General features: G+C 68.6%; 46 protein-coding genes, 2 tRNA genes and 1 other RNA gene (1 of these 49 running past the window's edge). 26 read left to right on the top strand and 23 right to left on the bottom strand.

Annotated features, from left to right (window positions below):
• The 4 genes from pdhA to D456_RS0115385 all read left to right on the top strand — a co-directional run.
• Window positions 1-511: the 3' portion of a pyruvate dehydrogenase (acetyl-transferring) E1 component subunit alpha gene (gene pdhA, locus D456_RS0115400; protein ID WP_017577078.1), read on the top strand. Its footprint begins 593 nt before the window's first position; 511 of the gene's 1,104 nt are visible here — the last part of the coding sequence; its start codon lies beyond the left edge, outside the window; its stop codon occupies window positions 509-511.
• 16 nt (window positions 512-527) lie between these two features.
• Window positions 528-1,541: an alpha-ketoacid dehydrogenase subunit beta gene (locus D456_RS0115395; protein WP_026115916.1), complete on the top strand. Its 1,014-nt coding sequence runs from the start codon at window positions 528-530 to the stop codon at window positions 1,539-1,541.
• An 11-nt stretch (window positions 1,542-1,552) separates the two neighbouring features.
• Window positions 1,553-2,872, top strand: a complete 1,320-nt coding sequence (locus tag D456_RS0115390; RefSeq protein WP_017577076.1) for a pyruvate dehydrogenase complex dihydrolipoamide acetyltransferase — start codon at window positions 1,553-1,555, stop codon at window positions 2,870-2,872.
• A 111-nt stretch (window positions 2,873-2,983) separates the two neighbouring features.
• Window positions 2,984-3,763, top strand: a complete 780-nt coding sequence (locus tag D456_RS0115385) for a cupin domain-containing protein (RefSeq protein WP_017577075.1) — start codon at window positions 2,984-2,986, stop codon at window positions 3,761-3,763.
• Between the two features lie 23 nt (window positions 3,764-3,786).
• On the opposite strand, the gene D456_RS0115380 is transcribed toward D456_RS0115385, so the two are convergent.
• Genes D456_RS0115380 through D456_RS0115370 form a run of 3 tightly spaced genes read right to left on the bottom strand, consistent with a single transcriptional unit; the run spans window position 3,787 to window position 5,422 of the window.
• Window positions 3,787-4,350, bottom strand: coding sequence for a DUF3995 domain-containing protein (locus tag D456_RS0115380; protein WP_152442588.1), 564 nt, complete (start codon window positions 4,348-4,350; stop codon window positions 3,787-3,789).
• A gap of 20 nt (window positions 4,351-4,370) precedes the next feature.
• Window positions 4,371-5,012, bottom strand: a complete 642-nt coding sequence (locus D456_RS0115375; RefSeq protein WP_017577073.1) for an HhH-GDP family DNA glycosylase — start codon at window positions 5,010-5,012, stop codon at window positions 4,371-4,373.
• 47 nt (window positions 5,013-5,059) lie between these two features.
• Window positions 5,060-5,422, bottom strand: a complete 363-nt coding sequence (locus D456_RS0115370) for a PLDc N-terminal domain-containing protein (RefSeq protein ID WP_017577072.1) — start codon at window positions 5,420-5,422, stop codon at window positions 5,060-5,062.
• A 1,698-nt stretch (window positions 5,423-7,120) separates the two neighbouring features.
• Between D456_RS0115370 and D456_RS0115365 the strand changes: the two genes are divergently transcribed.
• Window positions 7,121-7,858: a GntR family transcriptional regulator gene (locus D456_RS0115365; RefSeq protein ID WP_017577071.1), complete on the top strand. Its 738-nt coding sequence runs from the start codon at window positions 7,121-7,123 to the stop codon at window positions 7,856-7,858.
• 75 nt (window positions 7,859-7,933) lie between these two features.
• Here D456_RS0115365 and D456_RS0115360 read toward each other — a convergent pair whose 3' ends face one another.
• The 4 genes from D456_RS0115360 to D456_RS0115345 form a co-directional block, all read right to left on the bottom strand.
• Window positions 7,934-8,995, bottom strand: a complete 1,062-nt coding sequence (locus tag D456_RS0115360; RefSeq protein ID WP_017577070.1) for an aspartate-semialdehyde dehydrogenase — start codon at window positions 8,993-8,995, stop codon at window positions 7,934-7,936.
• The gene (locus D456_RS0115355; protein ID WP_083904601.1) at window positions 8,992-10,263 is read right to left on the bottom strand and encodes an aspartate kinase; all 1,272 of its coding nucleotides are present in this window, start codon (window positions 10,261-10,263) and stop codon (window positions 8,992-8,994) included. The genes D456_RS0115360 and D456_RS0115355 overlap by 4 nt, the downstream gene beginning before the upstream one ends.
• Window positions 10,264-10,443: 180 nt before the next feature.
• Complete coding sequence (gene recR, locus D456_RS0115350) at window positions 10,444-11,043, bottom strand: recombination mediator RecR (RefSeq protein ID WP_017577068.1); 600 nt, start codon at window positions 11,041-11,043, stop codon at window positions 10,444-10,446.
• 127 nt (window positions 11,044-11,170) lie between these two features.
• The gene (locus D456_RS0115345; protein WP_017577067.1) at window positions 11,171-11,527 is read right to left on the bottom strand and encodes a YbaB/EbfC family nucleoid-associated protein; all 357 of its coding nucleotides are present in this window, start codon (window positions 11,525-11,527) and stop codon (window positions 11,171-11,173) included.
• Between the two features lie 370 nt (window positions 11,528-11,897).
• Here D456_RS0115345 and D456_RS0115340 point away from each other — a divergent pair, with 370 nt between their 5' ends.
• Together D456_RS0115340 and D456_RS0115335 are read left to right on the top strand one after the other, a co-directional pair.
• Window positions 11,898-13,073, top strand: coding sequence for a methyltransferase domain-containing protein (locus tag D456_RS0115340; protein ID WP_040699437.1), 1,176 nt, complete (start codon window positions 11,898-11,900; stop codon window positions 13,071-13,073).
• 229 nt (window positions 13,074-13,302) lie between these two features.
• On the top strand, window positions 13,303-13,917 hold the full coding sequence (locus D456_RS0115335) for a TetR/AcrR family transcriptional regulator (protein ID WP_017577065.1): 615 nt from the start codon (window positions 13,303-13,305) through the stop codon (window positions 13,915-13,917).
• Window positions 13,918-13,929: 12 nt separating this feature from the next.
• Here D456_RS0115335 and D456_RS0115330 read toward each other — a convergent pair whose 3' ends face one another.
• Both D456_RS0115330 and ffs read right to left on the bottom strand, forming a co-directional pair.
• The gene (locus D456_RS0115330; protein WP_017577064.1) at window positions 13,930-16,215 is read right to left on the bottom strand and encodes a DNA polymerase III subunit gamma and tau; all 2,286 of its coding nucleotides are present in this window, start codon (window positions 16,213-16,215) and stop codon (window positions 13,930-13,932) included.
• A gap of 112 nt (window positions 16,216-16,327) precedes the next feature.
• Window positions 16,328-16,423, bottom strand: an RNA gene (gene ffs, locus D456_RS25705) — signal recognition particle sRNA small type.
• Between the two features lie 188 nt (window positions 16,424-16,611).
• On the opposite strand from ffs, the gene D456_RS0115325 reads away from it, so the two are divergent.
• The 5 genes from D456_RS0115325 to D456_RS0115305 all read left to right on the top strand — a co-directional run bounded on the left by D456_RS0115325 (window position 16,612) and on the right by D456_RS0115305 (window position 21,493).
• A tRNA-Ser gene (locus D456_RS0115325) sits at window positions 16,612-16,696 on the top strand.
• A gap of 218 nt (window positions 16,697-16,914) precedes the next feature.
• A complete protein-coding gene (locus D456_RS0115320) occupies window positions 16,915-17,790 on the top strand; it encodes an NAD(P)-dependent oxidoreductase (RefSeq protein ID WP_017577063.1) in 876 nt (291 codons plus the stop codon).
• Between the two features lie 34 nt (window positions 17,791-17,824).
• Entirely contained in the window at window positions 17,825-18,667 is an 843-nt protein-coding gene (locus D456_RS0115315) for an aldo/keto reductase (RefSeq protein ID WP_017577062.1), read from the top strand.
• A 162-nt stretch (window positions 18,668-18,829) separates the two neighbouring features.
• A complete protein-coding gene (locus D456_RS0115310; RefSeq protein WP_017577061.1) occupies window positions 18,830-20,845 on the top strand; it encodes an oxidoreductase in 2,016 nt (671 codons plus the stop codon).
• A gap of 90 nt (window positions 20,846-20,935) precedes the next feature.
• Complete coding sequence (locus D456_RS0115305; protein ID WP_017577060.1) at window positions 20,936-21,493, top strand: PadR family transcriptional regulator; 558 nt, start codon at window positions 20,936-20,938, stop codon at window positions 21,491-21,493.
• 78 nt (window positions 21,494-21,571) lie between these two features.
• Here D456_RS0115305 and D456_RS0115300 read toward each other — a convergent pair whose 3' ends face one another.
• From D456_RS0115300 to D456_RS0115275, 6 genes are all read right to left on the bottom strand, one after another.
• Window positions 21,572-23,188 (bottom strand): glycosyltransferase family protein, encoded by a 1,617-nt coding sequence (locus D456_RS0115300; protein ID WP_040699422.1) that lies wholly within the window; start codon window positions 23,186-23,188, stop codon window positions 21,572-21,574.
• A gap of 43 nt (window positions 23,189-23,231) precedes the next feature.
• Window positions 23,232-24,839 carry a glycosyltransferase family protein gene (locus tag D456_RS0115295; RefSeq protein WP_026115914.1) on the bottom strand — a complete coding sequence of 536 codons (1,608 nt, stop codon included), beginning with the start codon at window positions 24,837-24,839 and terminating at the stop codon, window positions 23,232-23,234.
• A 170-nt stretch (window positions 24,840-25,009) separates the two neighbouring features.
• Window positions 25,010-25,097: transfer RNA gene (locus D456_RS0115290), tRNA-Ser, on the bottom strand.
• Window positions 25,098-25,107: 10 nt separating this feature from the next.
• Window positions 25,108-25,587 carry a nucleoside deaminase gene (locus D456_RS0115285; protein ID WP_017577059.1) on the bottom strand — a complete coding sequence of 160 codons (480 nt, stop codon included), beginning with the start codon at window positions 25,585-25,587 and terminating at the stop codon, window positions 25,108-25,110.
• A 4-nt stretch (window positions 25,588-25,591) separates the two neighbouring features.
• Entirely contained in the window at window positions 25,592-26,080 is a 489-nt protein-coding gene (locus D456_RS0115280) for a tRNA adenosine deaminase-associated protein (protein WP_017577058.1), read from the bottom strand.
• A 42-nt stretch (window positions 26,081-26,122) separates the two neighbouring features.
• A complete protein-coding gene (locus D456_RS0115275) occupies window positions 26,123-26,623 on the bottom strand; it encodes a tRNA adenosine deaminase-associated protein (protein ID WP_017577057.1) in 501 nt (166 codons plus the stop codon).
• Window positions 26,624-27,035: 412 nt separating this feature from the next.
• Between D456_RS0115275 and upp the strand changes: the two genes are divergently transcribed.
• From upp to D456_RS0115250, 5 genes are all read left to right on the top strand, one after another.
• Complete coding sequence (upp, locus tag D456_RS0115270) at window positions 27,036-27,689, top strand: uracil phosphoribosyltransferase (RefSeq protein ID WP_017577056.1); 654 nt, start codon at window positions 27,036-27,038, stop codon at window positions 27,687-27,689.
• A 400-nt stretch (window positions 27,690-28,089) separates the two neighbouring features.
• Window positions 28,090-28,332, top strand: a complete 243-nt coding sequence (locus D456_RS0115265) for a hypothetical protein (RefSeq protein ID WP_017577055.1) — start codon at window positions 28,090-28,092, stop codon at window positions 28,330-28,332.
• Window positions 28,333-28,523: 191 nt separating this feature from the next.
• The gene (locus D456_RS27105) at window positions 28,524-28,688 is read left to right on the top strand and encodes a hypothetical protein (protein WP_017577054.1); all 165 of its coding nucleotides are present in this window, start codon (window positions 28,524-28,526) and stop codon (window positions 28,686-28,688) included.
• A 15-nt stretch (window positions 28,689-28,703) separates the two neighbouring features.
• The gene (locus D456_RS0115255; RefSeq protein ID WP_026115913.1) at window positions 28,704-29,213 is read left to right on the top strand and encodes a PH domain-containing protein; all 510 of its coding nucleotides are present in this window, start codon (window positions 28,704-28,706) and stop codon (window positions 29,211-29,213) included.
• A 220-nt stretch (window positions 29,214-29,433) separates the two neighbouring features.
• Window positions 29,434-29,661, top strand: coding sequence for a hypothetical protein (locus tag D456_RS0115250; protein WP_026115912.1), 228 nt, complete (start codon window positions 29,434-29,436; stop codon window positions 29,659-29,661).
• Between the two features lie 821 nt (window positions 29,662-30,482).
• On the opposite strand, the gene D456_RS0115245 is transcribed toward D456_RS0115250, so the two are convergent.
• Window positions 30,483-34,340 (bottom strand): replicative DNA helicase, encoded by a 3,858-nt coding sequence (locus D456_RS0115245; protein ID WP_017577051.1) that lies wholly within the window; start codon window positions 34,338-34,340, stop codon window positions 30,483-30,485.
• A gap of 329 nt (window positions 34,341-34,669) precedes the next feature.
• Here D456_RS0115245 and D456_RS0115240 point away from each other — a divergent pair, with 329 nt between their 5' ends.
• On the top strand, window positions 34,670-36,022 hold the full coding sequence (locus tag D456_RS0115240; RefSeq protein WP_017577050.1) for an MATE family efflux transporter: 1,353 nt from the start codon (window positions 34,670-34,672) through the stop codon (window positions 36,020-36,022).
• Between the two features lie 5 nt (window positions 36,023-36,027).
• On the opposite strand, the gene D456_RS0115235 is transcribed toward D456_RS0115240, so the two are convergent.
• The 6 genes from D456_RS0115235 to D456_RS0115210 all read right to left on the bottom strand — a co-directional run bounded on the left by D456_RS0115235 (window position 36,028) and on the right by D456_RS0115210 (window position 41,296).
• Window positions 36,028-36,834 carry a peptidoglycan recognition protein family protein gene (locus D456_RS0115235; RefSeq protein WP_026115911.1) on the bottom strand — a complete coding sequence of 269 codons (807 nt, stop codon included), beginning with the start codon at window positions 36,832-36,834 and terminating at the stop codon, window positions 36,028-36,030.
• 168 nt (window positions 36,835-37,002) lie between these two features.
• The gene (rplI, locus tag D456_RS0115230; protein WP_017577047.1) at window positions 37,003-37,449 is read right to left on the bottom strand and encodes a 50S ribosomal protein L9; all 447 of its coding nucleotides are present in this window, start codon (window positions 37,447-37,449) and stop codon (window positions 37,003-37,005) included.
• 28 nt (window positions 37,450-37,477) lie between these two features.
• A complete protein-coding gene (gene rpsR / locus D456_RS0115225; RefSeq protein ID WP_017577046.1) occupies window positions 37,478-37,714 on the bottom strand; it encodes a 30S ribosomal protein S18 in 237 nt (78 codons plus the stop codon).
• A gap of 116 nt (window positions 37,715-37,830) precedes the next feature.
• Window positions 37,831-38,397, bottom strand: coding sequence for a single-stranded DNA-binding protein (locus D456_RS0115220; protein ID WP_017577045.1), 567 nt, complete (start codon window positions 38,395-38,397; stop codon window positions 37,831-37,833).
• Window positions 38,398-38,538: 141 nt separating this feature from the next.
• Window positions 38,539-38,829 carry a 30S ribosomal protein S6 gene (gene rpsF, locus D456_RS0115215; RefSeq protein ID WP_017577044.1) on the bottom strand — a complete coding sequence of 97 codons (291 nt, stop codon included), beginning with the start codon at window positions 38,827-38,829 and terminating at the stop codon, window positions 38,539-38,541.
• 289 nt (window positions 38,830-39,118) lie between these two features.
• A complete protein-coding gene (locus D456_RS0115210) occupies window positions 39,119-41,296 on the bottom strand; it encodes a transglycosylase domain-containing protein (protein WP_017577043.1) in 2,178 nt (725 codons plus the stop codon).
• A 1,555-nt stretch (window positions 41,297-42,851) separates the two neighbouring features.
• Between D456_RS0115210 and D456_RS0115200 the strand changes: the two genes are divergently transcribed.
• Complete coding sequence (locus tag D456_RS0115200) at window positions 42,852-43,931, top strand: inositol-3-phosphate synthase (RefSeq protein WP_017577041.1); 1,080 nt, start codon at window positions 42,852-42,854, stop codon at window positions 43,929-43,931.
• 113 nt (window positions 43,932-44,044) lie between these two features.
• Window positions 44,045-45,343, top strand: coding sequence for an MFS transporter (locus D456_RS0115195; protein WP_017577040.1), 1,299 nt, complete (start codon window positions 44,045-44,047; stop codon window positions 45,341-45,343).
• 74 nt (window positions 45,344-45,417) lie between these two features.
• Here D456_RS0115195 and D456_RS0115190 read toward each other — a convergent pair whose 3' ends face one another.
• Window positions 45,418-46,899, bottom strand: coding sequence for a CCA tRNA nucleotidyltransferase (locus D456_RS0115190; RefSeq protein ID WP_026115910.1), 1,482 nt, complete (start codon window positions 46,897-46,899; stop codon window positions 45,418-45,420).
• 292 nt (window positions 46,900-47,191) lie between these two features.
• Between D456_RS0115190 and D456_RS0115185 the strand changes: the two genes are divergently transcribed.
• From D456_RS0115185 to D456_RS0115160, 6 genes are all read left to right on the top strand, one after another.
• Entirely contained in the window at window positions 47,192-49,843 is a 2,652-nt protein-coding gene (locus tag D456_RS0115185) for a DUF6049 family protein (RefSeq protein WP_017577038.1), read from the top strand.
• A 176-nt stretch (window positions 49,844-50,019) separates the two neighbouring features.
• Window positions 50,020-51,861, top strand: a complete 1,842-nt coding sequence (gene murJ, locus D456_RS0115180; RefSeq protein ID WP_017577037.1) for a murein biosynthesis integral membrane protein MurJ — start codon at window positions 50,020-50,022, stop codon at window positions 51,859-51,861.
• Between the two features lie 73 nt (window positions 51,862-51,934).
• The gene (murJ, locus tag D456_RS0115175; protein WP_026115909.1) at window positions 51,935-53,818 is read left to right on the top strand and encodes a murein biosynthesis integral membrane protein MurJ; all 1,884 of its coding nucleotides are present in this window, start codon (window positions 51,935-51,937) and stop codon (window positions 53,816-53,818) included.
• Between the two features lie 278 nt (window positions 53,819-54,096).
• A complete protein-coding gene (locus D456_RS0115170) occupies window positions 54,097-55,665 on the top strand; it encodes a protein kinase family protein (RefSeq protein WP_017577035.1) in 1,569 nt (522 codons plus the stop codon).
• A 24-nt stretch (window positions 55,666-55,689) separates the two neighbouring features.
• The gene (sigM, locus tag D456_RS0115165; RefSeq protein ID WP_017577034.1) at window positions 55,690-56,316 is read left to right on the top strand and encodes an RNA polymerase sigma factor SigM; all 627 of its coding nucleotides are present in this window, start codon (window positions 55,690-55,692) and stop codon (window positions 56,314-56,316) included.
• Window positions 56,313-57,158 (top strand): anti-sigma factor, encoded by an 846-nt coding sequence (locus D456_RS0115160; RefSeq protein ID WP_017577033.1) that lies wholly within the window; start codon window positions 56,313-56,315, stop codon window positions 57,156-57,158. The genes sigM and D456_RS0115160 overlap by 4 nt, the downstream gene beginning before the upstream one ends.
• The last annotated feature ends 513 nt before the right edge of the window (window positions 57,159-57,671 follow it).

The raw sequence follows: 57,671 nt of genomic DNA, 5'->3' as shown, positions 1-57,671 counted from the left end.
GGTGATCAACAACTTCACCGGCATGGGTACCTCCGTCGAGGAGTCCTCCGCCGAGCCCGACCTGTACAAGCGCGGCTCCGCCTTCCGCATCGAGGGCGAGCGTGTGGACGGCCGCGACGTCCTGGCCGTACGTGACACGGCGACCAGGCTCGTCGAGCGGGCCCGCAAGGAGCAGACCCCCTTCATCCTGGAGGCCTGGAGCTACCGCATGAAGGGCCACTCCGTCGTGGACCCGGCCAAGTACCGCACGCAGGAGGAGAAGGACGAGGCCCGTTCCAAGGAGAACGACCCCGTCGCGATCTTCGAGAACGAGCTCACCAAGGCCGGTGTCCTCGACGACAAGACCCGCGACGAGATCGCCGCCTCCGTCAAGGAACGCGTCGCCGAGGCCGCCGACTTCGCGGAGAACAGCCCGAACCCGGACGTGGCGAGCCTCTTCGAGTACACCTACGCCACCCCGGTGCCCAACGAGTCGCGGCGCATGCCCGCCGACCCGGTGTTCGCGGACTAGGAGAGAGAACGAACACATGTCTGTGATCACTTACCGCCAGGCTCTACGGGACACCCTCCGCGCCGAGATGGTCCGTGACGAGAACGTCTACGTCATCGGCGAGGAGATCGGTCTCTTCGAGGGCTCCTACAAGATCACCGAGGGCCTGCTCAAGGAGTTCGGCCCCAAGAGGGTCCGCGACACCCCGATCGCCGAAGAAGGTTTCGTCGGCGCCGCGGTCGGCTCGGCCATGCTCGGTCTGCGCCCGGTCGTCGAGCTGATGACGATCAACTTCTCCCTGCTCGCGATCGACCAGATCATCAACCACGCCGCCAAGATCTACGGCATGTTCGGCGGTCAGACCAGCGTGCCGATGGTCATCCGTACCCCGGGCGGCGGCGGGCAACAGCTCGGTGCGACGCACTCGCAGAACATCGAGCTCTTCTACTCGTTCATCCCCGGCCTGAAAGTGATGGCGCCCAGCACACCGGCCGAGGCATCGTCGATGCTGCGCGCCGCCGTCCGCGACGACGACCCGGTGCTCTTCCTGGAGAACCTGGGTCTGTACAACTCCAAGGGCGAGGTCCCCGACGACTACGCCGAGCCGGAGAACGACAACGTGGCCACGATCGGCCGCGCCGGGGTCGCTCGCGAGGGCTCCGACATCACCCTCATCGGTTACTCCCGTATGGCCTCGGTTGCCACCCAGGTCGCCGAGAAGCTCGCCGAGGAGGACATCAGCGTCGAGGTCGTCGACCTGCGCAGCCTCCGCCCCCTCGACCGCCAGACCTTCGTGGACTCGGTCAAGAAGACCGGTTCCGCGGTGATCTGCGAGGACGACTGGCTGACCTACGGCATCGGTGCCGAGATCGCCGCGTCGATCCAGGAGGGTGCCTTCGACTACCTGGACGCCCCGGTACGCCGGGTCGCCATGGCCGAGGTTCCCATGCCGTACGCCAAGCCGCTGGAGACGGCCGCGCTGCCCGGCGTGGAGTCGATCAGCACCGCCATCAAGGAGACCCTGAGCGCCGTCGGCAAACGGGTCGGGTAGAGGGAGTACCAATGAGCGAGATCCACATGCCGCGCCTGTCCGACACCATGGAGGAAGGCGTCATCAGCAGTTGGGTCAAGAACATCGGCGACAAGGTCGAGACCGGTGACCTCCTGCTCGAGATCGAGACCGACAAGGCCGTCATGGAGTACGAGGCCTTCGACGAGGGTTACCTGGTCAAGCAGAGCGTCTCCGAGGGTGACACCGTCCCGATCGGCGAGGTCATCGGTCTGCTGGCCGACTCCCCGGACGCGGTGCCCGAGGAGAGTGGCGGTGGTTCGGAGCCCTCCGAGGACCGGGCCGAGGAGACCGGCGGTTCCGAGGAGCAGGAGCAGAAGCAGGAGGAGCCTGCGGCCGAGGAGGCACGGCCCGCTCAGGAGAGTGAGCCGGCCCCGGCCCCGAGCGGGTCCGGTCCGGAAGGCCGTCCGCGTACCTCACCGCTGGCTCGGCGCCTGGCCAAGGAGTACGGCCTGGACATCAACCAGATCCAGGGGTCGGGTCCCAAGGGCCGCATCGTGCGTGCCGACATCGAGGCCGCGGCCGAGAAGGGGCAGCCCGCTCAGGAGCAGGCCCCGGCCGCACAGCAGGAGAGCAAGCCGGCTCCCTCCGCACCGGCCGCGAGCCAGCCCTTCGACGACGGCCGTGACTCCGAGGAGGTCAAGGTCAGCAACGTGCGCAAGGTCATCGCGCGCCGCCTGACCGAGAGCAAGCAGACCGTACCGCACTTCTACCTGCGCCGTACGATCGACGCCGACGCGCTCAAGGCGTTCCGCTCACAGATCAACGAGCAGCTCGCCGACACCGGCGTGAAGGTCAGCTTCAACGACCTCATCGTCAAGGCCTGCGCGACGGGACTGAAGCTGCACCCGGCCGTCAACACCTCCTGGGTGGACGACAAGCTGCTGCAGCACCACCGCATCAACGTGGGTGTCGCGGTGGCTGTGGAGGCCGGCCTGGTCGTTCCGGTACTGCACGACACCGACAAGGCCACGCTGTCGGAGATCTCCACGAACACGCGCGAGCTCGCCGGCAAGGCCCGGGACGGCAAGCTCAAGCCGCAGGAGATGAGCGGCGGCACCTTCAGCATCTCCAATCTGGGCATGTTCGGTGTGGACAGCTTCTCGGCGGTCATCAACCCGCCGGAGGCCGCGATCCTGGCGGTCGGTGCGATGCGCCAGGAGCCGGTCGTCGTCGACGGCGAGGTCGAGGTGCGCAACCGCATCTCACTGGAGCTGTCGGTGGACCACCGCGCCGTGGACGGTGCCGTGGGCGCCGCGTTCCTGAAGGATCTCGCGGAGATCCTCGAGGAGCCCATGCGCATCATCCTGTAGGCACCGCCCGCACACGTGCGGAAGACCCCGGCCGGAGCGCTCCGGCCGGGGTCTTCCTCGTGCGCGTGACCGTGTCGGGTGCGTCGGCCCGGGCCGGTGTACGGTCACCGCATGACCCATGTCCTGCACCTGACCGAACTCGAGCGCTGGAGCTCCGATGGTGACACCATCGAGGCCGATTCCCTGTACAGCCAGGGGTTCATGCACGCTTCCCCGGACGAGACGACCCTGCTGGCGGTGGCCAACACGCTGTACACAGAGGCCTCCGAGCCGATGGTCGTGCTGGTCGTCGACACCGCGGCCGTCGGGTCCGACGTGCGTTGGGAGGCGGCCGACCCCGCGCCCCCGCCCGGGGTGGGACCGGAGATGCTCTTCCCGCACATCTACGGTCCGATCCCCCGCGAGGCCGTCGTGGGGGTGCGCTTTCTGCGCCGCGACCCGTGGAACTGGTACGCCGCCGTGGAGAAGCGTCCCGCCACGGCCGAACTCCTGGACCTGTGGCCCCATCCCGAGGGCGGTTGGTACCGGCAGACCTGGCGCACCGATGAACAGCTCCGTCCGGACGGTTCCTCCGGAGCACGCTCCACCGCCACCGGCATCCAGTTCCTGCTTCCGCCGGAGGAGACCTCCCGCTGGCACCGTGTGAGCTCCGACGAGATGTGGGTCTTCAACAGGGGCGGACCGATGCTGTTGGAGTTCGGCGGCACCGGGGAAACACCCGAGTACAAGGGCGACGTCGTGCTGGGGCCCGAGGTCGAGAGGGGCGAAAGCCTCCAGGTCCTGGTCCCCGCCGGCACGTGGCAGGCCGCTCACCCGCTCTCCGAGGAGGAGACCCTGGTCAGCTGCTTCGTCTCACCGGGTTTCGACTTCGCCGACTTCGAGGCACGCTGACCGGTGCTCAGCCGGGGACGGGGTCACCGGCGGGTGCACCGTGTCAGGTGGACGGTGGCGAGGGCGAAGAACACCCCGCCCAGCAGCCAGAACGGCGACCACAGGAACAGGTGCCAGTACAGGACGGGCGCGAAGGTGTCGGAGACCCCGATGGCACCGGTGGCCATGAGTGCCTGCTGGACGATCCCGGCCCCGCCGTACAGGAGGAGGAGCCCCGCCGCGAGCCATCCGCCGCCGAGCAGGAACCAGCGGGGGAAGATCTGTCCCCAGCGCTGCACCAGGCCCAGCGCCGCTACCACGGCCGCGAGCTTCACGAGGGCCGAGGCCCACACGGTGGCCACCATGGCGGGGGCGTTCTCCTGGGCCGGTGCGGTGACCGACTCCCCGATCGTGTCCAGCAGCCATGTGCCGCCCGCCGCCCAGTACAGGCTGACCAGTCCGAACAGGAACGCCCAGACGGCGGCGGCGTGGGCGGGCCACTGCGGTGTCACCACGGGGGTGAACGGGCCGGTCCGGCTCCGGTCGTCGTCGGTCGCCTCGGGCATGGTGCCGTCTCCGTCCTCCTGGGGTGCGGACCACAAGTACACCACCGGAGGGCCGGGATTGTTCAGCCTGCCCGGTCGCGGATCCGGGTGACGAGGTCCCCGTCGCGAGCGACCCGGGTGAGGCCCGCGGCCAGGGCGGCCATGTCATCGCCCTCGACCAGTCCACCGAGGTCGTTCTCCTCCCCGGGCAGGCCGAGCCTTTCGGCGCCGGTCCGGGTGAGCTTGTCGGTGAAGGGTCGAAGCCACGGCCAGACCGCCTGGACCTCGCGGCAGAAGATCGCGGCACCGGTCGGGCCCACACCGGGGAAGCGCTGCAGTCCGGACATCAGACGGGTGCGCTCGTGGTCGCCGGCGAGGCGGCGCAGGTCGCCCTTGCACTCCTCTTGTGCCAACTCGGCGCACTGGCCGAGCCGGGTCGCGGTGCTCTCGTCGTAACGGACGTAGTGTCCCCTGCCCAGAGCGTCCACACGTTCCTGCCAGCTCAGCCGGGCCATACCGTCCGGGGTGGTTCCGCCCGCCCTGTTCAGTTCGTGCGCGGCGTCCATCGCGATCCGCGCCGAGATCCGCGCGGACACGAGGTTGACCAGTACCAGGAGTTGCCACAGAGCGGCGGGTTTGTCCCCCATCCTGATCCCGGCCTCGGCCGCGAGAGTGGTCCCGGCCTCCTCCACCACGGCCCGAGCGATGTCGGTCTGCTTGGTCATCCGGTCCCCCGAGGAACTCGTCGGTGTCCTTCGTGCGGTGCTGCCCGTCAGGCAGTACCCGCACCCGGTCCCAGATCGGACTGGGGCGAGGGGTTGTCGCTGTGGTTCCCGACGCTGGGAGGACCGCCGTGGCGGGCCCTGCCCTTGTCGATACCGAGGAGCCGGTTGAGGTGACGCTTGCGTCCGACCACGAACCAGGCCACCGCGCCGACGATCGGGAGCCAGAGGATGAGGACCACCCACAGGAGCTTGCCGCCGGCCGTGGTGTCGGGGTTGATCAGGGTGGAGATGATCGCGGCGATGACGAGGACCAGCACGGCCAGAGCCAGCAACCCCATGACCACCCCGAAGAGGACGGCCACCCAGCCGAACTCGGGTGCACTCGTGGCGTCTGCGAGTTGTGTGATCATGTCTCCCCCATACATGAAGTACGCATAACGTTACTCAGAGTAACTATCCTGTCTCGCTCGTCCCTTCTCCGAGGAGCTCCGGGCGTTTCTCCTGCGGTGTTCCGAATCCACAGTCGGCCTGGCGGTCCGAGCCGCTCATGGACTGGTGGCAGGTGGGTGCAGACCTGTTGGACCGGTGGTAGGTGGGTGGTGTTCGTCGGAGCGTCGAGCGTAGCCCGGCCGGGGCTTCCCGCAACCCGCATCGGCGCCCCGCCACATACCCGGCACCCGCTGAAGGGTGCGGCGTTGTGCGGGGTTGTTCGCGGCGCCTCGGGGTGTGCGGTCCACCCCTTGGCGCCGGGCCGGCCCGCTCTCGCCGCCGAACACCCAACGGCCGCAGACCAACCGTCCGCCCGAAGAAGTGTGGGGGCACGACCAACCCCCAGGGGCGGGCCATTGCGGTCAACGGTCGAGGCGTGGGCACGGTTGCTCGCTCCTGCGAAGGCACAAGCCGGCCCTTCGGGCCTGGCCCCGGCACTCCCGGCACAGCATTGCGGCCAGGGGTGGCAGGTGTGTGTGCCCTCCGTCGGAGAATCTCCACTCATCGGTGGAGCTGGGAGGGGCCTGCTACCTCCCAGGGGCGCTGCTCCCCCTTCCGCGACCACGTCCGGGCCGTTTTTTGACCGCGGAGGGGAGCAAGGCTCGACCGGGCTCCGGCGGCCGGTGTCAGTGCTCATACAGGCAGCAGAAAACGTTTTCAGTGCCCGCAAGAGCACCAACAACCGCCGAGACCGGCCCCACGAGCAAGACCGGCACTACCGGGGCTCGGGGTCGGCTCTGGTAGCAAGATCGACGGTTGAAGCCGGCTCCGTGAGCAAGGTCCACGAGGTCAGGGCCTTTCCGGAGGAGCGCGCACGCCAGACTGCCCCGGCCTCAATGTCCCGCCGGGAGCAGGCGGGGCCAGGCCCGAAGGCCCGAAGGCCCGGCCTGTGCCTTCGCAGGAGCGAGTCACCGCGCACACGCCGCCAGCGGTGGTCACAATGGCCCGCCACAGGGGGAGGAAAGCGCCCACCGTTCCTTTGGCAGCCGGGCGCCGGGGTGTGGGGGGTCGTCGACAAGGGTCGGGAAGCCCGGCGCAAAGGGTCGCAGCGCACACCCCGAGGCGCCGGGGCCAGCCCACCACACCCCCGCCACCATGAGCACCGGGAATCAGAACCGGGGGCGGCGCGGAAGCGGGTTGCGCAGACCCGGCCGGGCTACAATTCCCGACCCCGACGAACCATCACCCGGCACCACAAGAAACCCCACAACCCCAAACCCAACCCCAAACCACCCCGCCACCATCAACGCCAAGAAGCAGATGTGGCGGGACGTGGAATCGCGGTCTTCCTCAGTGGGCTTTCGACGCTGCTCCGGTCCATTGAGCGCCTCCAGGTCTTTCCCGCGGAGTCACATGATGGAACCAAGTGGTAACCGGTACGGACCATCGGGGCGTCGTGGGGCCCGCTGGTGCCCCGAAGCCGGGCAGCCATGGACCGGTGGAACCGACGGGAGTGGGACTACTATCGAGTAGGGGCTTCTACCAGGGTTTTTCGCTGCTTTACTGGGAACATGGGCGAGCTTCGGCGATCTGGCAGGTTCACTCCCGACCACCCAGACTTGAATCACCACAGAGTCACACCCGCGACCGTTTCGGCGACCGCCGGGAACACCTGAGCCGTGGAGAGGCAACCACGCTACGTCTGGCTCGCCGACCAACTCCGGCGCCCGATCCTGCGCGGTGAGCTGGTCCCCGGCACACGCCTGCCGTCCCGAACCCGCCTCGCCCGCAACTACCGGGTCAGCGAACAGGTCTCCCGCGCCGCCCTGCGGCTGCTCGCCATGGAAGGTGTCGTCGAGGCCCGGCAGGGCTCGGGGTACTTCGTGCGCGAGGACCCCGCGCGGGTCCGCGTCCTGCGTACCGACACCAGCTCGGTCCCCGGCATGGGAGGCCTGCGCCGCGAGGTCGAGGGCACCGAACAGCAGCCCGGGCAACCGCCCGTCTCCACGCGTCTGCGCCTGCGCCGGGGCGACCCGGTCTACCTGACCTCCGCACTCGGCATGGCGCTGGACACCCCCGTGGCCCTGCACCTGTCGTGGGAACCGGCCCTGGTCACCACGGGCACCCCACACACCCCTTTCGACGCCGAACCCGGTGACGGCCTGCTCGACCGGCTCGAAGCCGCGGGCCACCCCGTGGACGGGGTCGTGGAGGAGGTGTGCCTACGGGCCCTGCGTGAGGCCGAGGCCGCACTGCTGTGTGCATCGGCGGGCACCCCGGCCTTGGTCGTCGAACGCACCCACTACTGCGGCGGCCGCCCCGTGGAGACCTCCGACCTCGTCAGCACCACGGACCAGTGCCGACTCGTCTACCGACTCTCCCTGCCACGGCCGCGCAACCCCGCCGAGCCCGGGTGAAGGGGCCGCCCACAGGAACGCCGCCGCCGACGGAGGAACGGTCCGTCGACGGCGGCGCGGTGTCGGTGCCTCGGATCAGTCCTGAGTGAACTCCCGAGCCACGACCTCGGCGATCTGCGCGGTGTTCAGGGCAGCGCCCTTGCGCAGGTTGTCGCCGCACAGGAACAGGTCCAGCGACGTCGGGTCGTCGATCGACTGGCGGATACGGCCGACCCAGGTCGGGTCGGTGCCCACGACGTCTGCCGGGGTCGGGAACTCGCCCTTGGCCGGGTCGTCCAGAACCTCCACACCCTCGGCGTTGGCCAGGAGCTTGCGCGCGTCCTCGGCCGGGACCTCGCTGTCGAAGGTGGCGTGGACGGTCAGGGCGTGGGTGGTGATGACCGGAACACGCACACAGGTGGCGGCCACACGCAGGTCCGGCAGCCCCAGGATCTTGCGGGACTCGTTGCGGACCTTCAGCTCCTCGGAGGAGTAGCCGTCGTCCTTGAGCGAACCGGCCCACGGCACGACGTTGTAGGCCAGCGGGGCCGGGAACGGGCCCAGTTCATCGACAGCGGCGCGCACGTCACCGGCCTCGTTGCCCAGGTTGCGTTCGGCGGCCACGGTCGCCGTCTGGTCGCGCAGGGTGTCGATACCTTCCTGACCGGAGCCGGAGGCGGCCTGGTAGGAGGAGACGACCAGGTCCTTGACGCCGTAGGCGCGGTGCAGGGCACCGATGGCCACGATCATCGACAGGGTCGTGCAGTTGGGGTTGGCGATGATGCCGCGCGGCCGGTTGCCGACCTGGTCCGCGTTGACCTCGGGCACGACCAGCGGGACGTCGGGGTCCAGACGGAAGGCCCCGGAGTTGTCGACGGCCACGGCGCCGCGGGCGGCAGCGACCGGGGCCCATTCCTTGGAGACCTCGTCGGGCACGTCGAACATGGCCACGTCGACACCGTCGAAGACCTCGGGTGCCAGGGCCTGCACGGTGACGTCCTCACCGCGCACGCTCAGGACCTTGCCGGCGCTGCGCGGGGAGGCGATCAGGCGGATCTCGCCCCACACGTTCGGGCGCTCGGTGAGGATGTCGCGCATGACGGAGCCGACTGCGCCGGTCGCGCCGACGACGGCGAGGGTGGGAAGACGGTTGCTCATCGGCCGGTACCTCCGTAAACGACAGCCTCGACCTGGTCGGAGTCGAGCTGGAACTCGGTGTGGGCAGCGCGCACGGCCGCGTCGATCTGGTCCTCCTCCACGATGACCGAGATCCGGATCTCGGAAGTGGAGATCATCTCGACGTTGGTGGCCGAGGCCGCGATCGCGTCGAAGAAGCGGGCGGTCACACCCGGGTAGGAACGCATGCCTGCGCCGATCAGCGAGACCTTGCCGATCTGGTCGTCGTAGCGCAGGGAGTCGTATCCGACCTTCTCCTGGACCTTCTTCAGTGCGGCGACCGCTTCCTTCCCGGAATCCTTGGGGACCGTGAAGGAGATGTCGGTGCGCGACGTGGAGACCGCCGAGACGTTCTGCACGATCATGTCGATGTTGATCTCGGCGTCCGCGAGGGCCTTGAAGATCGTGGCGGCCTCACCGACCTTGTCGGGCACTCCGACGACGGTGATCTTGGCTTCGCTCCGGTCGTGGGAGACCCCGGAGATGATCGGCTGTTCCATGCCTTCGCTTTCCTCGACTTCCGAAACGATCCAGGTTCCGGGCTTCTGGCTGAACGACGAACGGACGTGCAGCGGGATGTTGTACTGCCGTGCGTACTCGACGCAGCGCAGATGCAGGATCTTGGTTCCGCTCGCGGCCATCTCCAACATCTCCTCGTAGGAGAGCTGGGGGATCCTGCGGGCAGAAGGAACGACACGCGGGTCGGCGGTGAAGACACCGTCGACGTCACTGTAGATCTCGCAGGCGTCGGCGTTCAGGGCACCGGCGAGCGCGACGGCGGTCGTGTCGGAGCCGCCGCGGCCCAGCGAGGTGATGTCCTTGGTGTCCTGGGAGACGCCCTGGAAACCGGCGACGATGCAGATCGCGCCCTCGCCCACGGCCTCCTGGATACGGCCGGGCGTGACGTCGATGATCTTCGCGTTGCCGTGCAGGGAAGTGGTGATGACACCGGCCTGGGAGCCGGTGAAGGAGCGCGCCTCGTACCCGAGGTCCTCGATCGCCATCGCCACGACAGCCATGGACATGCGCTCACCCGCCGTCACGAGCATGTCGAGCTCGCGAGCCGGCGGCATCGGGGAGACCTTCTCAGCAAGGTCCAGAAGTTCGTCGGTCGTGTCGCCCATGGCGGAGACGACGACCACGACGTCATGTCCCGCCTTTTTCTGAGCCACGATCCTTTGGGCTACTCGCTTGATGGCTTCCGCGTCAGCGACGGAAGACCCACCGTACTTCTGCACGATTAGGGCCACGATCGATGCTCCTGAGGAGTTGGGATCAAGACAATTAACAACGGAGTGTAGCCATTCGCACCTCGCGCACCTGCTCCGACCTGCGGTTGGATGGCGTGGCGACTTGACGCACCAGCGTTCGGGCTTACCCGCTCGAACCGGAGTTACTCAGATTTCGTCCGCATCATGGACAAATGTGAGTTAGAACTCCAAGCTCCGGCGGCCTTCGAACGCGCGGCCGAGCGTGACCTCGTCGGCGTACTCGAGATCGCCGCCGACGGGGAGCCCGCTGGCCAGGCGTGTGACTTTCAGCCCCATGGGTTTGACCAACCGCGCCAAGTAGGTCGCAGTGGCCTCCCCTTCCAGATTGGGGTCGGTCGCGAGGATGATCTCGGTGATCTGGCCGTCGGCAAGGCGCGACATGAGCTCCTTGACACGCAGGTCATCGGGTCCGACCCCCTCGATGGGGCTGATCGCGCCACCCAGTACGTGGTAGCGCCCCCGGAACTCGCGGGTGCGCTCGATGGCGACGACGTCCTTGGATTCCTCGACGACACAGACGACCGCGGGGTCGCGGCGCGCGTCACGGCAGATACGGCACTGCTCCTCCTCGGCCACGTTGCCGCAGACCGAGCAGAACCGCACTTTCTCCTTGACCTCGACAAGCGCGTTGACGAGGCGTTTGACGTCCGCGTGTTCCGCGGACAACAGGTGGAAGGCGATGCGCTGCGCGCTTTTCGGACCGACGCCGGGCAGCCGCCCGAGCTCGTCGATCAGAGACTGCACCGCGCCTTCGTACATCGCCTACCCGTTCATCGGACCGACTCGTCGGGGGCGGCCCACGTGCCCTCTCGCCGTCCACGTTATCCGTGCCGACGACCCCTCGCGCACGAGAAGGCCGCCGTCACCGTCGTTCGCGTGGTGGAGATCACATACCGGGAAGGCCGCCGGGCATCCCTCCGGGCATGCCGCCGGGCATGCCGCCGAGGCCCTCGGTGAGCGGACCCATCTTCTCCTGCTGCATCCGCTCGACCTGTGCCTCGGCGTCCCGGATCGCGGCGAGAACGAGATCGGCGATGGTCTGCGCCGACTCCTCGCTGTCGGAGGCCTCGACCGCCTTGGGGTCGACGGTGATGTCCTCGACCTGGCCGCGGCCGCTCAGTTTGACCTTGACCAGGCCGCCGCCGGAGCTGCCCTCGACCTCCGCCTCGTCCAGGGACTTCTGTGCCTCGACGAGCTGCTGCTGCATCTGCTGGGCCTGCTGGAGCAGGGCCTGCATGTCCATTCCCTCAGGATTCACGGCCGTCTCCCTCTTCGGCACCCGCGGTGCCGGATGTCGCTGTCTCGCTGTTCCTGTGAGCGTAACCGCTCGGCTCCGGTGCCGTCCGGTGGCCGAGCAGTGCCCCCGGAGGTGTTCGGTCGGCACCGCGTACGTGTGCGTAGAACCCCTCCTGGCCCGACAACGAACGAGTCCGCCCGATCACTCCCCCGGCGCCCCTTTCGAACAGCGGGAACCGCTGCGCCTCGCTCGGCACCGACCCACCGACAACGCCCCCCTAGGCACGACTGAGACGAAGAGTAGCGCTAACATCACTTTCGGTTGCAGATGTGTCTTGCGGGGCACGACCGAGACGTCACGGGGGACCGATCACGTGTTGACCGCCAGGGAACGCCATTCGGCGCTGATCGAGGCGATGGTCGCGGACGGCACACTCACCGATCCCGGTCTCATCGAGGCCTTCCGGGCGGTTCCACGGCACTCCTTCATCCCGGACACCGGTGCTTCGACCGTGCGCGGGACCACGCTCGACGCCACAGGGAACCCCGAACGCTGGCTGGCCGCGGTCTACGCCGACAACGCGATCATCACCCGTGTGGACGAGGGCGGGGTGCCGCGACAGCGTGGCGACGAGGCCACGCCACGCACCCCCGAGGCGGAGGCGGCGACCTCCTCCAGTTCCGCACCCACCGTCCTGGCCCAGCTCCTGGGCCTGGCCGAGCTCGCAGACGGATTGCGTGCCCTGGAGATCGGCACCGGTACCGGTTGGAACACCGCTCTGCTCGCGCATCGGCTCGGTGACGGCTCGGTGGACTCGATGGAGATCGATCCGCGGGTGGCCGAGAACGCCCGGCAGGCCTTGTCGGAAGAGGGGCGTTCCCCCCGCATCGTCGTGGCCGACGGCTACGCGGGCCGTCCCGAGAGCGCCCCCTACGACCGGATCACCTCCACCTGCGGGGTACGGACCCTTCCACCCTCGTGGTTGGAGCAGATTCGCCCGGACGGGCTCATCGTGTGTCCGTGGGGCGCGTTGGAGGGCGCAGGGGTACTGGCACGGTTCGAGTGCCCCGGTGACGGCACTGCACACGGGACCTTCCACGGGGGCGTGGGTTTTGTGCCCCTGCGCGTTCCCGGACCGCAGGCGCCGCCGGTGCACGACAGCGGGCAACAGCCGGACGAGTACCGCCTGACCCAGGAGGACCCGATCGCGCCGCTGATGTCGTTCCCGTCGGCGTTCGCGCTGTCGGTGATGGTGCCGGACTGGCGGGTGCGGCGCCGATGGATCGGGACCGGGTCGGGGGTATGGATCAACGACCACACCGACGAGTCGTGGGTGCGTGTGTATCCGTACGGGACCTCGTGGATGATCGAGCAGGGCGGACCGCGCAGCATCTGGGACGAGTTCGAGGAGGCTCTGGCCACCTGGACCGAGCTCGCCGAGCCCCCTCCGGATCGCTTCGGGATCTCGGTCGGAGACGACGGCACGCACCGGACCTGGCTGGACTCCCCCGAGGGCCGGTCCTGGCCGGTCACACCGGCCACAGGGCGCTGAGCCCGAACTCCCGGACACGAGCGGCGGGCCCCCACCGCCGGCGGACGGGGCCTCCGCACAGCTCGGACCGCGGCCCCGGGACTCCCGCCCCGAGCAGACTGCCCTTTGTTCTCGGCCACGGCCCTCGCCCCTCCCACGTCGGGCCGCGGCGTCCCGTCCTTCCGGAACCGGTGGAGCACCCTCTGGGCCAAGACGGTACGTCTCGTTCTTCCCCGGATAGCGTGGGAGCATGAAGGAGAATGCCTCAGCCGACGGCGGACGGCGCGCGCCGAACCCGAAGCGCCGCAGCGCACGGGCCGAACGCGCGATCCTCGACGCCGCCTCGGAACTCATCGTCGAGGTCGGGTTCGCCCGGATGACCATGGAAGCCATCGCCGCCCGCGCCCGGGTCGGTAAACAGACCATCTACCGGTGGTGGCCCTCCAAGTCCGCCGTGGTCCTGGACGTGTTCACCCATCTGACCGGTGAGAAGGCCGGGCAACCACTGCCCGACACCGGGGATGTCGCCACCGATCTGAAGACCGTGCTGCGCGCCACCGTCGACGAGTTCACCACCCCCGCGATGGACCGGACCGCACGTGCCTTCACCGCGGAGATCCAGCACGACACCGAACTGGCCGTACAGATCGGCGAACGCCTCGTTTCCCCCGGAACGGAGGTGTACAAAGAACGGTTGCGCAGCGCGGTGGACGCGGGACAGGTGCGTGCCGATGCCGATCTCGAGCTGGCCGTCGAGCTGCTCACCGGACCGTTCCAGAAACGGTGGCTGCTGCGGACCGCACCCCTGACCCACACCTACGCGGAAGACCTCGTCGACATGGTCATGTGTGCCCTGAGGCCCTGACCGGTGCGGCGTTCAGCCCTGGGGATCGTGTTCGATCTCGTCGATGAGTTTGCCGCCGAGCTCGCTCTCGATGAGCGCCACACCCGAGGTACCCGAGGCGCCCGGTCCGCCAGAAGCGTCCGGGCCGCCGGGAGCTCCTCCGGCGTCTGTTCCCCCGGACGGACCGGGGCGTTCGGGCCCCGTCGGCTCGGGCCGCCGCTCCTGTGCTGCCCCGCGCTGCGGTTCGGCCTGCCCCTGAGCAGGCTCGGGCGGCGGGGCGGCCGAGGCGTCCTCGAACGGGTCCGGCGGCGGCTCCTCCAACCCGGTGACGATCTTGTCCGCCGGCGGGCCTGGCGGGACCTGCGGCTCGGTCGGCCCCTGGGACGCGGGTTCCGGGGTCGGCTCGGGGGCCGGTGTTTCCGGGGCGCGTGCGGGCTCGGCCGGACGCGGCGGTTCCTGGGCAGGGCCGCCCCATCCCGCGGGCTCGGCCGGACGCGGCGGTTCCTGGGCAGGGCCGCCCCATCCCGCGGGCTCGGCCGGACGCGGCGGTTCCTGGGCAGGGCCGCCCCATCCCGCGGGCTCGGCCGGACGCGGCGGTTCCGGGGCACGCGTGGGAGCCCCGCCACCGCCCTGGCCACCCGCGGCGACCCGGACCTCGACACCCAGGACCTCCTGGATCGCTGCCGCGACCACCTGGTCACTACCGCTGTTACTGAAGCCCTTGGCCTCGTTGGGGCGCGAGAAACCGAGGAGTACGGTGTTGCCCTCGACCCCCTCGGGGCCGACGTCGCTGCCGGTGAGCACCATCCAGGTGAACCGCCGCCGGTTCTTGACCGCTTCCAGGATCTGGTGCCAGGCGCCCTGGAGCCGGCCGAGATCGAGCGCTCCCCCACCGGGGGCCGGTTCCTGAGCGGCATGCTGCGCTGCGGCCTGCTGGGGCTGTGCTGGAGCCTGCTGGGGTTGCGGCGCGGCGGTCGCACCGGTGGACCAACCCGTGGGTTCGGCCGACCCCTGCGGACGCTCGGGCGCCGGCTGTTGGGGCTGTGCGGCCGGAGCGGTCGGGGCCCGAGGAGGTTCGGCGGGTGCCTGCGGTGCGGCCGGGGGCGCTGCGGGTTGCTGCGGTGGTGCGGGCTGCTGTGGCGGTGCGGCCGCAGCGCCGGAGGAGACACGGCGCTCCATCTGTTCCAGCCGGGCCAGGAGTGCCGTGTGGTCGGAGTCGGTCGCGGGCAACAACACACGCGAGCACATCAGCTCCAGCATGAGCCGGGGCGCGGTCGCACCGCGCATCTCCGTCAACCCCTGGTTGAGGATGTCGGCGGCACGGGTGAGCTCGGCCGGCCCCATACGGGAGGCCTGTGCCTGCATCTGCTCGACGGACTCGGCCGCGACGTTGACCAGCCCCTTGTCGAGGGCGTCGGGCACGGCCGCCAGGACCACCAGGTCACGGAAGCGTTCGAGCAGGTCGGTGGCGAAACGGCGCGGATCGTGGCCGCCCTCGACCACCCGGTCGATCAGTCCGAAGACCGCGGCACCGTCCCGTTCGCCGAGCGCGTCGACCATCTCCCCCAACAGGCTGGAGTCGGTGTAACCGAGCAGGCCCACCGCGCCTTCACGGGTAATGCCCTCGTCCCCGGACCCGGCGATGAGCTGGTCCAGCACCGACAGGCTGTCGCGCGCCGAACCCGCGCCCGCGCGCACGACCAGGGGCAGAGCGGCTTGCTCGTAGCGGAGGCCCTCCTCCTGAAGGAGGTCCTGCATGAGTTCCTTCAGGGTGGTCGGCGGGATCAGCCGGAACGGGTAATGGTGCGTTCGCGACCGGATCGTCCCGATGACCTTCTCGGGTTCGGTCGTGGCGAAGACGAACTTCAGGTGCGGTGGGGGCTCCTCGACGAGTTTGAGCAGCGCGTTGAACCCCTCACGGGTCACCATGTGCGCCTCGTCGATGACATAGATCTTGTAGCGCGAGTTCACCGGAGCGAAGAACGCACGCTCCCGCAGGTCGCGAGCGTCGTCAACACCACCGTGCGAGGCCGCGTCGATCTCGATGACGTCGATGCTGCCGCCACCGTCGGGGCCCAGGGCCACGCAGGACCCGCACGTGCCGCACGGGTCGGGGGTGGGCCCCTCCTCGCAGTTGAGCGACCGGGCCAGGATGCGCGCGCTCGTGGTCTTGCCGCAGCCGCGCGGGCCGCTGAAGAGGTAGGCGTGGTTGATGCGTCCGCTGCGCAGTGCCTGCCGCAGCGGGTCCGTCACGTGTTCCTGACCGCGTACTTCGCCGAACGTCGCCGGACGGTACTTGCGGTACAGCGCGATGCTCACGGTGCGATCACTCCCCTGGTCCCTGCCACGGGTCCATTCAACCCGCTACCACCGACAGCTCGGGCCGGGTCGTGGGAAACCGGGAGGGGGACGGCTGGGACTCCCAGAGACAGAAAAGGACCCCCCGCGCACCCGCCAGAGCCCACTTATCCTTGCTGCCTTCCGGCCCTGGGGAGGTTCATAGGGTGACGCCGCACGAGGGGTCTGCCCCAAGCCTACCCGAAACGGGGACCGCTCTGGCAAACCCTTTCCGGGCCCTGTCCCGTGCGCGTGTGCACACCCCTCCGCGAAGGATGTAGTGTCTGGCCGTGACCGGACGCGCAGCGCCCGGGAACGGTCGACCGTCGGCCGGAGGGATGGACGAAGCACCCCTCCGGAGCCTGTAGAGTTGATCTCGGAGGATTCGCCTAGTGGCCTAGGGCGCACGCTTGGAAAGCGTGTTGGGGGCAACCCCTCAAGGGTTCGAATCCCTTATCCTCCGCCGGAGCGAAGGCCCGGGACGCACAGCGTTCCGGGCCTTCGTCGTTCCTGGCCACAACGGGCATCCGGAGGTCTCCCGGACCCGCCGCCCACAGCACCGGGGGCTCCGCCGCCCGCTCCCGGGCCGCCGTACTGCGGCCCTTCCCCGCGCCGCTCCTGGTCCGGCGCCCTCGCCGTCCCTAGTCTGGGTCCAGGCTGGCGCCGTCCGAGGGGAGAGCTATGAGTACCACGGTAGCGGTCCTGGGGACCGGGATCATGGGGTCGGGCATGGCCGCGAACCTCATCGCCCGGGGTTTCGAGGTACAGGTGTGGAACCGCACCCGGGACAGGACCCGTCCCCTGGTAGAGGCCGGCGCACGTGCCGCGGCCTCGCCGGCGGAAGCGGTGCAGGGCGCCGATGTCGTGCTCACCGTCCTCTTCGACGAGGGGGTGACCGCCCATGTCATGGAGCAGGCCCTGCCCTCGTGCTCACCCGAGACGGTGTGGGCGCAGGCGGGCACGGTCGGGGTGAAGGGCACGGACGACCTCGCCCGACTCGCCGAGCAGCACGGGGTCCGCATGGTCGACACACCCGTCCTGGGCACCAAGGAACCCGCCGAACAGGGCGCGCTCGTGGTCCTGACCGCGGGTGAGGGGACGGCGCTGGCGGCGGCTCGCCCGGTGCTGGAGGCCTTCTCCTCACGCGAGGTCCACGTGGGTGACGAGCCCGGCAGGGCCTCGGGTCTCAAGCTGGCCTGCAACGCGTGGGTCACCACGTTGACGGCGGGGGTGGCCCAGTCGATGGCGATGGCCCGTGCGATGGGCGCGGACCCCCGACTCTTCCTGGAGGCGATCTCCGGTGGAGCCTTGGACGCCGATTACGCGCACCTCAAGGGGGAGATGATGCTCAGCGGTGAGTACCCGGTCTCTTTCCCGGTGCACGGCGCGCTCAAGGACCTCGACCTGATGGTGGCCAGTGCCCGCGGCCACGGCATTGCGTCGGGTGTTCTGGACGGTGTACGTGTGCAGTTCAAGGCGGCCGAGCTGAGCGGTTTCCGGGACGATGACATCGCCTCCGTCTTCGAGGCCGTCACCCCTGACGACGATACTCGGTGACCCAGGAAACGACCGACCCACGGAGGTGTCGAGCATGGCCCAGGACGTTCCGCGGCACGAGCTCTCCGACGGCACGGAGATGCCCGCGCTCGGGTTCGGTACCTATCAGCTCACGGGGGAGGAGGGCACCCGGTCGATCGTGTCGGCGATCGAGGTCGGCCACCGGTTGTTGGACTCGGCGGTCAATTATCAGAACGAGGACGCGGTGGGTGAGGCGGTACGGCGCTCACCGGTGCCCAGGGAGGAGCTGTGGGTCACCTCCAAGCTCCCCGGGCGCGACCATGCCTATGCCCGGGCCCTGGAGGCGGTCGAGGGATCCCTGCGCGCCTCGGGGCTGGAGTACCTGGACCTGTACCTCATCCACTGGCCGAACCCGGTCGAGGACCTGTACGTGCAGGCCTGGCGGGCGTTGGTGGAGGCACGCGAGCGCGGGCTGGTGCGTTCCATCGGGGTGTCGAACTTCCTGCCCGAGCACCTGGACCGCATCGTCGGGGACACCGGGGTGACGCCTTCGGTCAACCAGGTCGAGCTGCATCCCTACTTCCCGCAGCAGGAGCAGCGTGCCAAGGACGCCGAGCTGGGGATCCGCACGGAGTCGTGGAGCCCGCTGAGCCGGGCCAAGACGCTGCTGGGCGAGCCGGTGATCGAGAACATCGCGCGGAAGCACGGGCGCACCCCTGCGCAGGTCGTCCTGCGCTGGCACCACCAGTTGGGGGCGGTCCCGATCCCGAAGGCGTCGGGGCCGCAACGCCAGCGGGAGAACCTGACGGTCTTCGACTTCTCCCTCTCGGACGAGGAAGTCGGGGAGATCACTGCTCTGGGCCGTCCCGATGGGCGTAACAGGGGGCAGGATCCGGCGGTGTACCAGGAGTTCTGACTGTTCGGGCGCGGCCCCGGGGCACGTGCCCCGGGGCCGCGTTCGTGTTCGGCGCCGGAGTCGGAAGCGGAGCGGGCCCTCCTTCTCCCTATTTTGCAACTTGTTGCATAAACTGGGGACGGGCCCACACCGGCCACGATGCACCGCACAAGGAGACCGAACATGAGCGAGCACCCCCACCTCCTGGAACCCCTCGACCTGGGCTTCACCACCCTGCCCAACCGCGTCATCATGGGCTCCATGCACGTGGGCCTGGAAGAGGCACCCGACGGCTTCGAACGCATGGCGGAGTTCTACGCCGAGCGCGCCCGGGGCGGCGCCGGGCTCATCGTCACAGGCGGCATCGCCCCCAACCCGGAAGGTGCCACCTACACCGGGGCCGCCAAGCTCACCAACGCCGACGAGGTCGCCCGACACAAGACCGTCACCGACGCGGTGCACGCAGCCGGCGGGCGTATCGCCATGCAGATCCTGCACACCGGCCGGTACGCCTTCAGCGAGGAGTCGGTCGCCCCCAGCGCGATCAAGGCACCGATCAGCGCCTTCACCCCCCGCGCGCTCACCGAGGGCGACATCGAGCGCACCATCGAGGACTTCGCACACACCACCGCCCTGGCCCGCGAGGCCGGCTACGACGGTGTCGAGATCATGGGGTCCGAGGGTTACCTCATCAACCAGTTCATCGCCTCGGCCACCAACCAGCGCGAGGACCGCTGGGGCGGTTCCTACGAGAACCGGACCCGTTTCCCGCTGGAGATCCTGCGGCGTGTACGCGAGCGCGTCGGCGAGGACTTCGTGGTCGTCTACCGCCTCTCGATGCTGGACCTGGTGCCCGGCGGTTCCACCTTCTCCGAGGTCGTGCAGCTCGCCAAGGCCGTCGAGGAGGCCGGCGCCGACATCATCAACACAGGGATCGGCTGGCACGAGGCCCGGGTGCCCACCATCGCCACGTCCGTGCCCCGCGGTGCCTACAGCTGGGTGACCCGCAAGCTCATGGGCGAGGTGTCGGTACCGCTGGTGGCCGTCAACCGGATCAACACCCCCGAGGTCGCCGAGCAGGTGCTGGCGGAGGGCGACGCCGACATGGTCTCCCTGGCCCGGCCCTTCCTCGCCGACCCCCACTTCGTGGCCAAGGCCGCCGAAGGGCGGTCGGAGGAGATCAACACCTGCATCGGCTGCAACCAGGCCTGCCTGGACCACACCTTCAGCCTCAAGATCACCTCGTGCCTGGTCAACCCGCGCGCCTGTCACGAGACGGAGCTCGTGCTGGAGCCCACCCGCACCGTCAAGGAGGTCGCCGTGGTCGGCGCCGGACCGGCCGGCCTGGCCTTCGCGGTCTCGGCAGCCGAGGTCGGCCACCGGGTCACCCTCTTCGACGCCGCGGACGAGATCGGCGGCCAGCTCAACATGGCCCGGAAGGTCCCCGGCAAGGAGGAGTTCGAGGAGACCCTGCGCTACTACCGGGTCCAGCTCGACAAGCTCGGGGTCGACGTGCGCCTGGGTGCCCGTGTGGACGCGCCCGCTCTCCAGGGCTACGACGAGGTCGTGGTGGCCACCGGGGTGTCCCCGCGCACCCCGGACGTGCCCGGCATCGACCACACGAAGGTCGTCTCCTACGCCGACGTGCTGCGCGGCGAGGTCCAGGTCGGCGAGAAGGTCGCGATCATGGGCGCCGGCGGGATCGGCTTCGACGTGGCCGAGTACCTGACCGACAGCGGTGAGGGCGCGAGCCAGGACATCGGGGAGTTCTTCCGCCAGTGGGGTGTGGACACCGACCACACCACCGTCGGTGGCCTCACCGAACCCGAGCGCCCCGCTCCGCCGCGCCGGGTCCACCTGGTCCAGCGCAAGACCAGCAAGCTCGGGAAGGGCTTGGGCAAGACCACCGGGTGGATCCATCGGGTGGAGCTGCGCCAGCGCGGTGTCGACATGGTCGCGGGCGCCGCCTACGACAGGATCGACGACGAGGGTCTGCACATCACCGTCGACGGCGAGCCCCGGATCCTGGACGTGGACCACGTCGTGGTCTGCACGGGCCAGGAGTCGCGCCGTGACCTGGCCGACGAGCTGTCCGGACTCGGCACCACCGTGCACGTCATCGGCGGTGCGGACGTGGCAGCGGAACTCGACGCCAAGCGCGCCATCGACCAGGGCACACGTCTGGCCGCGGCGCTGTAGTCCGCGTGCGGTCGTTCCCGTCCCGGCCGGGGCGGGAACGACCGCACGGTAACAGGGCCCGTCCCGCCGACAGGTTCTACAATCGCGGCCATGTCCCTGCCCCACGCGATCCTGACCGCTCTGCTGGAGAAACCCTCCTCGGGTTCGGAGCTGACCCGGCGTTTCGACCGGTCCATCGGTTACTTCTGGTCGGCCACCCACCAGCAGATCTACCGCGAACTCGGGAAGTTGGAACGGGCGGAGCTCATCCGCACCCTTCCCGGCGGAGCACCCACCCGCGGGCAGAAGAAGGAGTACGAGGTCCTGGCCGCGGGCCGGGAGGAGCTCGTGCGCTGGGTCGACCGGCGCGAGGACCCCAAGGTGGCCCGGGACCCCCTGCCCTTGCGGCTGCGCGCCGCCGGGGTGGTGGGCCTGGGTGACCTCGTCGACGAGCTCCGTCGCCATCGCGACCTGCACCGGGACCGGCTGGAGGAGTACAGGGAGTTCGAACGGCGCGACTACCCCGCCGAACCCGCCACCCGTCAGGAGCGGGTGCAGTGGCTCGTCCTGCGCGGTGGCATCGACATGGAGGCGGGGTGGATCTCCTGGCTCACCCGGGCCGTCGACGAGCTATCCGAAGAGGCCTCCGGCCGAGGTCCGCGGTCCTGAGCGGTCGAGCGGGGACGCTTTCGGTCCCCGGCCCGGGACGCTGCCGTGGCCGGGGGCGGGGCACGGCCCCGATGCCCGTCACCGGACGCCGGGGACGGCCTGTTCAGGACCGGCCTCCACCCCGAGCTCCGCGAGCCTGTGCAGATGGGCTTCGTGGCTGAAGCACTGCTCCAGGACCGCCCAGGCCTGTTCCACCTGTTCACGGCTGCGTCCGGGGACGGCGAAGAGCCAGTTGACCGCGTCTCGTACATGTTCGGGGGCCGCATAGATCGCGGCCGGGCCGAAGAGTTCCTCGAACTTGGGAGGCAGGATCGTCGGCACTCCGGCCGCCATCGCCTCGAGCGGTGCACGACCGAAGGCCTCCAACAGGTCGGAGGCGGTCTGGTAGACGTACACGTCCAGCCCTCGGAGGAACTCCGTGACCGGAACCGAGTCGTACTCGTAGGAGACCCACCCCTCGGGCAGCGACCCGAGCATGCGTCGGGGGACCGCGGTGCCGCCGAGGACGTGGACCTCGTGCCCCTCCCCCGCCGGATACGCCGCCGAGAGCAGGTCCGGGCTCTCGGGCCATTTGGAGACGTGGTCACGCGAATGCCGCCCGATCCGCACCCCGTCGTCCGTACGGAGAGGGCCCTCGCCCCGCCATTCGTCCAGGTCGATGATGTTGACCCAGTCGTGTTCGGACAGGAGCACCGGACCGAGTTCGCCGGCGTGGTGTTCCAGGAGTGCACGCCGCACGAACGGGCTGATCGGACACCACTCGTGCTCCCCGACCCAGTCCTGGAGCGTCCGGTACGTCCGGTCGACGTCCCAGACCTGTTCTCCCGCTCCTTCCTCCCCGTAGTAGCGGCAGGGGGTCTGGTTCACGACGAGTTTCGTGGCGCGTGCGGTGACCTGCGGCAAGTCCTCCTGGAGGCGTTCGACGCTCCTGGGGTGGCGCACGATCATGAGGTCGCAGACCACCCGTTCCCCGGGGCGCACGTACCGCACCCGGTCGCCGTCGACGAACCGGTTGAACTTGGGGTTGACCGGCCGCCCCGGCTTCTGGTTCCCGAACGGGTTGTGCAGCAGCCCCGTGCGCAGCCCGCCGGCGGTCTGGGCCGCTACTTCCTGAAGGTTGCTGCCCGTGGTCCCGCCCAGATTGCAGAAGTCCGAGACCAGGAGCACGTCGAAGTGGACCGGCCCCCCGGGCGACGGTTCCGGTGACCCGGTGTGGTCGGGCGAACGGGGATCGGACAACAGGGCTGCGTGGCGCAGGGCACCGGCACGGTCGTTCTCGCCGATCGCGGTGTACCACTCGGCCGACGCCGACAACGCCGACGCACGGGACTCCGGTGCGCGTGTCGGTTCGGCCGAGAACTCGCGCAACTCCTCCAGTGCTGTCATGGAGAACCCGCCCCACAGATGGCGGCGCAACCGCTGGACGTGCCGCTCGTCCGCGACCGTCCGTGACCGCGGACGAGAAGCCGCAACGGCCCCGCGCTCCTCCCTGCGCAGCAACACCACCGAACGTCCGGCCCAGGCGGTCCCTCCGAGCAGGAAGAGGCTGGCCGCGGCCAGCCCCACGCGCCCGCCGACGAACACGACCAGGACGGCCACACACGCGGTGGCCAGGACGAAGACCGTCCTCATCGGGACGTGGGCCCGAGTTCTCCGCCACAGATCGACGAGCAGGGCTCGAAGTTTCGGGATCATCGTCGTCTCCCATCGAAGCATCTGTCTCCGTGCCGTGCGTCCCTCACTCGGGTCGTGCGGCACGGACCCCCACATCACCCAGCCGGCGCAAGTGAGCGTCGTAGCTGAACCGGTCCCGCACCACCTGGCGGGCACGCTCGACCTGGCGGACGTGCCGTTCGCGGTCGGTCATGAGCAGGTCGATCTCGGCCTGCACCCCCGCGGGCTCGGTGTAGATGCCCGCGTCCCCGAACAGGGGCTTGAACTGCTGGGGCAGCACGGTCGGCAGCCCCACGGCCATCGCTTCCAGGGGCGAGCGCCCGAAGGCCTCCACGTAGTCGGTGGAGGTGAAGTACACGTACAGGTCGAGTTCGTGCAGGAAGTCCCGGGCGGGAACCGTGTCGAACGGGTGCACCGTCCAGTTGGGGGGCAGTCCGCCGAGCAGCCGTTCGGGGCTCTCCGCCCCGCCCAGGACCCGGTACTCGTACCCCTCGACCGGCGGGTAGGCCGCCTCCAGGAGTTCCCGGGTCTCGGGCCATTTGGAGACGTGGTCACGCGAGTGCCGTCCGATGCGCACCGTCGAGTCGAAGGGACGCGGCTCGGGACGTATCCACTCGTCCATGTCGATGATGTTGACCCAGTCCCATGACGAGAGCGGCATATCGGGCATTTCGTCGAGGTGGTGGCCCACGAGCGCATCGCGCACCGCAGGTCCGATCGGGTACCACGTGTGCTCACCGAAACGGTCGAGGAGGTTGCTGTGGACACGCTCGAGCTGCCAGATCTCCTCGCCCGCGCCGCCCTGCCCGTAGTAGCGGTACGGGGGCTGGTTGATGACGAGTGCGGTGTGGGCGGCTTCCACGTCCGGAAGGTCGTCGGCGATGCGGTTGCAGATCTTGGGGTGTCTGATGAGCAGGAGGTCGCAGGTGATGCGGTCACTCCAGTGCACGAACCGGACCCGGTCCCCGTCCACCAGCCGCATGATCTTGGGACTGATGGGCTTGCTACGGCTCCAGTCAGCAATGGGGTGGTGCAGGAGCCCCGTACGCAGACCGGCACGGGACTGTGCCTCGATCTCCTGCGCGTTGCTTCCGGTGGTGCCTCCCGGAAGTGCGAAATGGGAGACCATGAGCACGTCGAAGTGCACGGTGCGCCCCCTGCTGCCCATGACCGAGTTCACCCGCGCCGCGCTCGGCGCGGAGACGTCCGTGAGCAGAGCAGAGCGCCGCATCTGCTGTGCACGGACCGCGTCGCCCGTGTACTCGTACCGGGCGGCCAGGTCCTCGAGGGCCCGGGAGCGCCGCTCGGGGCTGTGGGCGGGGTCGACGGAGTACTCGCGCAGACCGGCCTCCGCGGTGCGGGAGTCCCCTCTCCAGAGGCGGTGCTCCAGTTCCGACAGACGTTCGGCGGAGGCCTGTTCGGAGGTCCGTTCCCGCCGTTTCTCCTCGGCCTGGTGCCGTTTCTTCCGGGCACGGTCCCGGCGCTCGCGGCGCAGCGCGGCCAGTTCGGCCCCGAGCAGCCCGAGGCCGACGGCCGGCAGCAGGAACGCGGTCGCCAGTGCCACCGGTGCCGGCGCCACGACGATGACGACGGCAGCCGCGGCCGCCACGAGGGGCACGAGCACCTTCTTGGGAACCTTGCGTAGCAGACGCGGTGTTCGGAAGCGGAACACGCCCGCCCATGTCCTGGCCATAGTGTGACGTCCCCCATCATGCCGTTGCTGCCGTGTGTAACCAGACAGAAACCCACCGTATCCACACGGGGTGCAGAATTCACGACGACAGCACGGGAACGGACACCGACACACAAAAAGCCGCCCCCGGCAGCACCGGGGACGGCTCGTGGCGGTGGAGGAGGGATTCGAACCCTCGAAGGGTTGCCCCTTACCCGCTTTCGAGGCGGGCGCCATCGGCCACTAGGCGACTCCACCGAGAGTTACTCTACAGGATCCTGCGCCCAGCGAAAAATCGGGACAACAGCCCTGCGCACTCGGCCGCGAGGCCGGCATCCACGAGGTCGGGCGGAAACACTTCGGGGCGGTGGTTCTGACGTGGGTCGCGCACCGCGTCCCACACCGATCCGGCCGCGCCCGCCTTGTCGTCACGCACCCCGTAGACCAGGCGGTCCACCCGCGAGAGCACCGTCGCCCCCGCACACATGGTGCACGGCTCCAGGGTCACGACCAGGCTGCAGCCCGACAGACGCCACTCACCCCGCGCCCGCGCCGCCGCGCGCAGCGCCAGGACCTCCGCATGCGCTGTGGGGTCCCCGGTCGCCTCACGTTCGTTGCGGCCGGTCCCCAGGACCGCGCCGTCCTCTCCCAGGACCACGGCGCCCACGGGGACGTCCCCCGAGTCCAACGCCCGCTCGCCCTCCCTCAGCGCAAGACGCAGGGCGGCACCGACGAGGTCGTGGTCCATCTCCTCAGAGCCTCATGCTGTCGAGCAGATCGGAGAAGCCCGCCCGCTCGGCGACCACGGCCAGCACGTCGCTGGGGAGCACACCCCCGCCGGAGGCGAGGTCGTGCAGTTCGTCCTCGGGCACGCCGAGATCGGTGATCAGGTCACCGTCGCCGTCGGGCACCGGGTTGGGACGTGAACCAGCGCTCTCGGACGGCGGCGGCGCCCCCAGACCACCGGCCTCCGAGAGCACCGAGGCGATCGTGTGATCGTGCACCACACGGGCGTCGGAAAGGTAGACCCGGGGCTCTTCACCGCCGTCCTCGGCCCGGACGATCGCGAACCACTCGTCGTCGGCCTCCACCAGGAGGAGGGCCTCGTCACCGCCCCGCTCGACCGCGAAGTCGATCATGAGGTCGGTGATGTCGTCGATCACGTCCGCCTCGCCGAGTTCGACCTCGGTGCCCCGCCACATCTTCCCGTCGGGAGCGAAGATGGCTGCGAAGGTCGACACCGCGTGCTCTCCTGTTCTGCCGGGTGTTGATCCAGGACTCCCTTACCCCATCCCGTCCAAGACACGCTGGAAGGACTGGGCGAATCCCAACCGCTCGGCGACGCTGGCCAGTACCTCGTCGGGGTACAGGTCGAGGTCGCCGGCGAGTGCGCCCAGTTCCATCTCGTCCAGCCCGAGATCGGCCACGATCGACAGGTCCCCCGCGGGCAGCACCTGATCGAGGTCGTCGTCGTCGGGAACGTCGATGTCGAGCTCGTCCAGGACGTCGCGGGCCATCCCCCAGTCGACCGAGGCGGTCACGTCGGAGAGGAAGAGGGTGGTCTCCTCACCGTAGACCCGAACGATGATGAAGAAGTCGTCTCCGATCGCGACCAGGCCGAGCGCACCACTGATGCTCGGCTGCTGGCGCAGGGCATGGACGAGCCCCTTGAGGTCCCGGGTGAGGGCCACGGGAAGCAGGTCGACGTCCCAGTACTCCTCTTCCCTGTAAGCGACGGCGGCGAAATCGGCCGAATCGTCGCCACCATGATCGAGTACTGTCATCGCCACCCCAACCCGGCCGGTGCATCGGTACGGACGACGGAACCCCGGATCGCCCGTGCGACAGCCATGGTAACGATCACCCCGGTCCTCCTGTTCGCCATAGGGCGTATTCGGTCAGCACCGTGAACGGCAAAGGCACCCCCGACACCCTCTTTCCAAGTTCTGTCTGCTCGGCGGTGGCCCCGCACGTCCGGGCCACAGCACTTGCCGCCCCGCAGACCCACCACCGGACCCGAAGGTTAAGGGGCACGTGCTGCTGTGGGCCAGAGGGGGCACTCGATCGGTGCCGGGCAGGCGCGACGGGGGCGACGCGGACACCGCGGCTCCAGCACGTACAGCACGATTAGAATCGGGCACGCCCACCTCTCCCCCCAGCCACCGTCCCGCCAGCCCAGCTCAACCGGAGAAAGCCTTGGAAACCCTGGTCGTCGACCACCCCTTGGTCGCGCACAAGCTGACCACCCTGCGCGACGTGCGGACCGACTCCCCGACCTTCCGGCGCCTCACCGACGAGCTGGTCACCCTGCTCGCGTACGAGGCCACCCGCGACGTCCGCGTGAGTGAAGTCACCCTGGAAACCCCGCTGACGAAGGCCACCGGAACCCAGCTCACGCGTCCCACCCCGCTCGTCGTACCGATCCTGCGCGCCGGGCTCGGCATGCTCGACGGTATGACCCGACTGCTGCCCACCGCCGAGGTGGGATTCCTGGGTATGGCGCGGAACGAGGAGACCCTCCAACCGGCCACCTACGCCGACCGCCTCCCGCAGGACCTCTCGGGCCGCCAGTGCTACGTGCTCGACCCGATGCTGGCCACGGGCGGCACCCTGGCAGCAGCCCTGCAGCTCCTGGTCGAGCGCGGCGCCGACCACGTCACCGCCCTGTGCCTCCTGGCCGCGCCCGAGGGCCTGACCGCGGTCGAACGCGAACTGGAGGAATCGCTCGACCCCGATCACGGGGCCACTCTGCGCGTGGTCACCGCCGCGGTGGACGAGCGGCTGGACGAGAACGGCTTCATCGTCCCGGGTCTGGGCGACGCCGGCGACCGCCTCTACGGCTGCCACTGAAGACCACAACCCCCCGAAGCGCCCTACCGGACACCGGTTGGGCGCTTTTTCGGTCCTTTTTCCGGTCGCATGAATGAACGTCCGAAAACCGGGTAATGGCAGACTGGTAGGGTGCTTCGCCCCAGGTCGAAGCAGTCGGATCGCGGTCCGCAGTCCCTTGGCGGATTAGCCGAATTCGATTCGAGATGGGAATGTGACAGACAAGAGTGATCATGGTTGGGAACCACCCGTAACAGGGCAAACCGACCGGGCCGAAAAGAACCCCACACAGAGCGCGTAGCCGAGCCTTCTCCCCCGGACCCGCCCTCGCGGCGGACGTTCAGGCAACCCTCCGCGGGCTACGCACAGCCCCGAAGCGCACACGGTGCGCGATACATCCAGAAGAGCCCCAAGGAGTGAGATGCCGGAGAACCCCTCTCCCTCGACGCCCCAGATCTCCCGCGACTCGCACTTCGCCCCGGTCGTCCACCGGTTGGCTTCTGAGTTCGGCAATGTGCACGACACTGCGACCGTCACCCGCTGCGTGAACGCGGCCCGCCACGGCGCTGAGGACGTGACCGGAAAAGCCACCCCCGAGCTGGTCGAACGTATCGCCCGTCAGCATCTGCAAGTTCTGGCCCTGGCCCTGAGCGAGCGCCACTGACCTGCGAAGACGAGTTACGGACTACCTTTCACAGGGTTAACAACAGCACCGAAAAAGGACAGTTTCGGCAAGCTTCGAACATCCGACATAACGCCACGCCGATGGTGCCGGTCCTGCTTTACGGGCACCATGGTCAGTGGAACAATCTCCGATGGTCCGGTGGGTCAGGTGGATTCCAAGGGGAGTCAGTCGTGGCGAAGTTGAAGAAATGGGGCGGATACGCCCTCATCGCTTTTGTGGCGTTCTATCTGCTGACGCAGCCGGAGAGCGCCGCCGGTGTGATCCAGAGTGCACTCGACGGACTCGTGGGCGGCGCGGAAGCGATGTCCCGCTTCGTCAACGCTCTACTTCCATAGGGGTGATGGGCCGGCATGCGCCTCGTAGCGTCGAGTAACAGCGCACCAGCCTCGGTCAACCGTTACCTGCTGCCACACGAGCAGGACGTCGTGACCATCCGCAGGCACCCTGCCGTGCTGATCGGTCCGGTGGTTATGGTGCTCGCCGCCCTGATCGTGGCCGGCATCCTCAGCAACACGGCGATCGCCGACAGCACGGCGAGTCTGGCGATCATCTGGTGGCTGTGGCTGCTGGTATTGGTGTGGTTCGTCTGGCAGGTGGCCGAGTGGTCGGTGGACTACTTCGTGATCACCTCGGCGCGGCTTCTGCTCACTACGGGTCTGGTCACCCGGCAGGTGAACATGATGCCGCTCGGCAAGGTGACCGACATGCGGTTCGAACGCACCCTGGTCGGCCGTTTCCTCGGATACGGGACCTTCGTGATGGAGTCGGCCGGTCAGGACCAGGCCCTGAGCAGGATCAACTTCATCCCTTATCCCGAACAGCTCTACCTGGAGGTCGTGGGACTCATCTTCAAGGAGTGAGACCGCCTCCACACACGAGAGCAACGACGAGAGCACCCGCTTCGGCGGGTGCTCTCGTCGTTCGTGCCGCTCCTCCCGGAGGTTCCCCCTCCGTTCATCTTCTGTTCACCCGGACCGGCCCGAAGCCCCGAAGAGACGCGCCTCGCAGCGCGGGAGATTGACTTGAAGGTGAACTTGGGGTTAACTTATAGCGTCTGACACGGAAACGAGAGGGGTCACCATGGCGCGACGGACGGAACGTGCAGTGCAGCCCACTCGCTCCCACGCTCGTCGACGCACGCGCACGGCCGCTGCGGCCCGCCGACTCTCCGGCCTGGCCGACGGCCCCGCGCACGTCCCGCAACCACGCGAGGACGCCGACCGCATCAGCTCCAAGCACCCGATCATGCACTGGGTGCTCGTGACCGACGACGATGGGCGCACCCGCCCCGAGACCCGCTGGCTCTGACGTCCCCGGCCCGTTCACCGGGCCACCCAGCCGGCTGCACCGACAACTCGCACAGGCCCTCACCCGGTCCGACCTTCTCCCTGATCCGTGGATCGCTTTGTCAACAAATCGGCCCACAGATTATTTGTGTTCCGGTTGACTAAATCCCTGGCCCGGGACCGCACAGCAGAGTGACGCTCGTCTCAAGGCCACCGCTTGCAACAAAACGGACCGGGGCACCCTGTCTCCGCCTGAGCCCCACCGTCGACCTACGGTTCCGCAGCCCGGAACCTCCGCGGCGCCGGAACCGCCCACCGATCAGTACGTCCCCGGGGGAACACCGGGTATCGGGGCCCGCGGGCACATCCGGGCAGCTTCGGAGCGGCGTACGCCATCCGGTCCCGCACATCCAACTAATTTTGGTGTCCGAAACCCCCGGCTCTCTCCCGACCTCCCGTGCGCCCCGCAGCCCTTCCCACCCCCGGAAGCGGAAGGAGCCACGCATGGCCCCGCTCCGGAACCACGTTTTCCGGTTGGTCCTCAACGGTGTCGGTACGCGCTGAGGCGACCGCCCCGCCCTCGACATCTCGGCCTGTCCGATGTCCCGGCTCCCTGTGTCGGGGACATCGGTGCCGCACCTGGTACTGCGCAGCAGTGAGGTGGACATGCCGATCCGCCTCGTGGCGGTATGTCGACGTAGCACTTTGTCGACATTTTGGTCTGCATAAAAATTGACTTGTGGACTGACCGATATAACGGCATGTGGCTGGGGCAACACGGTTCGGGCAGTTCTGCCGACAGGAAGCTTCAGCGCTGGAACGCCCTGTCGACACAGCGATCCGTCAGCTCGGCGCCATGTCGACGAAACGGCTGTAATGGCCCTGGAAAGCGACGGTGACATCAGCGGTGGGGCCGTTACGGTGCTTGGCCACGATGATGTCGGCCTCGCCGGCGCGCGGTGACTCCTTGTCGTGCACGTCCTCGCGGTACAGCAGGATCACCATGTCCGCATCCTGCTCGATGGAGTTGTGGACGTGTACCCCGTTCGCGACGAAATTGTGGGTTCCGGGAACGGTGGCGTCGAAGACCTCGCGTTCCCCCAGAGGTTCCACCTCCGCGATTTCGTCCCAGAACACATCGTTGGTGGCGAGAAGCTCCATGTCGGCATCGTCCAGGACCCCGGCCACTCGTGAGAGACGGGTACGGCTGGGCGACCGCTTCCGCATACTGCTGCCGCTGAAACTGGTCCCCATCGCCGTGGCGAACTCGCGGTGCGTCATCCCGCGGTCGACGAGGCCCTCCCTGACCCGGTCCCAGACCTGCACGGGCACGGTGTCGAGATTGGTGTTGGCCCGGCGCCCGGCCAGTGCCTCCACACATTCGGCCACCCGTGCCGCGCGAGCTCCGTGACAACCCACGACATCAGCGAAACGCCGCTGATCATCGACACCGTTGATGTCCACAGTGTGACCGACCCGGTGATCGCCCTTCCGGCTCTCCTTGATCCGGCACATGATCCCGACCCTGCTCAGGAGATGGCACACGTCGTCGGCCAGGCGACGGCTCGTGGTCGAATAGTAGATGCGTGCCTTGTCCGCGGCCCGGTCCCAGGTGACTGAGCCATCGGTCGCCCACAGATGGCGGAGAAAGAGTGCGACCTGATGTTCCGGCAGAGCGAAGACCCCGTCCGGAACGAACTTCTCGTGACTGCGCAGGCCGAAGAGCCCGAGGCCGTCCAGCCACTTCGCGATCGGGTTCCGTTTCCCGTGGGTCAACCGGTACGGAGACGGAAGTCTGAGCGAGACCGTCCGCGCCGAAGCATATTCGTCACGCACCGCGGTGACCCCGAAATGCGAAGCGGCCTCAGCGACGACAGCCAGATTTTCCTCGTCGATGTTCGCGTATCGGAGCGGTTGGCGACGTACGAAGGAACCGTCCCCGATGAGATGTGCGAGGAGGATGATCTCTGATTCCGGCCAGACCTGGGGACGTGCGGGCTCCGGAGCAGACCTCGGAACAGCGATCCTTTCCCCGGTCGCAAGCTCCTCCAGGGCCTTCCAACCGTCGAACGCCAGGAATGGATGGTTGGCCGAAGCGGTGACTTCCCGCCCTGATGTGAGGCGGAGACGGTACACCTGCTTGGTCCCACTGGAGAACACGTGTGTCATGGTCCGCGGAACCATACGCAGCTTCTCATCGAGCGACCAGACCGGGATGTCGGTTTCCCCGCTCTCATGGAGCTCTCCCAGGGTGACCTCCACACCCGTGTCCGCACGACGGACCCGGGTCTCCGGGACGAGGCACCCCGATTCGCGAAGATCCGACACTTGCGGGCGTTTGTCGGTGCGCTGTTCCGGACCACGGTTGAGCTGCGAGAGCGCCACGACCGGAACGTCGAGCTCCTTGGCGAGGAGCTTGAGGGAACGCGACATCTCCGAGACCTCCTGCTGACGGCTCTCCACCCGGCCGGGTGCGCTCATGAGCTGGAGGTAGTCGACGATGATGAGCTTCAGGTCGTGCTGCTGTTTGAGCCGTCGGCACTTGGCCCGGATCTCCATCATCGACATGTTCGGGGAGTCGTCGATGAACAGGGGGGCGTTGGCGACCTCACCCATCCGTCTGGCCAAGCGGGTCCAGTCGTCGTCGGTCATCAGACCGGACCGCATGGTGTGCAGCGGGACCCGTGCCTCGGCGGAGAGCAGGCGCATGACGATCTCGTTGCGCCCCATCTCCAGGCTGAAGAAGACCGACGTCATGTCGTTCTTGACGGAGGCCGCACGGGCAAAATCCAGCGCCAACGTCGAGTTGTGTGTCGGCACCATCGCCCGAGTCACGAGGAACAAGTGGTCGGGGTGGTCGACCTGGATACAGCGGACCGGAACGCTCTCCACTGGACGCACCTCGCGAATGAACCGTGACCCGGTCCGGACGCAGGAACGACCCTCGCCCCGTTCGCGGTGCGCAAGGCGCTTGCGCTCGATACCGAAGACCTCGTCCGTGGAGCCGAAGGTGATCGTGTAACAGGTCGGAGTGTCCTCGTTCTTCCCGTCGACCCTCTTGGTGGACATCCCGGTGCGGTGACCCAGGCTGTGGGCGAGTTCGCGGAAGTCCTCGGCCAGCTGTCGGTTGACGACCCCGAACTGGACGGATCCATCCGCGTTCACGGTCCCGTCGGTGTCCAGCAGCCCTGCGAGAAGAGCCCGACGCTGAGCTTCCGAGGCACGGAGGTACTGCTGGGGGATGTGCTTGTCGCCCAGTACCCCGAGCCCGCGGAGTAGAGCCTGCACACTCCCGTGATCCGCAATGCATTTCCGGCACCGTGAGTACCGCGCGGAACAGGGCTCGCCGCAGTCAGCACAGGTGGTGTGCTCGACGGGGCCCGGAACGAACCGGGCCTTACCGTCACAGGACTGCCCGCAGCTTCGCACGTGTGGGAGCACGGGAACGAACTCCTCACCGCAGACGGCACAGGGGCGCGGAGCGATCTCCACCTTCTCGCCGGGCAAGTGGATCCCGTACATGTGTTGGCCGTTGCCCACGGGCTTGGTCACCAGGCCCGTGGCCTCGATGTTGACGAGGACCTCGCCGTCGACGTCGGTGATCCTCGCTTCGTGGGTGTGGCCGTCACCGAGCCAGGCTCCGAGCGCATAGGGCGGTACCGGCAACTCCGCTTCGGGGAGATCCAGTACAGCGGCGTTGTCCACGGAGTGATTGAGGCGCTGCTCGGAGGTCTCCGACCGTTGGGTCCGGGCGATCTCCCGTGTGGTCCGCACTCTCGGAAGAACCCGTGGCTCCCGGTCCGCGCGACGCGATGCGCTGGCGTGCGTGAACCACTGGTGCTCGGCGTCGGCAATCACCGTCGTGCCGTCGTCGAAGACGATCTCGTAGCACTCGCGATCGGTCATCACATCGGACGTGGCCACGACCTGGGTCGGCTTGCCGTCCGCGGCCAGGACGAAATCCCCGGTCTCCACTTGTCCCATGGTCGTCCACCCGTCGGGGGTGGGAACGGCTGTGTCCAGCGCGAGCGCCTTGCCCACGGCCGGCCGCGCGGCGATGATCACCATCTGGCCCGGGTGGAGACCGTTGGTGAGCGCGTCGAAGTCGGCGAACCCGGTGGGGACACCGGTCAGGCTGCCGTCGTGGGCGCCGATCGCCTCGATCTCGTCGAGGGCGCCGGGCATGATGTCGGCGAGGGCGAGGTAGTCCTCGCCGGTGCGCTTCTCGGCAACGCGGTAGATCTCGGCCTGGGCATGGTCGACGAGGTCGTCGACCTCGCCGTCACCGGTGTAGCCGATCTGGGCGATGCGGGTACCGACCTCGACGAGACGGCGCAGGATCGCACGGTCGGAGACGATCTTCGCGTAGTAGCCGGCGTTGGCCGCGGTGGGGATCGCCTCGGTGAGGGTGTGCAGATAGGGGGCACCGCCCACGCGGGTGACCTCGCCGCGTTTGGTGAGCTCGGCGTTGACGGAGATCGCGTCGACGGGCTCGCCCCGGGAGAAGAGGTCGACGACCGAGTCGTAGATGATCTGGTGCGCGGGCCGGTAGAAGTCGGCGGAGCGGATGATCTCCACGACCTGTGTGATGGCGTCCTTGGACAGGAGCATCCCGCCGAGGACACTCTGCTCGGCCTGGATGTCGTGCGGAGGGGTGCGATCGTATCCGCGTTCCTCGGGTGGTTCCTCGGCGACGCTCACGGACTATTCCCCCAGATACTGATGACGACCTCTCCAGGATGCCCCATTCGGAGGTCCTCCCGGTCCCCAGGCCGAAGTTGTGGAAGAGCCCCTCCACCACCATGCTCCGGCCTGCGCGGGGTGCCCCGCAGGCGGGTTGTGCACATCACCTGTGGAAAACTTTGCGACTTCTCACATATGACCCATTTGACCTGCGAAAACACTGCTCGCGGCCACTGCGTGAAAGATGGCCCACGCAGGGTTTTCCACAAGTTGTCCACAGGCTTTCACGGGCCTGTGGACAACCTCACCCGGGACATCGAACGGGCGTCCGGTAACCTTGCCGTGCCATGCCCAGACTGCTTTCCGCCGCCCCCTTCCGGCACCGCCACGACCGGGAGATCTTTGCGCTCGCGGTACCCACGTTCTTCGCTCTCATCAGCGAACCCCTGTTCCTGCTGACCGACTCCGCCATCGTCGGCAGCCTCGGCACACAGGCGCTCGGCGGCCTCGGTGTGGCCGGGCAGGTGCTGCTGACCCTGGCCGCAGTGTGTATCTTCCTCGCCTACGGCACCACCGCGGCCGTGGCCCGCAAGTTCGGAGCCGGTGACATCCCCGGCGGGATGCGCGACGGGGTGGACGGCCTGTGGCTGGCCGCGCTCCTGGGCCTTGCCGCCATCGGGGTCGGTTGGCCGCTGGGCCCCCACCTCATCGAGCTGCTGGGGGCCTCCCCGGACGTGGCTCCCTACGCACTGACCTACCTGCGCGTCAGTCTGCTGAGTACCCCGTTCCTGCTGATCGTCATGGCCGGGACCGGGGTTCTGCGCGGCCTGCAGGACGCCCGCACCCCCTTGGTCGTCGCGGTCGCCTCCTACCTGGGCAACGCACTCCTGTGCGCGCTCTTCGTCCTGGTCCTGGACTGGGGCATCGCCGGCTCGGCCTGGTCAACGGTGATCGCCCAGGGTGCCGGGGCCTTCTGGTACGTGGCAACGATCATCCGATCGGCCCGCCGTCACGGGGTCCCCGTGGCACCGTCCCTCGACGGCCTGCGCAAATCGGCGTCGGCAGGGTTCGCCCTGTTCCTGCGCAGCGTATCCATGCGTGTGGTCGCGCTGGTGACGACGGCGGTGGCCGCCCGTCTGGGCGACGAGTCGATCGCCGCGCACCAGGTCAGCTACAACATGTGGGCACTACTGGTGTTCGCCATGGACGCCGTGGCCATCGCGGGCCAGTCGATCGTGGGCCGTTACCTCGGCGCCGACGACGTGCGCGGGACCCGCGATTCGACCCGGCGAATGGTCGAGTGGGGTGTGATGGCCGGCCTGGTCTTCACCGTGGTGGTGCTGCTGGTGCTGCCGTGGGCGCCGATCCCCTTCACCGACGATCCACAGGTGGCCTCGCTCATCATGGCGTCGCTGGTCGTGGTGGCTCTGATACAGCCTTTGAGCGGGGTGACGATGGTTCTGGACGGTGTCCTCATGGGCGCCGGGGACCAGCGTTACCTCGCCTGGGCCTCCTTGGGGACCATGCTGACCTTCCTGCCGTTCGCACTGGTGCTGCCCGAGGTGGCGGGGTCGCAGCTCTGGGGGCTCGTCGGCCTCTGGGGGGCCTTCGCGGTATGGATCCTGGCCCGTGCCCTCACCCTGGGGCTGAGGGCACGGGGAGGCGCGTGGCTGGTCACCGGGGCCGAACGCCCCCGGTGACCGGTTCAGCCCCCGGTCTCGTCCTGCCCGACGGTCGGACCGTGGTAGTGCGTGGCCACCCGCTCGGAGCTGGGCAGGTCCGGGAACGACGGCACTTGGTCGGGGGACAGCTCGGGCTCCACCACTCGGCCGAGCCCGTCCGAGATGCTCTCCATCCTGGCCGCGGTGTCGCTGCGCAGCTGCGGCAGCAGCGCGTAGAGCTCGTCCCCGGGGCAGTTGGTGGAGTTGTAGTCGCGGTGGCCGACGAGGGCCTCCTGCGGGTCGAGCCCGTAGGCCGTGCACAGCCAGGCACACGTCTCGGCCAACGCCTCCATCAGGTCACCGGGCGGGGTGGCTGAACTGTAGGTTCCTTCGTTCTCGATCCCGATGGTGTGGCTGTTGTGGTTGGCGGTGTGGGCGCCGACGACGTGGCCGCCCTCGTCCACTGCCCGGAGGGAGCCCTCCCGCCCCTCCATGATGTGCCCGCCGCGGCTGATCGTGAACTGCTGGCCGATGTCGCTCCACCCGTTGCTGTCCATGTGGAACCGCTGAATGGAACGCGACAGTGCGGCCGCTTGGGAGGTCGAGATGTCGGAGACGTTCGCGGTGGCGGTGTGGTGCACCACTATGTGCGTCGGTCCGGTCGACCGGACGTCGATCGCGTGCCCGGGCGCACGAGCACCCCAGTCGGCCCGTGTGAAAACCTTCGGTGTCGCGGCGGCTCTGGCCTCCCGCGCGGTGGTCGTGTCCATCGTTCCGCCGAGCAGTACGCCACCGGCGAGGAGCACGGCCCCGCGGAGCATGGTCCTGCGGTCCAGTCTCTCTGCGGCCATCGATCGTGTCCTCTCTGTGAGGGGCATCCAGGATGCCGACACAGAGGACACGATAGATTACCAAGAGTAATACTACTTGGGCTTCCAGCGGCGGCGTGTCCGGACCACGGACACAGAAGAACCCCGCCCTCGAACGAACGAGGACGGGGCTGCGTCGGTGAACGCCTGCTAGACGCCCGAGACGTCCAGCTTGATGGTGGCGCTGACATCGGGGTGGAGACGCACGTCCACCTTGTAGGAACCGACCGACTTGATCGCGTTCTTGATCTCGATCCGGCGCTTGTCCAGTTCCGGGCCGCCAGAGGCCTGGACGGCCTCGGCGACGTCGCCGGCCGTGACCGAACCGAACAGGCGGCCACCCTCGCCGGCGCGCTGCTTCAGGCGCACGGTGAGTGCCTCGACCTGACCGGCGATCTGGCGGGCCTCGTCCAGGGTGCGGATGTCGCGGGAGCGACGAGCACGCTGGATCAGGTCGATCTGCTTCTGGCCGCCACGGGTCCACCGGATGGCGAACCCGCGGGGAAGCAGGTAGTTACGGCCGTAACCGTCCCTCACCTCGACGACATCGCCGGGGGCTCCGAGACCGTTGACCTCGTGGGTCAGGATGAGCTTCACGACAAAAACCTCCCTCGGAGTATCCCGGCTATCGGGTGCTGCTGGTGTAGGGCAGCAGGGCGACCTCACGCGCGTTCTTGATCGCAGTGGCTACGTCGCGCTGGTGCTGGGTGCAGTTGCCGGTCACCCGACGGGCACGGATCTTACCGCGCTCGGAGATGAACTTACGGAGAAGCGTGGTGTCCTTGTAGTCGATGTAGGACTGCTTCTCCTGGCAGAAGATGCACACCTTCTTCTTGGGCTTGCGCGCTGCCGGCTTCGCCATCGTGGTGCTCCTTCGCAAGAGCCCCGGGGCTGTCCCGGGGATGGTCTATGACAAATGGAATGGTGGCACGGTGTCCGCAGACACCGGCCGGGTGTTGCTCGGTGTTCGGCCTCGGCCTAGAACGGGGGCTCGTCGGAGAACCCGCCGCCGCCGAAGCCGCCACCGCCGTTGGTCGCCCACGGGTCGTCGGCGGGTGCACCGCCGCGACCGCCCTGGGGCTGGCCGCCGCCGAAGCCGCCGCCCTGGTTCCCGTAGCCGCCGCCCTGGGGCTGGCCGCCACCGAAACCACCGCCGCCGAAGCCGCCGCCACCACCCGGCGCGGACGTCTTGGTCACCTTGGCGGTGGCACGGCGCAGAGCGGGACCGACCTCGTCGACATCGATCTCGAAGACGGTGCGCTTCTCCCCTTCGCGGGTCTCGAAGGAGCGCTGCTTGAGACGCCCCTGCACGATGACCCGCATGCCGCGCTGGAGGCTCTCGGCAACGTTCTCCGCGTACTGCCGCCAGACGGTGCAGGTGAGGAACATGGACTCGCCGTCCTTCCACTCGCCCGCCTGGCGGTCGAAGGTGCGAGGCGTCGAGGCCACTCGGAAGTTGGCGACCGCGGCCCCACTGGGCGTGAAGCGCAGTTCAGGGTCGTCGACGAGGTTGCCGACGAGCGTGATCTGGGTTTCGCCTGCCATGGTTCGGCTCCGGTTCGAGATAGACGGGTCAGGCGTACGAGCCTGTTCCCCCGATCATCCGTGCCGGTTACGACAGAACGGGATGTTCGGAGGCCGGGGGTGTGGACAACCGCCGTCCTCGGGGGACGGACCCTGGGGGCGTCAGTGGACCTCGGGGCGGAGCACCTTGGTGCGCAGCACCGATTCGGCGATACCGAGCTGGCGCTCGAGCTCCTTGACGGTCTCGCTCTTGGCCGTCAGGTCGACGACCGCGTAGATGCCCTCGGAGTTCTTGTCGATGTCGTAGGCGAGACGGCGCTTGCCCCAGATGTCGACCTTCTCGACCGAGCCACCGTCGTTGCGGACGACGCCGAGGAAGTTCTCCAGCGACGGGGCGACGGTGCGCTCGTCGAGGCTGGGCTCGAGGATGATCATGATTTCGTAACGACGCATGAGCGTGCGTTCCTCCTCTGGACTGTTGCGGCCATGGCATCTCCATGGCAGGAGGTCAGGAGACCCCGTCCCCTTCACCTGGACGGCCGGGGAACGTTCGGGGCTCTGATCCGTACGGGAACCAAGATTACCAGCAGCGCCGCACCGCCTGGTCGGGTCCGTTCCCGCCCTGTGGACACGGAGAGGGGCCGGTGTCCGCGCCGTGCTGCGCGGTCACCGGCCCCTCGTCACCATGTCGCCGTGTCCATCTGCCAGGAGAACGACATGAGGACATGTCGACCTGTCGGCCTCATTCCCGGTTGGGTCTGATCAGGCTGTTGTTGCCCTCCCGGTCGTCATCCGTTCCGGGATCTTCGGGAAGAGCGGGATCCTCCTCCTGGCAGTCGGGGTGGCCCTCGAACTGCGGGTCCTCGCAGTCGATCTCCTCCTGCTCGCAGTTGGGATCGAGCCAGTGGCAGTCCTCAGGAGACGTGGGCGCCTCCGTGGGCTGCTCGGTCGGCTCCTCCGTGGGGGCCTCGGTCGGCTCCTCCGTGGGGGCCTCGGTCGGCTGCTCGGTCGGTTCCGGTGTGGGCAGGTAGTTCTGTTCCTCGCCGACGAACTGCGGCGGCGGGAACTCCCGGACCTCCTTGCCCTCCATCGCGACCGCCATGTACTCACTCCAGACCTTCGCGGAGGTGGTGCCACCGAAGATCTCCATGTTGCCCTGACCGCTGACCTGCAGCGGTTCGGCGCTGGCCCGGCTCAGGCTGACCGATGTCGACAACTGCGGGGTGTACCCCACGAACCAGGCGGAGACGGCGTCGGAAGAGGTACCGGTCTTACCCGCGACGGGACGCCCGTCGGGCAGTGCGGCGTTCCCACCACCGCCGTTCTCCACGACCTGGGTCATGGCGTGGGTGGCGTCGGCGGCGACACCACTGCTGAGGACCTCGGTACCGTTCTCGATCTCCTCGGCATCGTTGGGCTCGATGACCTCGCCCTTGCTGTTGCGGAGCTCGGTGATCATGTGCGCCGGCCTCTGCTGGCCCTGAGCGGCGAAGGTCGCGTAGGCGGAGGCCATGTCCAGGGTGTTGACCTGGTGGGTACCCAACGCGACCAACGGCCCTTGGAGCGAGGTCTCGGTCCGGGCCGGGTTCACACCCATGTCCACGGCCAGTTGGTCGACGTTCTGCACCCCGGTCTGGACCATCAGTTCGACGTACGGGGTGTTGATCGAGTCGGCCGTGGCCTGGATGAGGTCGACGTCGCCGTAACTCTGGTCACCGGCGTTCTGCACCGGGCTCTGCAACCCGGGGAACTCCTGCGGGGAATCACCGTCGAACTGGCTGTTGAGGCTGATGTTGTCCCGCAGAGCGGTCGCGAGCACGAACGGCTTGTAGGCCGAACCCGCCTGGGTCTGGTGGGTCAGCGAGTTGTTGATCACCTCGACGGGGTTCGGCCCTCCGTTGAAGGCGACGATCTCACCGGTCGCGGGGTCGACGGAGGTCAACCCGCGCATGGTGTCGTCGGCCATCTCCGGGAGGACCTCGAAGGCTTCCTCGGCCGCCACCATCAGGTCCTCGTCCAGGGAGGTCTTGATGGTGTAGCCCTTGGTCGCGATATCGGCCCCGTTGATGCCGTCGTAGCGGCGTTCGACCTCGTTGATGACGGCGTTGTTGATGTAGCCGAGTTTCGGGTCGCCCGCTTCCTCGGGGTTGTAATCGACCGCCTCGGGGAATTCGAGCTGGTTCGCCTCCTCCGGGGGGAGGCCGAGGTCGGGTTCGATCTTGTTGAGCTCCCCGAGCTGCTGCTGCAGGTACTCCCAGCGCTCACCGCGCATGACCTTGTCGTGCGGGCCGTCCGGCGTGGGATTGGCGAACGCGCTGGGCTGCTGGATGATCAGCCCGATGAAGGCGCCCTCGGCGTCGTCGAGCTCGGAGACGGGTTTGTCGAAGTAGGCCTGTGCGGCGGCCTCGACACCGGAGGCGTTGCGCCCGAAGTAGATGGTGTTGAGGTACTGCTCGAGGATCTGGTCCGGGTCGAGCTGCTGGCCGAGCTTGATGGAGATGAAGATCTCGCGGATCTTGCGCTGGATCGTCTGCTCCTGGGAGAGCCCGGCGTAGTAGTTCCGCGCCATCTGCTGGGTGATGGTCGAACCGCCACCGGCCTCACCACCGGAGAGCACTGCACGCATGGTTCCGGTGAGGCTGATGCCCGGTTCATCGTAGAAGGTGTGCTGTTCCGCGGCGAGCACCCCGCTCACGACGCTGTCGGGGATCTCCTCGAACTCGACGGGGATCCGGTTGACCTCACCGGTGGTCAGGGCGACGTTGCCCTCGCCCTCGTCCCCTTCCTCGCCGGCCCACATGATCTGGGTGGCGCTGAGTTCGCTCTCGGCCTGGTGGTTGAGGTCATCGGCATCGGGGGTCAACGCGTAGAACACCGCGAAGGTAGCGACACCGGCGATGATCAGGAGACCGAAGGTCACCAGGGCGGGTTTCCAGGCCTTGGCGAAGAAACGCTTCCACCAGGGGCGGTCGTCGCCGGCAGCGGCACTGCGCCGGCGGCCGCCGCCACGGCCTCCTCCTCCGGAGCTTGCACGCCCCGGAGGACGGCGGCGCCCTTCGGACGCGGCCGCGTGGTCGCGGTCGCGCTTCCGGGGATCGCGGGGCCCGTCGGTACGGCGGCGTCCGCCGGCACGGGGGTCGTCGGGGCGGCGGCGCCGGGGGCGTTCACCCTCGGCCCCGTGTGCAGCAGTGGCTGCGCCGGGACGCGGTCGGCTCGGACGCTCGCCGTTCTGAGGCGGGCGACGGCGTTCTCCCTCGGGGGGCCTGCGGCGCTTGCCGTCACCCCGAGGAGACTGGTTCTCGGGCGGGCGGCGACGCGGACGTTCGGCGGCTCCTGCCCCCTCGAAACCGTTTGCCTCACCGGTGTCCGGCCGGCGGCGTCTTCCGGGACGCTCTCCCCGGGGCGGGACTTCCTCCCGCCCGCCACCGCCGCCGCGCGGACCGTCGACCGGGCCATCGGCCCGTCGACGGCCGCCTTCGGCACTCCGTCGTCGTTCGGTACTCACGTGGTCCTCGATTGCCTCTCACGGCCGGTCGGCCTGACGATTCCTTGGTGGAAACGGGGGGTCGGTCCCCCTGGGGGATCGGTGATCCGCGACCTGCGTCCGCGGTGCTGACTTGGCTCGGCCGGTGATTCGCGTCCTCGTGCCCGGGGAAGGGACCGGAGCCTCTCGTCCTTCGTTCAAGGGTCGAGCTCGTGGTTCAAAGCTCGATAAAAGGACGCCCACACGGGCACGTGGGTTTTCAACAGGTCGCGAAGACGTTGGCCGCTTCTTCCTCCTGATCCTTGGCCAGTGGGGCTCGCAACCGCCGTCACACCGGTCCGACGGGGACCGTCTCGGGCGAGCGACCCTGGGCGGCACGGCTACGCAAGCAAATCAAAGGTCACGGTAGAGCGATGAAACGGCATAGCACAACCCACGCGCGAGAGTATCGCGCGTGACCGAGTTGTCGGCCACGTCGGGGCGCTCCCGGCCGATCGGGGCAGTTCGCAGTAGAGGTTCCGGACAGGAGCCGTAGGCACACCGAGTGCTCGGCCATGCTCTCTGCGACCGTTCGGCCCCGTCTGTCCCGATGTGATATTCAGCGCCCCGGAGGAGCACACACCGGGCCCGTCCGGAGCCGTGCACGGGCACAGATCCCGCCACGAACGTCCCGAACTTCCATGTCGCCGGGGCTCTCCGTGTACTGCAGTGCGGTCCGGGCCGTTCGTCGGCGATAGAGTCATACCGAACAAAACAGCCAGAGAAGCATGTTCCCCCCGACTGCCGACGGCCGTTCAGGGGAGGCCGCGCCAACGGCGTCCGTGGGCGTACGCACGGCGACTGAGGGCGGGAACAGATCCGCCCCGGGCGCTGCTGACTTCAACACGGACAACAAGAAGCAGAGCGGCGAGCCCCGGTCCCAGACCGGAGCGGGGACGCCACGCTGTGCGCTGTGGAATCCATGTTCGCGGAAAAGAAGGAGCAAGGACCAATGGGTTCGGTACGTGTAGCCGTCGTGGGCGTCGGCAACTGTGCGGCGTCGCTCGTCCAGGGCGTGCACTACTACAAGGACGCCAACCCCGAGTCCCGGGTACCTGGCCTGATGCACGTCCAGTTCGGCCCGTACCACGTGCGCGACATCGAGTTCGTCGCCGCCTTCGACGTGGACGACAAGAAGGTCGGCCACGACCTGGCCGACGCCATCACCGCCAGCGAGAACAACACCGTCAAGCTCTGCGACGTGCCACCGACCGGTGTCAGCGTCATGCGCGGCCCCACCTACGACGGGCTCGGCAGTTACTACCGGGAGATGATCCAGGAGTCCCCCGAGGACGCCGTCGACGTCGTCGCCGCCCTCAAGGCGAGCAAGGCCGACGTCCTCGTCTCCTACCTGCCGGTGGGTTCGGAGGAGGCCGACAAGTTCTACGCGCAGTGCGCCGTCGACGCCGGGGTCGGTTTCGTCAACGCCCTGCCTGTCTTCATCGCCTCCGACCCCGAGTGGGCGGAGAAGTTCACCAAGGCCGGGGTCCCGATCGTCGGCGACGACATCAAGTCCCAGATCGGCGCCACCATCACCCACCGGGTGCTGTCCAAGCTGTTCGAGGACCGGGGTGTGGTCGTCGACCGCACCTACCAGCTCAACTTCGGCGGCAACATGGACTTCAAGAACATGTTGGAGCGCGAGCGCCTGGAGTCCAAGAAGGTCTCCAAGACGCAGTCGGTGACCTCCCAGATCCCCCACGAGCTCAAGGCCGACTCGGTGCACATCGGGCCGTCCGACCACGTGCCGTGGCTCGACGACCGCAAGTGGGCCTACATCCGTCTCGAGGGGCGTGCTTTCGGTGACGCGCCGGTCAACCTCGAGTACAAGCTCGAGGTGTGGGACTCCCCCAACTCCGCCGGCATCATCATCGACGCGGTCCGTGCCACGAAGATCGCCAAGGACCGCGGCATCGGCGGTCCGATCCTGGCGCCTTCCTCCTACTTCATGAAGTCCCCGCCCGTCCAGTACAGCGACTCCGAGGCGCACGCCCGGGTCGAGAACTTCATCGAGGGCGGCGACGACGCCTGACCCCGCCGCGCCCCGAGGACCCCGGTCCGGGACACGAGAGTGCCCGGACCGGGGTCCTTCGTATCGGGGCGACCGCCGCCGGGCCGTCCCCGGGCACCTTCTAGAGTGAGCCGGTGTCCTCCTCCTTCTTCGGTGACCTGCGTGTGGTTCTGCGCGGCCCGCGATTCCGCCGCCTCTTCGGAACCCGCCTGGTCTCACAGTTCTCCGACGGGATCTACCAGGCCGGCCTGGCCGGTTTCGTCTTCTTCAACCCCGAGCAGCACACCAGCGCGGCTGCGGTGGCGGCTGCGTTCGCGGTCCTGCTGCTGCCCTTCTCGGCGGTCGCCCCGTTCGCGGGGGTCCTCATCGACCGTTGGCCGCGCCGCCAGGTGCTGTTGCTGTCGTCCCTGGCCAAGGCCGTCCTGGCGGTGATCACGGCGGTGCTGGTGGCCCGGGGCGCCGGTCCGGCTTTCTTCGTGGCAGCACTGCTGGTGCTGAGCGTCAACCGGTTCTTCCTGTCCGGTCTCTCGGCCGGGCTTCCTTACGTGGTTCGGCGCGACAAGCTCATGATGGCCAACGCGGTCACCCCGACCTGCGGAACAGCGGCCAGTTCGGCGGGAACCGGCGTGGGTCTGGCGATCGGGATGATCGGCGGCGAGGAGGCCCTGGGCACCGGCATCGTCCTCTTCGCCGCGGCCCTCGGGTTCGCCGTCTCGGGGGCCGTGTCGCTGACCCTGGGCCGCCGGGAGCTGGGCCCGAACCTGGAGGAGGAACCCGAGGACGTGCGCGCGGCCGTCCGCGGCGTCGTGCGCGGGATGCTGAGCGGGCTCCGCCACATCGGCGAGCGGGTCCCGGCCCGGGACGGTTTGGCGACGATGGGTGTGCACCGGGTCCTGTTCGGTGTGTCGACACTGCTCACCCTGCTGCTGTACAACAACACCTTCACCGGCGGCGGGGTGGCCGGGCTCGCCGGGTTCTCGGTGTCGGCCGCCCTGTTGGCGACCGGCTTCCTCGTGGGAGCGGTGGCCACCCCGTGGGCGACCGCCCGGACGGGTGCGAGCACGTGGATCGCCTCACTGCTGGCCACGGCGGCCATCGTCCTGCTGGTGTTCGGCCTGCCGTTCTCGCCTGTGCTGTTCCCCGTCGCGGGGTTCGTACTGGGCTTCGTGTCCCAGGCGGCGAAGGTCACGGTCGACACGTTGGTCCAGCGACATGTCGACAACGCGTTCCGCGGCCGGGTGTTCTCGGTCTACGACGTACTCTTCAACGCCACGTTCGTCCTGGGCGCGGCGCTCGCGGCGGTGTTCGTACCTCCGTCGGGCGTGAGCGCGGCCGTGGTCGCTGCGATGGTGCTGGTCTACGCTGCGCTGGCCGCGGCCTGGGCCCGGCGAGCTCGCAGGAGCACGGAAACGGGGGCCGCCGCGCCCGTGTGAGGGCTACCGCCGGGCCCGCGGCCCCGGCCCCGAGGGGGCGGGGCCGGCGGAGAGGCAGCCGGGCATCCTCGCGGTCAGCTCTGGAGGTGTTCCCCGGCCCAGGCACGGAGTTCGGCCGTGGCGTCCTCCTTGGACATCGGCCCGTTCTGCAGGCGCAACTCCAGCATGTACCGGTAGGCCTTGCCCACGGCCGGGCCCGGAGTGATGCCGAGGATCTCCTGGATCTCGTTGCCGTCCAGGTCGGGCCGGATACGGTCCAGCTCCTCCTGTTCGGCCAACGCGTCGATACGCCGCTCGATGTCGTCGTAGGAACGCGCGAGCGCGTTCGCCTTGCGCTTGTTGCGGGTGGTGCAGTCCGCGCGGGTGAGGATGTGCAGGCGTTCGAGCTGGTCGCCCGCGTCGCGTGCGTACCGGCGCACCGCCGAGTCGGTCCACTCTCCCTTGCCGTAGCCGTGGAAACGCAGGTGCAGGGAGACGAGTTTGCTGACGGCGTTGACGACGTCCTTGGAAAAACGCAGCTTGTTGAGGCGCTTGCGGCTCATCGAGGCGCCCACGACCTCGTGGTGGTGGAAAGTGACGCGGTTGTTGCCCTCGAAGGAACGCGTCTTGGGCTTGCCGATGTCGTGCAGGAGCGCGGCCAGACGCAGGACGAGGTCGGGTTCGTGGCCGCGGCTGCGCTCGAGTTCCATGGCCTGGTCGAGGACGGTCAGCGAATGCTCGTAGACGTCCTTGTGCCGGTGGTGCTCGTCGATCTCCAGGCGGAGTTCGGGGATCTCCGGGAGTACGTACGGGGCGATTCCGAGGTCGACCATGAGTTCGATGCCCTTGCGCGGGTCAGGGCTCAACAGCAGTTTGACCAGCTCGTCGCGTACCCGTTCGGCGGAGACGATGGATAGGCGGTCGGCCATGTTCCGCGCGGCCTCGGCGACCTCGGGGGCGAGTGCGAAGCCGAGCTGGGCGGCGAAGCGGACCGCGCGCATGATGCGCAGCGGGTCGTCGCTGAAGGAGTCCTCCGGCTTGCCCGGGGTCCGCAGCACCCGGGTCTTCAGGTCGCGCAGCCCGCCGTAGGGGTCGACGAACGTGCCGTCGGGCAGGTGCACGGCCATGGCGTTGACGGTGAAGTCGCGGCGCAGCAGGTCGTCGTCGATGTCGGTGCCGTAGGCGACCTCGGGTTTGCGCGACTTGGGCGAGTAGGACTCGCTGCGGTAGGTGGTGATCTCCAGTTGAAGGCCTTTCTTCCGCAGGCCCACGGTGCCGAAGTCGATGCCGACGGTCCACACGGCGTCGGCCCAGCCGTCCACGAGTTCGAGGATGCGTTGGGGCACGGCGTCGGTGGTCAGGTCCACGTCGTGCGAGATCCTGCCGAGGAGGGCGTCGCGCACCGGTCCGCCGACGAGTGCGAGTTGTTGGTCGTGCGCGGCGAATCGCTCACCGAGCTCGTCGGGCACGGGCTGCATCGAGTCGATCAAGGAGCTCAGAGCCGACCTCTGGGCATCGGTCGACCGACCGGTCTCGTGGCGGGCGGTGTCATCGCCCGGAAGCTCTGTGTTCGGCACACTACGCAGGTTAAGTGGACGCGGCGGGTGCCCGCGAATCGTCCGGCACGCGCGAGAGGTTCCCGGACGCGCCGCTCGAGCCTGCAGCACGATCCGGCGTTCCGGGAAGGAGGTATCTTCGGTGCAGTGGGGGACGCCGTCCTTTTTGCGCCCGCCCGGCCCGCGTCCGCCGAGTGCGCCGTGCGGGTATCCGCCGTCACCGCCCCTGTCGCACCCGCATCCTCCGGCGGGACGGCCTTCTGGACCCGAGCAGGAAACCGGTCAAGCGTTGCGTCGAATTCTCTCCGCATCGGTGGTCATGGCCCTGGCCACCGCGCTGCTTCCGATACCGGCCTCACTGCCGCCGGTGGCGGCCGAACCCGCTGAGGACGGGGCCGCCCCCCTCGTCGTGGACAGCATCACGCCCGACGTGGTCGATGAGGACGCGACTCTGCGCGTCAGCGGTGAAGTGACCAACACCACCGACGAGGACTTGTCGGAGGTGTCCGTGCGTATGCGCTACTCGCGGCATCCCTTCACCGATCGGAGTGAACTGGACGACTTCTCCTCCGGCGACGGCTGGCAGCCCGATGCTTCCGGCCCCGACGAAGGGGTCTCCGACGAGCTGGCCCCCGGGGCCGGCCAGGGGTACGCGCTCCGCACGGACGTGGACGAACTCGGGCTGTCCGGGTACGGCGTGTACCCGATGGTGATCGAGGCGGTCGACGGGGACGGCACGGTGATCGGGTCGCAGTACACCTTCCTGCCCCACCTCGACCCGGATGAGGACGTCCCTGAGGTCGGTATGGCCTGGGTGTGGCCGCTCATGGACGCTCCGCAGCGGGCGGACGACGACACGTTCCTCAGCAGTTCGCTGATCGAGTCCTTGGGATCACAGGGACGTCTGGGTCGGCTGCTGTCCGCGGGCGCCCAGGCACCGGTGGACTTCGACCCCGGCGACGAGGACCTGCAGGAGGTCCTCGGCCTGGACCAGGACGCCGAGGAGGACGAGGGCACCGGGCCGCCCGAGGACGACGTCGCCACCGACGAGGAGACCGCGCAGTCCGAGCCCACCGGTGAGGCGACCGACGACGCGGGTGCCGGCGACGAGGAGGACGCCGAGGGCGAGGAGGACGCCGAACCGGAGCGTACCGATGGTGTCCCGGTCACGTGGGCGGTCGACCCGGGCACGCTCGACGACGTGGTCCGCGCCGCCTCCGACGACTTCGAGGTGCTCGACGACGTGCTGGCCGTCCCGGCCGAGTCCGAACCTGTCCGCCACGAGCACACGGCCGAGGAGTCGGCCCAGGTGTGGCTGCGCGAGGCCCGCCGGGTCCTGCCGGCCGACACGGTCGTGGCCGCCCCCTACGCGAACGCGGACCTGGCGGCGATGTTGCGCAACGACATCACCACCGACGCCGAGGAGTCCTTGCGGATCGGCCGGCAGGCGACGATGGAGGCCTTGGAGCTGGCCCCGGACGAGGACTACGCGCTCCCGCCCGGCGGTCTCATGGACGGGGCCGTGCACGAACTGTTCTCCGAGAACGGCGCGAACCGGTACCTGTTGGACGGCGAGGCACTGCCGCCCGCGTCATGGCTGTCGACGACCCCGACCGCTCAGGAGAGCCTCGCCTCTCCCACGGGCGACGAGGAGGAGACGGCCCTGGTGAGCGATCCGGGACTGACCGACGTGCTGTCGATGCCCTCGCAGACCCAGGGGGACACGGCGCTGGCGTTGCAGAGGTTCGCTGCCGAGACCGCCATGATCGCCGGGGAGAACGCGGGCGGTGACCGGGTGGTCGTGGCTTCCCCCGAGCCGCGGTGGGACCCGGGGGAGGAATTCGCCTCCGGGGTGCTGGAGGCGACCGAGTCCCTGCCGTGGCTCAACGCGGAGACCCTCGACGATATCGAGCTGCCGCCGGAGGGCGAGCGCGAGGAGACCCGGCGCGGTCTGACCTACCCCGAGTCCTCCTACGAGACGGAGCTGAGCTCCACGTACCTGGACCAGATCCAGGACGTGAACCGCGACGTACGTATGTTCAACAGCGTCCTGGTGGAGGACAACGATCCCTTCCGCCCCGCCCTGCTGCGGCTGTCGTCGGCCTACTGGCGCGACGAGGAGGCACTGGCCGGCGCGATGCGCACTCTGGTCTCCCAGGAGGTCCAGGAGGGGCTCGACTCGGTACGCATCATCCCCGGGGAGCCGGTCACACTGGCCAGCCGGACCGGTATCACCGGGATCCTGGTGGCCAACGACCTCGAGGACGAGTCGGTCTTCGTGACTCTGTCGGTGTTCTCCGAGAACTCCGAGCGGTTGACGGTGGAGAGCTACACCGACTCCTTCGAGATCGCCCCCGGCGCCAAGACGACGGTGTACGTTCCGCTGTCGGCCCGGGTGAACGGACGTACGGTGCTGCACACGAGCCTGCACAACTCGGCCGGTGAGCCGATCAACGCCCAGGACACGGAGATCCCGGTGAACGCGACGGGTCTGGGTACCCAGGCGCTGATAATCAGCGGGATCGGCGTACTGATCCTGGTGGCCGCGCTCGCGCCCCGGGCGGCCCGCAAGTGGGCCCGCTCGTCGGCCAAGTCGTCGAACACGGCCGCCGACGGCGACGGCGACGGCGACGGCGACGGCGACGGATCCTCCACCCGGGAGGAACCTTCCGGTACGGCGGTTCCCGGTGAGGAAGACCCCTCCGCCGAGAGCCCCTCCTCCGCCGGGTCCTCCGTCGAGGACACCGCCCGTCCCGCCGGCGAGGCCACCGGAACGGACCGTGGTACCGGCACCGCCGAAGGGTCCGCCGAACAGCCCAGCGACAACCGTGCCGAGGTGGCCGTGGACCGGACCGCCGACGGCAACGCCGTCCCGTCCTCGGACAGGGCCGGCGACACTGATTCCTCCGCATCCCCCGCGGACGGGGGAGACAATCCTTCCGGGTCGGACGGCCCCCGGACATGAGGTCCGGAGCCGCCGCCCGCGGCGGGTCGACGTGTCGACCCGCCGACCTGCCGACACGCCGACACGTCCGTCTGCCGACGGGTCCCGGTGTCCGCATGTCGACACACGCGGCCGTACGCCGCTCCCCCGCCCCGAACGGGGCTTCCCCAGCCGGACGAAAGGAAGTCTGATCCACCGTGGTCGCCGATTCCCCGAACGGCGGCGGGAAACACCGCCGCCCGTCCCCCCGAGAGCAGGACCCGGCCGAAGGGTCGTTCCCGGGTGAGAGCACGATCAGTCCCACGGGCGGTCCCGTGCCCTCCTACGAGGAAGGTGAGCTGCCCGAGCGCGCATCCGCCGGCTCCGGTGACGACGGTTCCGGTGACGAGGAGCACGGCGCCGCGGACAGCTCCGGCGACGGCGGGATGATGCGGTCCAGCGCAGTGATGGCGGTGGGCACCATGGCCTCCCGCATCACCGGGTTCGCGCGCACCATCGTGCTGGGCGCGGCCATCGGCACCCACCTGCTCGGTGATGCGTACCACACCGCGCACACGATCCCGTTCATCCTGAACGATCTGCTCATCGGCGGCCTGATGGCGAGCGTCATCGTGCCGTTCCTGGTCAAGCGCCGCAAGCGGGACACCGACGGCGGCAAGGCCACCGAGGACCGCCTGTTCACCACGACGATGGTGGCGCTGTTCGCGCTGACCGCGGTGGCGGTGCTCGCAGCCGAGTTCCTCATCTACCTGTACGGGTCACGCTTCACACCCGCCCAGTTCGATGCGTCGGTGTACCTGGCCCGCTACCTGCTGACACAGATCTTCTTCGTGGGCATGAGCGGGCTCCTCAGCGCCATGCTCCACACCCGCGGGAAATTCGGCGCCGCTGTGTGGGCCCCGGTGCTGAACAACATCGTCATCATGCTCGTGTCCGGGATGTTCCTGCTGGTCGCAGGCCCCGATCTGGCCCCGTCCGAGGTCACCGACGGCCAGTTGACCCTGCTCGGCGCCGGAACCGCCTCTGGCATGGCCCTGCAGGCCCTGGTGCTGTTCGTGGCCCTGACCCGGACCGGGTACCGGTGGCGTCCGCGCCTGGACCTGCGCGGATCCGGCCTGAGTGAAGCCGTGCGTACCGCAGGGTGGATGATGCTCTACACCTTCCTGACCCAGGCAGGCCTGTGGATCACCACCAACATCGCCAACGCCGCGAACGTGGCCGCCGTCGAGGACCCCGACGCCGCCGTCGGTGCGGGCATTACGGCCTACAACCTCGCATACCAGCTCTTCCAACTGCCGTACGCGATCATCGCGGTCTCCCTCATCACCGTGCTCCTGCCCCGCATGAGCGCCCACGCGGACGACCACGACTGGCCGATGGTGCGTTCGGATTTCTCGCGTACGCTCCGGATCTCCGCGTTCGTGCTGGTCCCGATGGGGTTCGCGATCGCGCTGTTCGCGCAGCCGCTGTCGATCCTGGCCTTCGCACGCGGTTCCATCTCGGTCGACGACGCGGCCAACATCGGCCAGATCCTCACCGTCATGGCATTGGGCCTGGTGCCCTTCACGATCTTCCAGCTCATGCTGCGGGTGTTCTTCGCGATGGGTGACACCCGGACCCCGGCGATGATCGCGATCGCGAACCTGGCGGTGCACGCCGCTCTGGCCTTCACGTCCTACATGCTGCTTCCCCCGGCGTACGTGGTCACGGGTGTGGCCGCGGGCTTCATGGTCTCGTTCCTGTCCGGACTGATCATCGCGGGGAACATCATCAGCCACAGGCTGGGCGGCCTTGACGGGAAGCACATCATCGGCACGTTGTTGCGCCTGCACGTGGCCGCGCTCCCGAGCGTGGCAGCCGGTCTCGGCGTGCTGCACCTCTTCGACACCTACGTCGGCCCCGGGCTGGTCAGCTACATCGGTGCACCCGTCGTGGGCTGCGTCCTCGGGGCGCTGCTCTTCCTCGGCACGGCCCGGCTCCTGCGCATCCAGGAGCTCACCTCCGCGGTGGAACTGATCCGCGGACGGCTGCGTCGATGACAGTGGCCCCCTCCCCCCGAGCGGCCCCTACCAGGGGCACGCCAGTTTCGACCCAGTGAAGGGCAGCGCGACGGTGTCCAGCGATCACCCCCGACAGGACCCTCCGGAACACCGGCCCCCAGAAGCGGCCGAGGCCCGGGCGCACGAGCGCGGGCGGCACACACTGATGATGCCGGACGAGGTTCTCGACGCCTATGAACGCAGTGAACCCGAGGGCGAGCCCGAGCCCGGTCTGCGTACCGTCCGGGACCCGAGCGACATCGGTGACCTGGGCACCGCCGACCGTGCGGGGTTGGAGGACGGCGACGAGGTCGGCGGTTCCAGCCACACCTCGTCAGGGAACCTCGCCAAGTCGAGCGCGATCATGGCGCTGGGCACGGTGTTCTCCCGTGCGACGGGATTCCTGCGCACGATCGTGCTGGCGGCGGCGATCGGTACCCAGCTGCTGGGCGACGCCTACCAGACGGCGAACATGGTCCCGTTCATGATCTACGACCTGCTCATCGGCGGGTTGTTGGCGAGCGTGTTCGTTCCGTTCCTGGTCAAGCGGCGCAAGTCGGACGAGGACGGCGGAGACCGGACCGAGCAGCGGTTGGTCACTCTCCTACTGCTCGGTCTGTTGGTGATCACCGTGGTATCGGTGCTCGTCGCGGAGTGGTTCATCCGCATCTACGCGGGCGGGTTCTCCGGGGCGCAGTACGACGTCTCGGTGATCATGGCGCGCTTCCTGGTGCTGCAGATCTTCTTCATCGGCGCCAGCGGCCTGGCGGGCGCGATGCTGAACGCGCGGAACAAGTTCGGGGCCCCCATGTGGGCGCCGGTGCTCAACAACGTGGTCATCATCGGGATCTGCCTGTGGTTCCTGGCCATCGCCGGCCCCGGGCAGAGCCCCGAGGACCTCATGGAGCACCAGGGGCAGATCGCCCTGCTGGGACTGGGAACGGTGCTGGGCCAGGTCCTGCAGGCCTCGGTGCTCATCTGGGCGCTGGCGGCCGCAGGTTTCCGTTGGCGCCCGCGTCTGGACCTGCGCGGGTCCGGTCTGGGTGAGGCGGCTGGTGCCGCCTCGTGGATGATGCTCTACATCGTGGTCGCGCAGGTGGGTGCTCTCGTTTCCACCAACGTGGCAACACGCGCGGGTGCGATGGCGTCGGAGGCCGGGGCCTCGGGCGCCGGAATCGCCGCTTACAAGTTCGCGTCAATGATCTTCCAGCTGCCGTACGCGATCATCGCGGTGTCGGTGATCACGGCGCTGCTGCCGCGCATGAGCGAGCACGTGGCCACCGGCCGCAAGGACCAGGTGCGCGCCGACTTCTCGCGGGGTTTCCGGCTCTCGTCGGTGCTCATCGTGCCGATCTCCGTTGCGATGATCGTGTTCGCGGTCCCGTTCTGCGTGATGATCTACGCGCGGGGCAGTACCTCGGTCGAGGACGCGGCCACGATCGGGCACATCCTCATGGTGTTCTGCTTGGTACTGATCCCGTTCACGCTGTTCCAGCTGCAGATGCGGGTGTTCTACGCCCTCGGCGACACCCGCACGCCGGCGCTGGTGGCCCTGCCCTCGGAGGCGGCGCACGCAGTGACGGCCTTCAGCCTGCTGTTGTGGATGGAGCCGGAGTACATCGTGGTCTGGCTGCCGGTCCCCTACGGCCTCTATTACGTCCTGGGGTCGGTGATCATGTGGCGGGTGCTCAACAAGCGCCTCAACGGGCTCGACGGCCGAAGGAGCGCGTCAACCCTGTTCAAGCTGCACATCGCGACGGTCCCGTCCGCGGTGTTCGGGGTGTTCGTGCTCTTCGCGCTCCAGGGGCTTCCCGGCGAACTGCTGCCGGCTCTGAGTTCCATACTGGCCGGAGGTGCCGTAGGTGCCGTACTGTTCGTGGTCACGGCCAAGTTCCTCAATGTGACGGAAGTCACAACGTTCCTCGATCTGATCAGGACCAAGCTGCGACGCAGCTGATCACCGGGAACGCACCCCCCGGCACTCGGCCTCCGGAAACAACCGGAAGATGGATCCCTATCCGCTGTCCACCAAAGGTGCTGTTCACGCGTCCTAGCATGGACAGGCATCGCTTAACCGCTACCGCATTGTTTATCCGAGCTGCCCGAAGGGAGGCTGGGGACAGCACTCAGAGCCGATGACCCCTCGCCCGAGCCCCGTAGCACCCCTCCACCCCCGAGGAAGACCGCTGCGGACAGCACGGCGAACCCACGGCACTGGCGCCCGTCACTCCCATCATGAGCACCTTCCTGATCGAACCCGGGGCCAAGCTGGCCAACCGGTACCGCCTCGACGACGTCGTGAGTGAGACCGGTGGTGCCACCAGATGGAAGGCCACCGACGAGACACTCGCACGACCCGTCGCCGTGTGGACCTTCACCGAAGGCTTCCCCCGCACCTCCGAGGCCGTGCGCGCCGCACGCGCCACCAGCAGGATCCCCGACTCCCGTGTCACCCAGGTCTTCGACGCCGACGACATGGCCCCCGTGCCCTACGTCGTCGAGGAATGGGTCATCGGTTCCTCCCTGGCCGACCTCCTCGCCCAGGGCCCCATGGAACCCGAGCGCGCCGCCGGCCTGGTCACCGAGGCGGCCGAGGCCATAGCCGCCGCCCACGAGGGCGGTCTGCACCACCTGTGCCTGACCCCCGACAAACTCATGTGGAGCAGCGGAGGAGCGGTCAAGGTCACCGGCATCGGCGTGGACGCCGCGCTCCTGGGCGCCAACGTCCAGGACCCCTCAGCGGTCGACGCCCAGGGGCTGGGGCACCTGCTGTACGCAGCGCTGACCGGACACTGGCCCGGCCTTCAGCAGACCCCCCTCCCCCCTGCGCCCCAGGGCCCGAACGGTCCGGTACCCGCCGACCAGGTACGTCCAGGCATCACCGATCCCCTGGCCACCATCTCCACCCGTGCGGCACTGCCACAGCTGGTGGGACAGGTCGTTCCCGGTCCGCCCATCACGACACCGGCCGCGTTCTGCCAGTCCATGGCCGACGTGCCCCGACTCATCCCTCTTCCGGTGTCTCCGGCCGAGCCCGCGCCTGAACCCGAACGGGGCACCTCGCGCCGTACCGGTGAGTTCGGCAGCACGGGGACCGGCCCCCGCAGCAGCGAGCGCGCCGGTGCCACCGCCGCGGCGGGAACAGCAGCAGCCGCTCCCCGGGGCCGTCGCCGTTCCGAACAGTCCAGCACGGCCCGCAAGGCCCTGGTGTGGGGTGCGGCCGGGCTCCTCTTCATCGGCGTGGTCGCCGGCGCATGGACCTTGGGATCGATGATGCGCCCGTCCGGAGAGGCCTCCCCCAGCAGTGACTCCACCGACGAGGAACAGCAGGAGGCCCCCGAGCTGAGCACCATCGACATCGTCGGCTCCGACGGGTTCGACCCGCTCGGTGACGGCAGCGAGCACGGCGACAATGCACCGAAGGCCCACGACGGAGCCCACGAGACCGTCTGGAACACCGAGGGCTACCAGGACCCCATGGGCGAGGGGAACAAGTCCGGGGTCGGCCTGCTGCTGGACCTCGGACAGAGCCAAGAGGTGCACGAGGTCGATCTCACCGTGCCGCAGAGCACCTACGGGGTCCAGATCCGGGTCAGCGACACCCGTAGCAGCCACCCGACGGACGACGAGGCCCTGAACTCCGAGATGCCGGTCGCCTGGGAAGGCCAGGTCTCGGGCGAGGAGAAGATCGAACTCGAGGAACCCGTCTCCGGACAATACGTCGTGGTCTGGTTCACCGAAATGCCTTCCGATGGCGGTACCTACCGAGGCACCGTGCACGAGGTCGAGGTACGCGGCGTCTAGTTGTGGGGTATGTGATCAGCGCTGATGGAGTCGGTCCACGAGCTCACAGATCGTGAGCTTCTGACGAAGCATGCAGAAGGCGACGAGCAGGCCTTCGCGGTGCTGGTGCGGCGTCACCGTGAGCGCCTCTGGGCTGTCGCCGTGCGCATCATGGCTGACCCCGAGGAGGCCTCCGACGCCCTCCAGGACGCTTTCCTGTCCGCCTTCCGTGCCGCAGGACGGTTCCGGGGCGAGGCCCAGGTGAGCACCTGGATGCACCGCATCGTCGTCAACGCCTGCCACGACCGGCTGCGGCGCCGCAAAGTGCGGCCGTCGACCCCGACCGAGGGCGAGACCCTCGACGTCATGGCCAACGAGCAGGACGTGCGCAGCGGCAGCACACACGACCACGCGTCCCGCACGGAGACACGCATCGTCGTGCGGCAGGCCCTCGAGGACCTGCCGCACGACCAACGCATCGCCCTGACCCTCGTCGACATGCTCGGCTACCGTGTCGAGGATGCCGCCGCCATCCTCGAAGTGGCCTCCGGAACCATCAAGAGCAGGTGTGCGCGAGGTCGCTCGAAACTACTGCCTTCGCTCGCGCATCTGAGGAACCCTCCGCATCCACGAGACGTCACATCTGAGAGAGGAGGTGCCAATCCATCGTGACGTCCCATCCTGAGGTGGAGGCACTCGCCTTCTTCGCCGAAGGGCTCCTGGAGTCCGACGAGGAACGCAACGTCGCCCGACACGTCGAGTCCTGCGAAGAATGCTCCGAAGCCCTGGACGAACTGTCGAACGTCTCCCAGGTCCTGGCCGCAGCACCGGCCCCTGAACTGCCCCCGGACGTGGCCGACCGCCTCGAGCAGCAGATCGCGGAAGCCGTCCGTGACCGCGCGGTCCGGCGACCGGAACCCACCGGCGCCCCCTCCGAACCCGAATCAGCACCGGTTGCGGACCTGTCCGAACACCGAAAACGCCGTTTCGGCCTGCCCCGGATCATGATGGCCGCCGCTGCTGCGGTGTTCGTCATCGGTGGCGGGGCGGCCGTGGTCAACGGGATCCTGCTGCAGGACGACGAACAGACGGATGCTGCAGCGCCGCTCATGGACGGCCAGGCCGAGGAGGAACCGGGCCCCGACGCAGCACAGTCCTACGCACCCGAGCTCGTACGCAGCGGCACCGCCTACACGGAGGACGGGCTGGCCGAGCAGGCCGCCGAGACCCTGGACCGCTCCCCCGTGGGCGGTACGGCAGAAAGCGATCCGCTGCCCGCCGAGACGACCGTCCCGCAGGGTGCCGAGTCCTGTGCCTCCGGTGTCGGCGAGGAGATCGGCCTGCGGGTCGTGCTGGTCGATGACGCCCTGTACGGCACGGGACCGGACCCCGCCTGGGTGATGTTCGCCCCCGACGGCGACTCCGTCGAGGTCATGGTGGTGGAAGCCGGCTGCGGCCAGGGCGACGACGTGGACGAGAGTGTGCTGGCGCAGGAGACCGTCGAAGCCTCCTGACCCCTGATCACCTTGTCCCCTTGTCGACAGAGCGATCCGTCGACCGTTCCCCCGGCCCGTGCCGGGGGCGGCCCCGCCGCTTGCGCTTCCGGTGACATGTCGACCTGTCGCCCCGGTCGGAGATGGCCCGGAACGCACCGAGCGCTGTTCGCCCCTCCTCGGCGCGGCCGTCAATGCCCGCTGCAGGACACGTGGCGGGGGTGAACGCACTCTTCCGGGCTCGTCCGGTGCGCTACCGCGGCAGGGGTGTCTGAGCACCGCGCAGAAGGCCGGAGCGGCCGCTCCGTGCAGTCCGTGCGGCCGATGGTCCCGATACCCTGGCCCCGTACCCCGAGGGTATGGCCGAACGGGAATAGCCGGACGCTTACCATCGGTTGTGCTAACCAACCTCCCCCGAGGTCACGCCGGGTGGCCGGGGAAGCAACTGTGTGAAGGGCCAACGAGCGTGAGTGACGTCCGCAATGTGATCATCATCGGTTCCGGCCCCGCGGGATACACCGCGGCCGTCTACGC

Origin of the sequence: Nocardiopsis kunsanensis DSM 44524, from assembly GCF_000340965.1 — a bacterium.
Taxonomy (GTDB): domain Bacteria; phylum Actinomycetota; class Actinomycetes; order Streptosporangiales; family Streptosporangiaceae; genus Nocardiopsis; species Nocardiopsis kunsanensis.
The sequence above is the reverse complement of the archived record's forward strand: the minus strand, read 5'-3'. Positions and strand labels throughout refer to the sequence as shown.

Coding starts and splice junctions, on each gene's coding strand:
- D456_RS0115385 (WP_017577075.1), top strand. CDS start 2,984: ATGACCCATGTCCTGCACCTGACCGAACTCGAGCGCTGGAGCTCCGAT.
- D456_RS0115250 (WP_026115912.1), top strand. CDS start 29,434: ATGGCGCGACGGACGGAACGTGCAGTGCAGCCCACTCGCTCCCACGCT.
- recR (WP_017577068.1), bottom strand. CDS start 11,043: ATGTACGAAGGCGCGGTGCAGTCTCTGATCGACGAGCTCGGGCGGCTG.
- D456_RS0115315 (WP_017577062.1), top strand. CDS start 17,825: ATGGCCCAGGACGTTCCGCGGCACGAGCTCTCCGACGGCACGGAGATG.
- D456_RS0115360 (WP_017577070.1), bottom strand. CDS start 8,995: ATGAGCAACCGTCTTCCCACCCTCGCCGTCGTCGGCGCGACCGGCGCA.
- D456_RS0115255 (WP_026115913.1), top strand. CDS start 28,704: ATGCGCCTCGTAGCGTCGAGTAACAGCGCACCAGCCTCGGTCAACCGT.
- sigM (WP_017577034.1), top strand. CDS start 55,690: ATGGAGTCGGTCCACGAGCTCACAGATCGTGAGCTTCTGACGAAGCAT.
- D456_RS0115285 (WP_017577059.1), bottom strand. CDS start 25,587: ATGGACCACGACCTCGTCGGTGCCGCCCTGCGTCTTGCGCTGAGGGAG.
- D456_RS0115235 (WP_026115911.1), bottom strand. CDS start 36,834: ATGGCCGCAGAGAGACTGGACCGCAGGACCATGCTCCGCGGGGCCGTG.
- D456_RS0115320 (WP_017577063.1), top strand. CDS start 16,915: ATGAGTACCACGGTAGCGGTCCTGGGGACCGGGATCATGGGGTCGGGC.
- D456_RS0115275 (WP_017577057.1), bottom strand. CDS start 26,623: ATGACAGTACTCGATCATGGTGGCGACGATTCGGCCGATTTCGCCGCC.
- D456_RS0115200 (WP_017577041.1), top strand. CDS start 42,852: ATGGGTTCGGTACGTGTAGCCGTCGTGGGCGTCGGCAACTGTGCGGCG.
- D456_RS0115370 (WP_017577072.1), bottom strand. CDS start 5,422: ATGATCACACAACTCGCAGACGCCACGAGTGCACCCGAGTTCGGCTGG.
- D456_RS0115220 (WP_017577045.1), bottom strand. CDS start 38,397: ATGGCAGGCGAAACCCAGATCACGCTCGTCGGCAACCTCGTCGACGAC.
- rpsR (WP_017577046.1), bottom strand. CDS start 37,714: ATGGCGAAGCCGGCAGCGCGCAAGCCCAAGAAGAAGGTGTGCATCTTC.
- D456_RS0115345 (WP_017577067.1), bottom strand. CDS start 11,527: ATGGACATGCAGGCCCTGCTCCAGCAGGCCCAGCAGATGCAGCAGCAG.
- D456_RS0115395 (WP_026115916.1), top strand. CDS start 528: ATGTCTGTGATCACTTACCGCCAGGCTCTACGGGACACCCTCCGCGCC.
- D456_RS0115375 (WP_017577073.1), bottom strand. CDS start 5,012: ATGACCAAGCAGACCGACATCGCTCGGGCCGTGGTGGAGGAGGCCGGG.
- D456_RS0115300 (WP_040699422.1), bottom strand. CDS start 23,188: ATGATCCCGAAACTTCGAGCCCTGCTCGTCGATCTGTGGCGGAGAACT.
- D456_RS0115240 (WP_017577050.1), top strand. CDS start 34,670: ATGCCCAGACTGCTTTCCGCCGCCCCCTTCCGGCACCGCCACGACCGG.
- rpsF (WP_017577044.1), bottom strand. CDS start 38,829: ATGCGTCGTTACGAAATCATGATCATCCTCGAGCCCAGCCTCGACGAG.
- D456_RS0115170 (WP_017577035.1), top strand. CDS start 54,097: ATGAGCACCTTCCTGATCGAACCCGGGGCCAAGCTGGCCAACCGGTAC.
- D456_RS0115390 (WP_017577076.1), top strand. CDS start 1,553: ATGAGCGAGATCCACATGCCGCGCCTGTCCGACACCATGGAGGAAGGC.
- D456_RS0115265 (WP_017577055.1), top strand. CDS start 28,090: ATGCCGGAGAACCCCTCTCCCTCGACGCCCCAGATCTCCCGCGACTCG.
- D456_RS0115335 (WP_017577065.1), top strand. CDS start 13,303: ATGAAGGAGAATGCCTCAGCCGACGGCGGACGGCGCGCGCCGAACCCG.
- D456_RS0115305 (WP_017577060.1), top strand. CDS start 20,936: ATGTCCCTGCCCCACGCGATCCTGACCGCTCTGCTGGAGAAACCCTCC.
- D456_RS0115310 (WP_017577061.1), top strand. CDS start 18,830: ATGAGCGAGCACCCCCACCTCCTGGAACCCCTCGACCTGGGCTTCACC.